This is a genomic window from Malaciobacter halophilus (genome assembly GCF_002837275.1).
In the GTDB taxonomy this organism is placed as follows: Bacteria; Campylobacterota; Campylobacteria; order Campylobacterales; family Arcobacteraceae; genus Malaciobacter; species Malaciobacter halophilus.
In genome coordinates this window covers 1-44690 of the sequence record NZ_NXIF01000010.1, presented here as the reverse complement: position 1 = coordinate 44690, position 44690 = coordinate 1, and the positions used below count along the sequence as shown (strand labels likewise).

At 27.7% G+C, this 44690-nt stretch carries 50 protein-coding genes; 40 read left to right on the top strand and 10 right to left on the bottom strand.

Annotated features, from left to right (window positions below; translation table 11 throughout):
• A partial coding sequence (locus CP960_RS03115; protein WP_133121128.1) for a cache domain-containing protein occupies positions 1-1028 on the bottom strand: 1028 nt, incomplete at its 3' end.
• A gap of 80 nt (positions 1029-1108) precedes the next feature.
• Here CP960_RS03115 and CP960_RS03110 point away from each other — a divergent pair.
• Entirely contained in the window at positions 1109-1423 is a 315-nt protein-coding gene (locus CP960_RS03110; RefSeq protein ID WP_101183776.1) for an MTH1187 family thiamine-binding protein, read from the top strand.
• Position 1424: 1 nt separating this feature from the next.
• On the opposite strand, the gene CP960_RS03105 is transcribed toward CP960_RS03110, so the two are convergent.
• Positions 1425-1991, bottom strand: a complete 567-nt coding sequence (locus tag CP960_RS03105; protein ID WP_101183775.1) for a ribonuclease HII — start codon at positions 1989-1991, stop codon at positions 1425-1427.
• Positions 1992-2080: 89 nt separating this feature from the next.
• On the opposite strand from CP960_RS03105, the gene CP960_RS03095 reads away from it, so the two are divergent.
• The 10 genes from CP960_RS03095 (at position 2081) to mnmE (ending at position 14584) form a co-directional block, all read left to right on the top strand.
• The gene (locus CP960_RS03095; protein ID WP_101183773.1) at positions 2081-3163 is read left to right on the top strand and encodes an ABC transporter substrate-binding protein; all 1083 of its coding nucleotides are present in this window, start codon (positions 2081-2083) and stop codon (positions 3161-3163) included.
• Positions 3160-5280 (top strand): sensor histidine kinase, encoded by a 2121-nt coding sequence (locus CP960_RS03090; protein WP_101183772.1) that lies wholly within the window; start codon positions 3160-3162, stop codon positions 5278-5280. The genes CP960_RS03095 and CP960_RS03090 overlap by 4 nt, the downstream gene beginning before the upstream one ends.
• Positions 5281-5338: 58 nt before the next feature.
• A complete protein-coding gene (locus CP960_RS03085; protein WP_101183771.1) occupies positions 5339-7915 on the top strand; it encodes an ATP-dependent Clp protease ATP-binding subunit in 2577 nt (858 codons plus the stop codon).
• 63 nt (positions 7916-7978) lie between these two features.
• Positions 7979-9874: a sensor histidine kinase gene (locus CP960_RS03080; RefSeq protein WP_101183770.1), complete on the top strand. Its 1896-nt coding sequence runs from the start codon at positions 7979-7981 to the stop codon at positions 9872-9874.
• Positions 9875-9955: 81 nt separating this feature from the next.
• A complete protein-coding gene (gene rpmH / locus CP960_RS03075; RefSeq protein WP_099309985.1) occupies positions 9956-10090 on the top strand; it encodes a 50S ribosomal protein L34 in 135 nt (44 codons plus the stop codon).
• Complete coding sequence (gene rnpA / locus CP960_RS03070) at positions 10078-10413, top strand: ribonuclease P protein component (RefSeq protein ID WP_101183769.1); 336 nt, start codon at positions 10078-10080, stop codon at positions 10411-10413. Before rpmH ends, rnpA begins: the two co-directional genes overlap by 13 nt.
• Complete coding sequence (gene yidD / locus CP960_RS03065; RefSeq protein WP_101183768.1) at positions 10410-10745, top strand: membrane protein insertion efficiency factor YidD; 336 nt, start codon at positions 10410-10412, stop codon at positions 10743-10745. The genes rnpA and yidD overlap by 4 nt, the downstream gene beginning before the upstream one ends.
• Positions 10738-12357 carry a membrane protein insertase YidC gene (yidC, locus tag CP960_RS03060; RefSeq protein ID WP_101183777.1) on the top strand — a complete coding sequence of 540 codons (1620 nt, stop codon included), beginning with the start codon at positions 10738-10740 and terminating at the stop codon, positions 12355-12357. The genes yidD and yidC overlap by 8 nt, the downstream gene beginning before the upstream one ends.
• Positions 12358-12365: 8 nt before the next feature.
• Positions 12366-13235 carry a Jag N-terminal domain-containing protein gene (locus tag CP960_RS03055; protein ID WP_101183767.1) on the top strand — a complete coding sequence of 290 codons (870 nt, stop codon included), beginning with the start codon at positions 12366-12368 and terminating at the stop codon, positions 13233-13235.
• A gap of 2 nt (positions 13236-13237) precedes the next feature.
• A complete protein-coding gene (gene mnmE / locus CP960_RS03050) occupies positions 13238-14584 on the top strand; it encodes a tRNA uridine-5-carboxymethylaminomethyl(34) synthesis GTPase MnmE (RefSeq protein WP_101183766.1) in 1347 nt (448 codons plus the stop codon).
• A gap of 11 nt (positions 14585-14595) precedes the next feature.
• Here mnmE and CP960_RS03045 read toward each other — a convergent pair whose 3' ends face one another.
• The gene (locus CP960_RS03045; protein WP_101183765.1) at positions 14596-15075 is read right to left on the bottom strand and encodes a SixA phosphatase family protein; all 480 of its coding nucleotides are present in this window, start codon (positions 15073-15075) and stop codon (positions 14596-14598) included.
• A 24-nt stretch (positions 15076-15099) separates the two neighbouring features.
• Complete coding sequence (locus CP960_RS03040; RefSeq protein WP_101183764.1) at positions 15100-15591, bottom strand: SixA phosphatase family protein; 492 nt, start codon at positions 15589-15591, stop codon at positions 15100-15102.
• 107 nt (positions 15592-15698) lie between these two features.
• Between CP960_RS03040 and htpX the strand changes: the two genes are divergently transcribed.
• A complete protein-coding gene (gene htpX / locus CP960_RS03035) occupies positions 15699-16544 on the top strand; it encodes a zinc metalloprotease HtpX (protein ID WP_101183763.1) in 846 nt (281 codons plus the stop codon).
• Positions 16545-16559: 15 nt separating this feature from the next.
• On the opposite strand, the gene CP960_RS03030 is transcribed toward htpX, so the two are convergent.
• Positions 16560-17150, bottom strand: a complete 591-nt coding sequence (locus CP960_RS03030; protein WP_101183762.1) for a DUF134 domain-containing protein — start codon at positions 17148-17150, stop codon at positions 16560-16562.
• Between the two features lie 386 nt (positions 17151-17536).
• Here CP960_RS03030 and CP960_RS03025 point away from each other — a divergent pair, with 386 nt between their 5' ends.
• Positions 17537-17857, top strand: coding sequence for a hypothetical protein (locus CP960_RS03025; protein ID WP_101183761.1), 321 nt, complete (start codon positions 17537-17539; stop codon positions 17855-17857).
• A gap of 86 nt (positions 17858-17943) precedes the next feature.
• On the opposite strand, the gene aroC is transcribed toward CP960_RS03025, so the two are convergent.
• The 4 genes from aroC to CP960_RS03005 are packed head-to-tail and all read right to left on the bottom strand — an operon-like array spanning position 17944 to position 21170.
• On the bottom strand, positions 17944-19020 hold the full coding sequence (gene aroC / locus CP960_RS03020; RefSeq protein WP_101183760.1) for a chorismate synthase: 1077 nt from the start codon (positions 19018-19020) through the stop codon (positions 17944-17946).
• Positions 19020-19697, bottom strand: coding sequence for a ribonuclease III (gene rnc / locus CP960_RS03015; RefSeq protein ID WP_101183759.1), 678 nt, complete (start codon positions 19695-19697; stop codon positions 19020-19022). Before rnc ends, aroC begins: the two co-directional genes overlap by 1 nt.
• Complete coding sequence (gene rnhA, locus CP960_RS03010) at positions 19694-20146, bottom strand: ribonuclease HI (RefSeq protein WP_101183758.1); 453 nt, start codon at positions 20144-20146, stop codon at positions 19694-19696. Before rnhA ends, rnc begins: the two co-directional genes overlap by 4 nt.
• Positions 20121-21170: a tetratricopeptide repeat protein gene (locus tag CP960_RS03005; protein WP_101183757.1), complete on the bottom strand. Its 1050-nt coding sequence runs from the start codon at positions 21168-21170 to the stop codon at positions 20121-20123. The genes rnhA and CP960_RS03005 overlap by 26 nt, the downstream gene beginning before the upstream one ends.
• Before the next feature lie 76 nt (positions 21171-21246).
• Here CP960_RS03005 and dnaG point away from each other — a divergent pair, with 76 nt between their 5' ends.
• The 8 genes from dnaG (at position 21247) to CP960_RS02965 (ending at position 28306) form a co-directional block, all read left to right on the top strand.
• On the top strand, positions 21247-22899 hold the full coding sequence (dnaG, locus tag CP960_RS03000) for a DNA primase (protein WP_101183756.1): 1653 nt from the start codon (positions 21247-21249) through the stop codon (positions 22897-22899).
• Positions 22900-22945: 46 nt separating this feature from the next.
• On the top strand, positions 22946-23329 hold the full coding sequence (locus tag CP960_RS02995) for a RidA family protein (protein ID WP_101183755.1): 384 nt from the start codon (positions 22946-22948) through the stop codon (positions 23327-23329).
• A gap of 101 nt (positions 23330-23430) precedes the next feature.
• Positions 23431-23748, top strand: a complete 318-nt coding sequence (rplU, locus tag CP960_RS02990) for a 50S ribosomal protein L21 (RefSeq protein WP_101183754.1) — start codon at positions 23431-23433, stop codon at positions 23746-23748.
• Between the two features lie 17 nt (positions 23749-23765).
• On the top strand, positions 23766-24020 hold the full coding sequence (gene rpmA, locus CP960_RS02985) for a 50S ribosomal protein L27 (protein ID WP_101183753.1): 255 nt from the start codon (positions 23766-23768) through the stop codon (positions 24018-24020).
• Between the two features lie 79 nt (positions 24021-24099).
• Positions 24100-25191 (top strand): GTPase ObgE, encoded by a 1092-nt coding sequence (gene obgE / locus CP960_RS02980; RefSeq protein WP_101183752.1) that lies wholly within the window; start codon positions 24100-24102, stop codon positions 25189-25191.
• Positions 25188-25964, top strand: coding sequence for a glutamate 5-kinase (proB, locus tag CP960_RS02975; RefSeq protein WP_101183751.1), 777 nt, complete (start codon positions 25188-25190; stop codon positions 25962-25964). Before obgE ends, proB begins: the two co-directional genes overlap by 4 nt.
• A 14-nt stretch (positions 25965-25978) precedes the next feature.
• Positions 25979-26902: a methionyl-tRNA formyltransferase gene (gene fmt, locus CP960_RS02970; RefSeq protein ID WP_101183750.1), complete on the top strand. Its 924-nt coding sequence runs from the start codon at positions 25979-25981 to the stop codon at positions 26900-26902.
• A 36-nt stretch (positions 26903-26938) separates the two neighbouring features.
• Entirely contained in the window at positions 26939-28306 is a 1368-nt protein-coding gene (locus CP960_RS02965; RefSeq protein WP_101183749.1) for a GAF domain-containing sensor histidine kinase, read from the top strand.
• Position 28307: 1 nt separating this feature from the next.
• Here the strand turns inward: CP960_RS02965 and CP960_RS02960 are convergent, their stop codons facing one another.
• Positions 28308-29201, bottom strand: a complete 894-nt coding sequence (locus CP960_RS02960; RefSeq protein WP_101183748.1) for an AEC family transporter — start codon at positions 29199-29201, stop codon at positions 28308-28310.
• A gap of 82 nt (positions 29202-29283) precedes the next feature.
• Between CP960_RS02960 and CP960_RS02955 the strand changes: the two genes are divergently transcribed.
• The 19 genes from CP960_RS02955 to CP960_RS02865 all read left to right on the top strand — a co-directional run bounded on the left by CP960_RS02955 (position 29284) and on the right by CP960_RS02865 (position 44423).
• Positions 29284-29919 (top strand): biotin--[acetyl-CoA-carboxylase] ligase, encoded by a 636-nt coding sequence (locus CP960_RS02955; RefSeq protein WP_101183747.1) that lies wholly within the window; start codon positions 29284-29286, stop codon positions 29917-29919.
• Positions 29916-30692 (top strand): ParA family protein, encoded by a 777-nt coding sequence (locus CP960_RS02950; protein ID WP_101183746.1) that lies wholly within the window; start codon positions 29916-29918, stop codon positions 30690-30692. The genes CP960_RS02955 and CP960_RS02950 overlap by 4 nt, the downstream gene beginning before the upstream one ends.
• A 3-nt stretch (positions 30693-30695) precedes the next feature.
• Positions 30696-31565 (top strand): ParB/RepB/Spo0J family partition protein, encoded by an 870-nt coding sequence (locus CP960_RS02945; protein ID WP_101183745.1) that lies wholly within the window; start codon positions 30696-30698, stop codon positions 31563-31565.
• A 102-nt stretch (positions 31566-31667) separates the two neighbouring features.
• On the top strand, positions 31668-32090 hold the full coding sequence (locus CP960_RS02940) for a F0F1 ATP synthase subunit B family protein (protein ID WP_101183744.1): 423 nt from the start codon (positions 31668-31670) through the stop codon (positions 32088-32090).
• Positions 32091-32100: 10 nt separating this feature from the next.
• Positions 32101-32619, top strand: a complete 519-nt coding sequence (locus tag CP960_RS02935) for a F0F1 ATP synthase subunit B (RefSeq protein ID WP_101183743.1) — start codon at positions 32101-32103, stop codon at positions 32617-32619.
• Positions 32619-33149 carry a F0F1 ATP synthase subunit delta gene (locus CP960_RS02930; protein WP_101183742.1) on the top strand — a complete coding sequence of 177 codons (531 nt, stop codon included), beginning with the start codon at positions 32619-32621 and terminating at the stop codon, positions 33147-33149. Before CP960_RS02935 ends, CP960_RS02930 begins: the two co-directional genes overlap by 1 nt.
• Positions 33150-33170: 21 nt before the next feature.
• The gene (gene atpA / locus CP960_RS02925; protein ID WP_101183741.1) at positions 33171-34688 is read left to right on the top strand and encodes a F0F1 ATP synthase subunit alpha; all 1518 of its coding nucleotides are present in this window, start codon (positions 33171-33173) and stop codon (positions 34686-34688) included.
• Between the two features lie 10 nt (positions 34689-34698).
• Positions 34699-35586, top strand: coding sequence for an ATP synthase F1 subunit gamma (gene atpG, locus CP960_RS02920; protein WP_101183740.1), 888 nt, complete (start codon positions 34699-34701; stop codon positions 35584-35586).
• Between the two features lie 18 nt (positions 35587-35604).
• Positions 35605-37005 carry a F0F1 ATP synthase subunit beta gene (atpD, locus tag CP960_RS02915; RefSeq protein ID WP_101183739.1) on the top strand — a complete coding sequence of 467 codons (1401 nt, stop codon included), beginning with the start codon at positions 35605-35607 and terminating at the stop codon, positions 37003-37005.
• A gap of 9 nt (positions 37006-37014) precedes the next feature.
• Positions 37015-37392, top strand: a complete 378-nt coding sequence (atpC, locus tag CP960_RS02910; protein ID WP_101183738.1) for an ATP synthase F1 subunit epsilon — start codon at positions 37015-37017, stop codon at positions 37390-37392.
• Between the two features lie 9 nt (positions 37393-37401).
• A complete protein-coding gene (locus tag CP960_RS02905; protein ID WP_101183737.1) occupies positions 37402-37962 on the top strand; it encodes a MotA/TolQ/ExbB proton channel family protein in 561 nt (186 codons plus the stop codon).
• Positions 37963-37965: 3 nt separating this feature from the next.
• Positions 37966-38355 carry a biopolymer transporter ExbD gene (locus CP960_RS02900; RefSeq protein WP_101183736.1) on the top strand — a complete coding sequence of 130 codons (390 nt, stop codon included), beginning with the start codon at positions 37966-37968 and terminating at the stop codon, positions 38353-38355.
• Between the two features lie 7 nt (positions 38356-38362).
• On the top strand, positions 38363-39118 hold the full coding sequence (locus tag CP960_RS02895) for an energy transducer TonB (protein WP_101183735.1): 756 nt from the start codon (positions 38363-38365) through the stop codon (positions 39116-39118).
• Between the two features lie 5 nt (positions 39119-39123).
• On the top strand, positions 39124-40392 hold the full coding sequence (gene tolB / locus CP960_RS02890; RefSeq protein WP_101183734.1) for a Tol-Pal system protein TolB: 1269 nt from the start codon (positions 39124-39126) through the stop codon (positions 40390-40392).
• 115 nt (positions 40393-40507) lie between these two features.
• On the top strand, positions 40508-41080 hold the full coding sequence (locus CP960_RS02885) for an OmpA family protein (protein ID WP_101183733.1): 573 nt from the start codon (positions 40508-40510) through the stop codon (positions 41078-41080).
• Positions 41081-41109: 29 nt separating this feature from the next.
• On the top strand, positions 41110-42081 hold the full coding sequence (locus CP960_RS02880) for a tetratricopeptide repeat protein (RefSeq protein WP_101183732.1): 972 nt from the start codon (positions 41110-41112) through the stop codon (positions 42079-42081).
• 18 nt (positions 42082-42099) lie between these two features.
• Positions 42100-42669: an FKBP-type peptidyl-prolyl cis-trans isomerase gene (locus CP960_RS02875; RefSeq protein WP_409454877.1), complete on the top strand. Its 570-nt coding sequence runs from the start codon at positions 42100-42102 to the stop codon at positions 42667-42669.
• A 133-nt stretch (positions 42670-42802) separates the two neighbouring features.
• Complete coding sequence (fabD, locus tag CP960_RS02870) at positions 42803-43735, top strand: ACP S-malonyltransferase (protein WP_101183730.1); 933 nt, start codon at positions 42803-42805, stop codon at positions 43733-43735.
• A complete protein-coding gene (locus tag CP960_RS02865; protein WP_101183729.1) occupies positions 43728-44423 on the top strand; it encodes a 5'-methylthioadenosine/adenosylhomocysteine nucleosidase in 696 nt (231 codons plus the stop codon). Before fabD ends, CP960_RS02865 begins: the two co-directional genes overlap by 8 nt.
• Positions 44424-44690 lie beyond the last annotated feature (267 nt).

Below are 44690 nucleotides of genomic sequence, written 5' to 3'. Positions count from 1 at the left end.
AAATAAATAGAGTTTTTTAAACCAGTAATATTATGAGTAATAAGCTTTGATTCATACTCTTTTAGTACTCTATCTGGAAGATTTGCAAAATATATAGCAAGAGGAATTAATATAATAAATGAAATAAAAATAATTATAAAAATAAAATTTTGAGAATCTCTAATACTTGTATTTTGCTCTTTATACTTCATTTTTAAAATGAGTTTTAAATTTTGGTTGTTTATATTGATTTTTGAGACTAAAAAATCTTTGCCTTTTGTTGTGTTATTTTTCAAAATTCTTGTTGCATCTCTTTTTGAAAAGTCATTAAAAACTGTATATTTATCAAAACTATTTGTTCTAATTCCTTTATCAAAAGTTTTATATAAGATAAATCTTCCTTTTTTATCTATTAAAAAAGTATCATATAATCTTGACTCTTTTAATGTTTGTAAGAAATTTTCTAAATTCAAATTGATAATAATATATCCACTATTAGCAACTTTTTTTATAAGTCTTATCGTTACTATTTTTAAAGAAGTTATATTTTTAAACTCTTTATTTAAATCAATATTTGATATAAAAATTTCATTGTTTTTTAAAAGTTTTGCTTGTTTAAAGTAATCACGATGAGACTTATTTTGTAGATTTTCTTTTTTTACACTTTTAATTGTTTTATTTGATAAGTTTCTATTTACTCTAATTTTTTCAAAACCTTGTTTATCTAAATATCTAATTTGAGTAATATCTTCAAAAGTTGCAATATATGAAGAGAATAGAGTTTCTACAAACTCTTTGTTTTTTAAAATATCATTTTTAATTATCTTATTATTTGAAAGAGAATTTAATAAGTTTTTATAGGGTTTGAAATATTCATCTATAAATCTCTTTTTGTAATTAATTGTTTTTTGAAAATTATCATTTGATATTTGATGAATATCACTCTTTTTTATATAGTTAAATGTTACGTAAGTTGCTGCTGTTAGGATTATTCCAAAAAGTATAGTTAAAAAAACAAAAAGTTTTTTATAAGATAAGGCTTTTTTCATATATTTACTTTCTTTTTAAATTATATTATATTGTATAATAGTAACGCTAAAGTATCAAAATAAAATTTATAAGGATTAAAATGAGTGTTTTAGTACAAATGGCTATGTTTCCAACTGACAAGGGTGAAAGTAAGGCAAAAGAGGTTTCAAAGGTAATTGAAGTTATTAAAAATAGTGGATATAACTATCAGTTGACTTCTATGTGCACTATTATAGAAACAGAAAAAATGAGTGAAGCTTTAACTTTGATTGGTAAATGTTATGAAGTTTTAGAAAAAGCAGGGTGTAAAAGAGTCTATTCAACTATTACTTTTGATATTAGACAAAATCATGAAAACAGAATGAAACAAAAAATAAAATCAGTTGAAGAGTTTATAGGAGAAGTTTCAAAATAGCCTAAAATAGGCTTTTTTGAACTCCGATTTTCTCTTCACCTAAATCTTTTAATCTAAAAGAAACTCTATGCTCATTGCTTCGTCCAAACTCTTTGATTTTTTCTATATGAGCTTTTGTTCCATAGCCTTTATGTTTTTCAAAATTATAGTTTGGGAAAGCTTTTGCAATTTCGCACATATATCTATCTCTACTTACTTTTGCTAAGATAGAAGCAGCACTAACTTCAACTACACTTGCATCTGCTTTGATTTTATGTTGTAGTGTAGGAATATTAAAAGAGGTGTTTCCATCCATTAGATATTCACTTGCGTTTACATTTTGCATGATTTCTTGAATTGACTCTTTTATACAAGTGCTTATGCCTTTTGTATCAATATCTTTGGCACTTTTAAAAACTATATGATAATCACTTGATTGTTTTATTTTATCAAAAAGTTCTTCTCTTTTTTTTTCAGTTAATTTTTTAGAGTCATTTAACTCTTTTACTTCTTTTTTCAATACTACACCTGCTACAACAAGAGGTCCAGCAAGGGGTCCACGTCCCGCTTCATCAATTCCACAAAGCATATTTGTCCTTTAATAACAATTCATGTATAATATTATAGTTTAACAAAGCATTAAGGCTACAAAATGAAAAAAATAATACTTTTTTACTTATTTGCGTTGCTGTTATTTTTACTATACTTTTTTTTAAAAGCAATAGTAATAAAGAAAATATAAATATAGGCTTTATCTCTGGTCTTAGTGGCAAATATTCTTCTTTAGGAAATAGTGTACTTAGTGGATTTAAACTTGCTTTTGAAGAGATTGATTATAAAATTGATAATAAATCTATAAATATTATTACAAAAGATGATGGACAAAATAGAATAAAAGCAAGAGAAGCAATAACTCAATTATTAGATAAAAATATTAAAATCATCGTTGGAAATACAACTTCAAGCATGACAAAAGTATCTATTAATGAAGTTAAAGATAAAGATGATGTTTTATTGATTTCTGCGACTGCAAGTAGCCAAGAGTTTGCATATAAAGATGATAATTTTTTACGTACTCAGGTTTCTATTAACACGCAAAAGATTTTAAAATTAGCAAACTATTTAATTCATATGAAAAAAGATAGAATGTCAATCTATTTTGATTCTAAAAATAGCTCGTATGTAAAAGGTGTAATTAGAAATATACAAAACTCTTATGAAAAAAAACAAGCGCAAATTGTTTCTTTGCTTGATATAAGTTCTGGATTTAAAAATATTTTAAATGATGTAAAACAGAATAATCCAAATGTAATATTTATAATTGCAAATGCTTTAGATACTGCAAAACTTGCTCAATATTTAAGACTTAATAATATTGATTCTCAGCTAGCTTCTGCTGCTTGGGCAAAAGAGTTGAAGCTAATTACAGAGGGAGGAAAAGCAGTTGAAGGAATGCTTTTTTCAACTGGATATGATGATAACTCAAATGATAAAAGTTATAAAAATTTTATAAAAAATTATGAAAGTTTATATGGACATGTACCTTCAGTTTTTGCTGCACAGGCTTATGAAACAGCAAAGATATTAATAGAAGCATTAAAAAATAATAGTTCTGCTAAGGATATAAAAAAATATATTCTCTCAAAAAAGTCCTTTAAAGGCTTGCAAGGTAAGATTGTATTTGATAAGTATGGAGATGTAAAAAGAGACTATTTTATAGTAACTATAAAAAATGGTAAATATAAAAAGATAGAGTTATGAAAAGTTTAAAAAATACAATCTCATCTTTTATAATCTTATCAATAGCAACAGTATCTATTTTAGTTGGTGTAATTGCAATGCTTAATTTTTATGATATGAAAATAAATAGTGTTGAACATACACAAAAACAGTTTTTAAAACAAGTGGATTTTGAAGCAATAAAATTAATACAAAAGATTGAATCAGTTGCTTCACATATAGCAAGAAAAAACAATATAACAAATGAAAGTTTAAAAGATATTGTAACTTTAAATAGTGATATTTCTTCGATTTTTGTACTTAATAAAGAGGGTATATTAAAAAAGTTTTATTCCAAACAAGTAGATAATATTTATGTTGGGTTTGATTATTCAAACAAAGACTTTTTTAAAGATATAAAAAATAGCTCATTTTCTTGGTCTAATGTATTTTTATCTTCTGTAAATAATACCCCTTCAATTTCATATAGTTTAAAATATGAAAATAGAGTTATTGTAATAGAGTTAAAATTAGATGAACTTACACAATTTGTTACTAGATTTAAAAATAGTGATGGTACACATATGATTCGAATGGTGGATAAAAATGGAGTTTTTATCTTTAATCCCGATTCTAAAAAGCTTGTTAATCAAAGATTTAATATCAAAAATAGTTTAGTGTATGATGAGCTTATTAAAGATAAAGCAATGTTTAAAATAAGAAGTTTTTATAATATAAAACGTGATGTAAAAAATATTGGAATGTACACTAAAGTTAAAAAAACTGGATGGATTATAATTATTAGAGAAAATCATGAAACTTTAATAAGAAGTTTAGAAAAAATATTGATTTTAATATTTTTGATTATTGTGTTATTTATACTTTTTGCTTTGTATTTTGTGTTTAAGATATTTAATAAAATATTTTTTGAATTAGACTACTTACAACAAAGAGCAAAAGATATTTCAAATGGTGATTATACAAAAACATTAAAACAATCAAAATTTAAAGAAGTTAGTGGTTTAATAAATAGCTTTGATAAAATGAAAAAGCAAATAAAAAAAAGAGAAAAAAATTTAAAAGCTTCAAGGGATAGTTTTGAATATCTACTTAACTCTACAATGGAAGCAATTGTTTTACATGATACTAAAAAAATATATGATGTAAATGATGTAACACTAAAACTTTTGAAAATAAAAAATAAAGAGGATATTTTAGGAAAGTCACCTTTTGTTTATATAAGTGATAGTTCTTATGAAAAGGTTGCTAAGAATTTTCAAAAAAATACAACACCTTATGAACTGGAATTAAAAGATACTAAAGGAGAGACTTTTACTGCATTAGGACAAGGGAAGTTTATTGTTTTAAATCAAAAAAGATTAAAAATTAGTTGCTTTATTGATATTACTGAATTAAAAAATAAAGATAAACTTATATCCCAACAAGCAAAAATGGTATCTATGGGAGAGATGATAGGTAATATTGCTCATCAATGGAGACAGCCTTTAAGTTCTATTAGTACAGCTGCAAGTGGATTGAAAGTAGAAAAAGAGCTTGAGATTTTAGATGATGAGAGTTTAGAAAATGCTTTAAATATGATTATAAAAAATACACAATATTTATCAAAAACAATTGATGATTTTAGAAATTTTTTTAAAGTGGATAAACAGATTGAAATAATTGATGTAAATGATGTAATGAAAAAGGCATTAAAATTATTAGAATCAAGTTTTAAAGACCATGGAATTGAAGTTGTTATGAATTTTAGTAAAAATATGACTATAAATGGTTTTTCAAATGAATTGGCTCAAGCTTTTATAAATATTATAAATAATTCAAAAGATGCATTAAAATTAAATAATATAGAAAGAAAGTTAATTGTTATTGATACTTATATTTCAAAAAATAGTGTTGTAATTATCATTAAAGATAATGCAGGAGGTATTTCTAAAGAGGTTAAGCCAAAGATTTTTGAACCATATTTTACTACAAAACATCAAACTCAAGGAACAGGGATAGGTTTATATATGACCCATCAAATAATAGTTGACCATATGAATGGAAATATCCAAGTAGAAAATGTAAAATTTAAGTATGAAAAAATAGAGTATAAAGGGTGTGAATTTAAAATTTCTTTTGATTATATTGAAAATACTTGACATTAATACACTCAACTTGCTATAATTATTTAGCAATTAAAGCAAAGGAGTGCTAAAAATGAAAAAGATATTTGAACAAATAACAAATCAAGTTGCTGAAACAATTGATTCAGCAGTATCATTAAGTTTACATAATAAAAATCAAGAAGTAGATGTAATACATTTTTTATGGGCATTAATAACAAATACAAATTCAGTATTAAACCAATTATTAAATAAAATGAATATTGATAAAGCAGCAATAGAGCTAGAGATTAAATCTGCTACTACAAAATTACCAGCTGTGTCAAATGTATCAAAAGAGAATATAAAATTATCAAGAAACTTTATGAGTTCACTTGAAAAAGCTCATGGATTAATGAACTCAAACGGGGATAAATTTATTGCTGTTGATACATGGCTTATTGCTAATTTTGATGATAAACAAATAAAAGATATTTTAGGAAAATATGTAAATCTTTTAGATGCAAAAAAAGAGCTTGAAGCTATAAGAGCAGGAGCAAAAATAGATAGTGCAACATCAGATGAAACTTTAGAGAGTTTAGAAAAATTTGGAACAGATTTAAATAAAAAAGCTATTGATGGAGAACTAGACCCAGTTATTGGAAGAGATGAACAAATAAATAGAATGATGCAAATTCTAATTAGAAAGACTAAAAATAATCCAGTATTACTAGGAGAACCAGGAACTGGTAAAACAGCAATTGCAGAAGGTTTAGCTCAAAAAATTGTAAATAAAGATGTTCCTACAAGTTTATTAAATAAAAGAGTTGTTGCTCTTGATATGAGTGCTTTAATAGCAGGAGCAAAGTATAGAGGAGAGTTTGAAGATAGATTAAAAGCTGTTATAGATGAGGTGAAAAAAGCAGGAAATGTAATACTGTTTATTGATGAGATTCATACTATTATTGGTGCAGGTGCTAGTGAAGGAAGTATGGATGCAGCTAATATATTAAAGCCAAGTTTAGCAAGAGGTGAATTGCATACTATTGGAGCAACTACACTTAAAGAGTATAGAAAATATTTTGAAAAAGATGCAGCTATGCAAAGAAGATTTCAACCTGTAAAAGTTGATGAACCTAATGTAAATGAAGCTTTGCAAATATTAAGAGGTATTAAACAAAGATTAGAAACACATCATAATGTAACAATAAATGATTCTGCACTTGTTGCAGCAGCAAAATTAAGTGATAGATATATTACAGATAGATTTTTGCCAGATAAAGCGATTGATTTAATTGATGAAGCAGCAGCAGAATTAAAAATGCAGATTGAATCAGAACCATATGCTCTTTCAGCTATTAAAAGAGAGATTGAGTCTTTAAATGTTGAAAAAGAAGCATTAAAAATGGAGAAAACAAAGAAAAATAAACAAAGACTAGAAGAGATTGAAAAAGAGTTAGCAAATAAAGATGAAGAGAAAAGAGGATTAGAATCAAGGTTTGAAAATGAAAAGCAAACATTTAATGCTACTTCAACTTTAAAAGCTAAAATTGATGAGTTTAGAACAAAAGCAAGTATTGCAAAAAGAGAATCAAGATTTGAAGAAGCGGCATCAATTGAGTATGGAGAGATACCAGCTTTAGAAAAACAAATAAAAGAGAATGAGCTTAAATGGGAAAAAATGCAAGAAGAGGGAACTTTACTTAGAAACTCTGTTGATGAGGAGTCAATTGCAAGTATTGTTTCAAGATGGACAGGTATTCCTGTAAATAAGATGATGGATTCTGAAAAACAAAGAGTTTTAAAAGTAGAGTCTGTATTAAAAGAAGATGTTATAGGTCAAGATGATGCTATAAAAGCTATAAGTAGAGCAATTAAAAGAAATAAAGCAGGATTAAGTGAGGCAAATAGACCAATTGGTTCTTTTATGTTTTTAGGACCAACAGGTGTAGGTAAAACACAAAGTGCGAAAACATTGGCAAAATTTTTATTTGATGATGAAAGATCACTTATTCGATTTGATATGAGTGAATATATGGAAAAACACGCTGTTTCAAGATTAATAGGTGCAGCTCCTGGTTATGTAGGATATGATGAAGGGGGACAGTTAACTGAGGCAGTTAGAAGAAAACCATATAGTGTAATTTTATTTGATGAAATAGAAAAAGCACATCCAGATGTATTTAATATACTATTACAAGTATTAGATGATGGAAGGCTAACAGACAATAAAGGTGTAACAGTTGATTTTAAAAATACAATTATTATTTTAACTTCAAATATTGGAAGTTCAAAAATTATTGAAATTTCTGATAAAGACAGTAGAAGAAAAGAGGTTTTAAATGAGTTAAAAGTAAACTTTAAACCAGAGTTTTTAAATAGACTTGATGATATTATTATTTTCGAACAATTAGCATTAGAATCTATTACAAGTATTGTAGAGATTTTATTTAATAATATTAGAAAAAAATTAGAAGAAAAAGATATTACAATTACACTTTCACAAAGTGCAAAAGAGTTTATCGCAAAAGCAGGTTTTGATCCAGTATATGGTGCAAGACCATTAAAAAGAGCAATTTATGAAATTGTTGAAGATAGATTAGCAGATATGATTTTAGAAGAACAAATATCTGAAGGAAGTAGTGTAGATTTTGATTGCATAGATGAAAAAATTGTAGTTGAAGTAAAATAATTATATAGTTTCTCCTTCTAAATAGTAATTTTTGTGCTATAATCTTAGAAGGAGAACTATTTTATGATTAAAAATGAAAATAGAATTTTAAAGATTATAAAATTTGCACCCACCATATTTATTCTTACTTTATGTATAATTATTAATTTTTATTTATTTTATGAAAAGAAAAATACTTTAGAAACAGAAAAACAGCAGATAAAACAAAGATATATTAATACTAACAAAGAGCTTGTAAGAAATGAAGTTCAAGAAATTCTTCACTACATTAAAATCAAACAAAAAAATACAGAAATAGAGTTAAAAACTGTTTTAAAAAAGAGGGTATTAAATGCCCATCAAATTGCATTGAATGTATATAACTTAAATAAACACAAAAGTAAAGAAGAGATTATAAAAAGCATAAAATCTGTATTAAAAGGTATTAAGTATGGAAATGATGGATACTTTTTTATATATGATTTAAATGGTATAAATATTTTCCATGGCAACAATAAAAAACTAGAAGGGAAAAACCTTTTAAATTATAAAGACTCTAAAGGTAATGAAATTTCAAAAGATTTAAATACTATTTTTAAAACAAAAAAAGAGACTTTTTATTCATGGTATTGGCCCAAACAAGATTCAAAAGAGTATAAAAAAATAGGATATTTTAAAAAAATTGAACCTTTGGATATATATGTAGGTTCTGGTAAGTTTGTTTATGATTATGAAAACAGTATAAAAAATAGAATCTTAGAGTATTTAAATGATGTACAGTACAGACGTTATGGATATATATTTGTTTTAGATAGTCAAGGAAGATATTTAACTTATCATAATAAAGAGTTTTTAGGTAAAAAAATTTCAAAACTTGCTTTTATTGAAAATATTGATGATTCTTTTGAAAAGATGAAAACCTTAGCTAATAAAGGTGGCTTTTTGACATATTTACATAGTGATAAGCCTAAGACTATACAAAAAGAAGTAAGAAAAATAAGTTATGTAAAAGGTTTTAAACCTTGGAATTGGATTATTGGAACAGGCTTTTATATGGATGATTTTTACAAAGAGTTAAATAAAAAAGAGCAAATTTTAGAAGAAAAATATGAAGAAGAGATTCATACACTATATAAAATAACTATTATTTCTACAATTATTCTTTTAATTGTTTCTTTATATATTTCTAAAATAATAGAGAGAATATTTTTAAAATATAAAACAAAAATTGAGTATCAACTTGAAAATAGTAGAAAAAAAGACAATTTAATTGCATATCAGTCAAAAATGGCAAGTATGGGAGAGATGATTGGCAATATTGCCCATCAATGGAGACAGCCTTTAAGTTCTATTAGTACAGCAGCAACTGGAATAAAGATGCAAAAAGAGCTTGGAGTATTAACAGATAAGTATGAAATTAAAAGTTTAGATGCAATAAATAATAGTGTACAGTATTTATCAAAAACTATTGATGATTTTAGGAATTTTTTTAAAAATAATAAAACAAAAACAGAATTTAGTATTGAAGAAAGCTTTGATAAGACATTAAAACTTGTTTCTGCCCAATATAAGAATAAAGATATTGAAATAGTAAATGAAATTGAAGATTATAAAATATACTCTTTACAAAATGAATTGGTACAAGTTTTAATCAACATACTTAACAATGCTCGTGATGAATTAATAAAACAAGATTTTAGAAGATTAATTTTTATAAAAACAAAAAAATTTGAAAATAAGGCAATTATTATTATAAAAGATAATGCAAATGGCATTGATGAAGAAATAAAACAGAAAATTTTTGAGCCATATTTTACTACAAAATCTAAGCAAAATGGTACGGGAATAGGGCTTTATATGAGTAAAGAGATAGTTTGTAAACATCTTAAAGGAACACTAGAAGTTACTAATGAAGAGTATGAGTATGAAGGTCAAAATTATAAGGGAGCATGTTTTAAAATTACTCTTCCAATAGATTAAAACAACTTTAAACTAAAGTTACTTTAAGCTGTATTTAACTATAATCCGCAACTTAATTAGTCAATAAGAGGAAAGCTAAAGATGAAAAGAACATATCAACCACATAATACTCCTAGAAAGAGAACACATGGTTTTAGAGTTAGAATGGCTACTAAAAACGGTAGAAGAATTATTAAAGCAAGAAGAGCTAAAGGTAGAAAAAGATTAGCTGTTTAAGCAAAAAACACCGAATTAATAGTTCAAGCGATTTTAACAAAATATATAAAAGCGACAAAAAATGGCATACCCATTCATTTGTCGCTTTTTTTTCGCCTACAAAAGATTTAAAAGTAGCTTTTGTTGCTTCTAAAAAAGTAGGTAATGCTGTACAAAGGAATAGAGCTAAGCGAAGACTTAGAGGAATGTTTGTTTCTTTTGAAAAGAGTGTAGCTACTGGAAGCTATATTTTTGTTGCTAAACAAAAGATTTTTGAAAGAGACCCAAAAGAGCTAAGAAGAGATTTTAACTTTGCTCTTAAAAGATTAGAACTTCTAAAATGAAAAGTATCGCAAAATATATAATAAGATTTTATCAAAAATATTTATCGGTTTTTTCATATGGAAGTTGTAGATATTACCCAACTTGTTCACAATATGCTATCTGGCAGTTTGAAAATAATACATTTTTTAAGGCTATTTATTTTACAATAACACGAATATTAAAATGTAATCAACTTTTTGAAGGTGGATTTGATTATCCTGTTGTAAAGTTGATAAAACATAATAATATAAATTATAAGAAAATTAAAATCAAATATTGGTACATACCTGTAAATAATAATAGATATTTGGTAGTTAAAAATAGGGAGTGGAATAACAATAATGATGAATAACATGAATCAGAATAATAGTGGTATGCAAAAAAGAATGTTAATTATGACATTAGTAGTTTTTGTATTTTTTATTGCATATGAGTTTTTGGTATTAAAGCCACAAAAAGAAGCTAAGCAAGCTCAAATAAAACAAGAACAAACACAAAAAGCAAATAGTGCTCCTTCTGTAGAACAGCAAAATAGCATGTCAAATAGTGTAACTGCTTCAGCTGAAGAGAATTCAAAATCAGTTGATGCTTTATCTTCAAAAGCAATTGCATCTAAAAATATTATTACAACAGTAAAAACTAGACATAATACTTTTGAAATTGATAATTTAGGAAGAATTGCACAAGTTACTTTAGAAGATAGACAATACATAGATGAAAATAAAGAGCAAATTAAGCTTTTTGAAGCTAATCAGTTAAGACCTTTAGAAGTTAGATTTGCAGATGCAAATATCAATGATGAAGCATTTAAAGTAAGTGTAGTTGCAAGCAAAAGTTTAGTTGATGCAAAAAGTGAAGTTCAAGAGTTAGTATTAACACAAAAACTTTCAAATACTACATTAACAAAAACATTTAAATTTTATCCAGATGGACACTATGATTTAGAAGTTAAAACAACTAATGCAAAGAAATTTTTTATTACAAATGGATTTAGACCAAATGTTTTAGCTGATATGTATGCAGACCATGGTATGTATGTAAAACAAAATGATGGTACTATGGAATTAATCGAAGATGGAGATTTAGATAAAACTAAAAACTATACTGGGATTAAATTTGTATCAAATTTTGATAGATATTATGCAACAGTAATTTATAATTTTAATAAATCATTAGCAATTACTGTAATGCCTGATAGTGAAAGTAATCCTCAACCTTTTATTCATGGTAATGATAAAATTGTATTTAGCGGTTATGTAGGACCAAAAGAGTTTAAAACTTTAAAAGCTTTAAATCCTGAATTAACTGATGTAATTGAGTATGGATGGTTTACTTTTATTGCAAAACCTATGTTTATTCTTTTACAATATATTCATAATATAATTGGAAACTGGGGATGGACAATTGTTATTGTTACAATTTTAATTAAACTTGTATTGTATCCTTTATCATACAAAGGTATGGTATCAATGCAAAAATTAAAAGATTTAGCTCCTAAAATCAAAGAGATTCAAGAAAAGTACAAAGATGACAAACAAAAAGCATCTATGCATATGATGGAACTTTATAAGAAACATGGTGCAAATCCTATGGGTGGTTGTTTACCAATTATCTTACAAATTCCAGTATTTTTTGCAATCTATAGAGTACTTTTAAATGCAATTGAGTTAAAAGGTGCAGAATGGATTTTCTGGATTAATGATTTAGCTGAAATGGATCCATATTTTGTATTACCAATTTTAATGGGTGCTTCAATGTGGTTACAACAAAGAATTACACCAAATACTATGCAAGATGAAATGCAAAGAAAGATTTTCCAAATGTTGCCAGTTGTGTTTACATTCTTCTTCTTATGGTTCCCAGCAGGTTTAACACTTTACTGGTTTGTTAACAACGTATTTACAATAGCTCAACAATATACAATTAATAAAATGTTCGAAAAGAAAAGAGCTATAAAAAAATAGGATTTATTATGAAAAAGTTTGAAGCAAAGAGTTTAGAAGAGGCATATGAATTAGCAAAAAATGAATTCAATTGTTCAATTACAAATCTAGAGATAGAGATTGACCAACAACCAAGGAAAGGCTTTCTTGGTTTTGGTCGTAAAAGTGCTATTATTAGGGTTGTTGAAAAAAACTCTAGAAGAACTTATGATAGAAAAGTTAAAGAGCATAGATTTAGAAAAAAAGATATTAAAATTGAAGATGTATCTAAAAAAATCGAAGACTCTAATAAAACTACTACAAAAAAAACTCCTGAAAAACAATCTTTAAAAGAAGTTCCATCTGTTGATTCAAAAGAGAAAATTTTTGATAATTTTTATGATTCAGATGAAAACAAACATCATCTTTCTCAAGTTATTGTAAAAAAAGACCAACAAGAGGTTTTAGATGAAGTTAAAATGGGAATTGACTCACTATTTTCAAATACATGTTATGATATTGATGATATTAAAGTTGAATTTTATGATGAAGAAACACTATATGTAGAGTTTACAGGTGAAGATTCAGCACTTTTAATTGGAAAAGAAGGATATAGATATAAAGCCTTATCATATATTCTTTTTAATTGGATAAATGAAAAATATGGATTAATGCTAAGACTTGAAGTTGCAGAGTTTTTGAAAAATCAAGAAGAAGCAATTCATACTTATTTAGAGCCTGCTATTGAGACAATCAAGCAAAAAGGTAGTTTTAAAACTAAACCTTTAGATGGGATTTTAGTACATATTGCATTGAAAAGATTAAGAGATGAATTTCCTAATAAATATGTTGCAGTAAAAACAAATGTTAGAGGGGATAGATATGTACTTGTTAATGAATATAGAAGTAAAGAGCAATAAAATTGTTTGATGATAATACAATTGTAGCTATTGCTACAGCCAATGGTATTGGTTCAATCTCAATAGTTAGAGTTAGTGGTAAGGATGCCTTACCCATAGCTCTAAAAATCTCAAAAAGAACAACTTTAACTCCAAGAGTAGCAACACTTTCAACTTTATATTCTAATAGTGGTGAAGCAATAGATGAAGGTTTATTAATATATTTTAAAGCACCTTTTTCTTTTACTGGTGAAGATATAGTTGAGTTTCAATGTCATGGTGGTATAGCTATTGCAAATATGATTTTAGATGAAGTACTACATTATGGTGCAAGAATGGCAAATCCAGGTGAGTTTTCAAAAAGAGCTTTTTTAAATGGCAAAATTGACTTATCTAAAGCAGAAGCAATCTCTAAAATAATTGAAGCAAGAAGTGAAGATGCAGTTAAACTTTTAGCTAAGCAGTTAAAGGGTGAATTAACAAATTTTGTAGAAGATATAAGAGAAGATTTACTTTTTATGCTAGCTTATACTGAAGTAAGTATTGATTATGCTGAAGAGGATTTACCTGAAGATATTTTTGAAAAAATTGAAGATAAATTAGAAAAAATAAAAGATAAATTAGAAAATACTCTTGATGCCAGTAAAAGAAGAGAAGGAATGATAGAGGGCTTTAAAGTCGCTATTATTGGTAAACCAAATGTTGGAAAATCATCTTTATTAAATAAATTATTAAATTTTGATAGAGCAATTATCTCTGATATAGCAGGTACAACAAGAGATACAATAGAAGAGTCTGTTAAAATTGGAAGTCATATTATTAAAATAGTCGATACAGCTGGAATTAGAGATGAAACTTCAGATGTTATTGAAAAAATAGGTATTGAAAAATCAATTGAAGCTATTAATGAAGCAGATATTGTAGTTGCTTTATTTGATAATAGTAAAAATTGTGATAATGAAGATAAAAAAATATTATCTTTGATAAATGAAGCATCAAATAAACATATATTAAAGGTTTTAAATAAAAGTGATTTGCCAAATGTTTTTGATATTTCAATACTTGAAAAAGATTTTATAAATTTAAGTACAAAAGAGTCTATTAATCCAGTTGTTACTAAAATTGAGAAAATTTTAGATAATAATACCCATAGTGATGAGATGACTCTTATTTCAAAAAGGCAAGTTAACAGTGTATCTCAAACACTTTATCATATAAATGAAGCAACAATGCCTCTTCAAACGGGAGAATTAGAGTTTTTTGCTCATCATATTACAGAGGCTTTACATAATATTTCTAATATTACTAGACCATATGAAAATGATGAGATGCTTGATGTAATGTTTGGTGAGTTTTGTTTAGGTAAATAGAAGTATTACTTCTATTTATCTGTTTTAAAAACTTTTATTAGTTTAGCATTATGTTTTCCTATATCAATCCATGAATTACAATCAAAATCTATTCTTAAAACATATCCCATATCAAACTCTTCTTTATATCCACAGTATGTTAAAGCTAGTGCTGCAAGTGAAGGATTATGACCTATTAAAAGCATAGAATCAACATAGTCATATGTATAAGTAATAGTTTCATGTAGTTCATTTAAAAATGCTTGATATATTACTTCATTGTACATAATTGATTTGTCATAATGAAATGCTTCTGAAATAATTTGTGCTGTTTGTTTTGCTCTTAATGCAGGGCTTGCTGCAATTAAATCAAATTGTACTTTATTTTGTGATAATTTTTTAGCCATATTTTTTATATCTAAAATACCTTGAGCTGTTAGTTCTATATCAAAGTCGTCTTTATTTGAAAGTAGCTCTTTTTGTCCATGTCGCATTAAGTATAGTGTTTTCATCTTTATTACCTATATTATTAAATTTTATTCATATTTTTTTGGGTATTCAAATGATATTAATTTAGAGTTTTTACTGCTTATATCTTGCCATAAGTCACAAGAGAATTCTATCTCTAAAATACCACAAGTTGGAATATTTTCATCAAAGTCTAAAACCTCCTGTGCAAAAAGGTTAAGGCTAGGATTGTGTCCAATTAAAAAAACTATTTTATTTTTGTCATCTAAATATTTTAGTGTATCAAGTATATCATTTAATGATGCTTCATATAAATCTTCATAATAATCAATTTTATGTTTATCATAATTGACTTCTTTTGCTATTATTTCAGCTGTTTTTCTTGTTCTATATGAAGGTGATGCAACTATAATATCTGGGTTTACTCCTAATTGATGAAGTAAATTACCCATAAATGGAGCATTTCTTTTTCCTCTTTTATTTAAAGGTCTATCAAAATCTTCTAAGGTAAGATTTTTCCAAGATGATTTTGCATGTCTTATTAAGTATAGTTTTTTCAAAATATCTCCTAGAAGTAATAAATTTATGGAATAAATTTAAATTGTTTATTAAACTTGATAAATTATAATATAATACTCTATATGAAATTAAGTTAAAGGAAGCAGTAATGGAACAAATAAAAACTGTATTTTTTCTAGCATTATTATCTGTGCTGTTTGTATTTATAGGATACTATTTTGGTGGGCCTAATGGAATGTTAATTGCATTTTTACTGGCTGCGGGAATGAACTTTTATGCTTATTATTATTCTGATAAACATGTTTTATCTTCATATAATGCTGTTGAAATAACTAATAGAAGACATTTGATTTATCAAATAACACAAAAATTAGCATATAAAGCAAATTTACCAATGCCAAAAGTATATATAATACCAGATGATATGCCAAATGCATTTGCAACAGGAAGAAATCATCAACATGCAGCAGTTGCAGTAACTCAAGGACTTATGGATTTGCTAAATGAAAAAGAGATTGAAGGTGTAATTGCCCATGAGCTATCACATGTAAGACATTATGATATATTAATAGGAACTATTGCAGCTGTTTTTGCGGGTGCAATTGCTATGATTGCTAATATGATGCAGTTTTCAGCGATGTTTGGTGGAAATGATAGACAAAATTCAAATCCTTTAGTAATGATAATTTTAGCAATTGTATTGCCTTTAGCAGCAGCTATTATACAAATGACTGTAAGTAGAAGTAGAGAGTATTTAGCAGATGAAGGTGCTGCAAAATTAGTAGGTGATGCAAGTGGTTTACAAAGTGCATTAAGTAAACTTGAAAATTATGCAAAAAGGGGTGAGATTCATAATGCAACAGAACAGACTGCACATATGTTTATAATAAATCCTTTTAGTGGAAAAGATGTTAAATTTTCTGAACTTTTTAGAACTCATCCTACAACGGAAGATAGAATAGCAAGGCTAGAAGAGTTAAAATCACAACTTTAAGTAGAGACCTTGCCTCTACTGAAATATATCTACTAGATTTTCTAGTTGAACTTCCTCTTTTAATATAGGATAAATACCTTTTGCAATTAGTGAGATTTTTAAATCATAATCTATATCTTTTATCATAAAATAGTTTACACCATAATCATGTAAAATATCCGGAAGAACATTACAAGTTGCTTCTTCTTCATTTTGATACATTGGGTTTTTTATACAGCTTTGTGATTTTAGCTTATAGTCTTTTATAAATACTATCCAAATATATTCTGCTTCAGCTTCTGCATAATCAAGTTCATCTTGTTTGTGAGAGCAAAGGGCAATGTGAAATTCATTTTTAACTTCATGAACTTTGATATTATTTCCTGTGATTAAAGCAAGAGAAATCTTCTTTCTTGCACTTTTTATTATTCTTGCAAAAGTAGCTCTTGAAACATTCATTTTTTTAGCAGCATCTTCTTGATACATACAAAATGAGTCCATTAAGTGAATTGCTTCTAGCTCTTCATGAAGTAGTACTACATCCTCTTTTGCTTCGGTATCTTTGGGCCCGAAATATTTACATACTGGTTTTAAATTTAATTTTCTTTCTAATTTTTCTCTAGGCATTTCTCTCCTTAAATTTAACGAATAATAGATTTTAGCATAATTTTGTTAAAAATTTAAAAAAATACTTGACATATGACTTAACTCAAAAGTAATAATTTTATGAAGTGAATATAAATTTCATATAAACTAAGTGAACCCGCTCTCTCAAATTAATTCTTAGTTGAACTTAATTTTAGAGTTAAGTATGAAGAATATATATTAACAAATATAATTAGATTGACCGTTTTGTTTAGTTGTCTAGCCTAACATACAAAATAACACTCCTCTCTTGGGTCAATCGAGATTATAACACCATTATTTTTGTAAAAACTTTTTAGATAAATATAAACAAGTATTAAGTTTTTACAAAAATCCTTTTATAAAATTATCATACTTAAAGGTACAAAATGAGAATTGTATTTCCTACCGTTGAAAATCTAAGTTACATGTCAGAAGTTGCAAGCAGTGTTAAAGATGCAAACTATTTTACTGTTTTAAATTTAAGTGGACAAACTATTAGTTCAGTTGAAATGTTAGAGAATAGAAATGAGGATATTGTTAAATTATTTAAAAAGAATAGTTTTAATGCTTTAGTTACAGCAGATACTACTGGTTTACCTGTTGAAGACTTGAAAAAAGTTGGAGTTTCTATATTTAAAGAAAAAAATAGAAAAAAAGTATTAGCTTTATATAGTGATTTTGTTCAAGATAAATTAACAAAAATATAAAAGTACCCCTTGACCAAAGAGGTACTTTTGAAATTATATATAAAAAAGATAAATTGAAACTTACTTATTAAAATAGATTTCTTTCTTTATCTTTCATAAACTTTTTTAATATTATCAATTCTTGAACTCATATTTAAAAGTAGCATATCTGCTATTACTAATGCAGTCATAGACTCAGCAACAACGCTACCTCTTACTGCAACACAAGGGTCATGCCTACCTTTTAGTTCACAATCAACTTCCTTATTATAAATATCGACTGTTTCTTGTTTTATAAAAATAGAAGGTGTTGGTTTAAAATAGACTTTTAATTTTATATCTTCTGAATTAGATATACCTCCTAAAATTCCTCCACTATGATTTGACTTAAAACCATTGGCTCTAATTTCATCATTATTATCATAGCCTTTATTTTGTACTGAATTAAAACCATCTCCAATATCTATTGCTTTTACTGCATTTATGCTCATCATTGCATTTGCTAGTTGTGAATCTAATTTAAAGTAAAGTGGTTCTCCAAGACCTGCTGGACAGTTAGTAACTTTTATTAAAGCTACTCCCCCAACACTATTATGTGAGTTTTTTGCATTTAAAATTGCATCTTTTTGTTTTTGTTCTACCTCTTTATCTAATGCATAAATTTCAGAGTTTTGAACATTTGAAAAATCAAAGTTTGTTGCTTTTATACCATCAATTTCACAAATACCACTTTTAACTTCAATATCTAGCTGTTTTAGTAAAAGTTTTGCAATTGCACCAGCTGCAACTCTTGCTGCTGTTTCTCTTGCACTACTTCTTCCTCCACCTCTATAATCTCTAATACCATATTTATTAAAATATGTATAATCAGCATGACCTGGTCTAAAAAGGTCTTTAACATTAGAGTAATCACGACTTTTTTGATTTTCATTAAAGATTATCATTGATATAGGAGTTCCTGTTGTAAGCCCTTCAAATACACCACTTAAAATCTCTACACTATCACTCTCTTTTCTAGCTGTTGCATATTTGTTTTGTCCAGGTTTTCTTCTATTCATTTCATTTTGAATAAACTCTTCATCAATTTTTATACCTGCTGGAACTCCATCTACTACACAGCCTAAAGCTTTACCATGGCTTTCTCCAAAAGTTGTAAATCTAAATCTATGACCAAATGTATTCATTATGCTGTGCCTTTAAATTGGTCAATTGCAATTTTTGCAACAGCTTGTTGAGCAAGCTTTTTACTTTTTCCTCTTGCTTGCCCATATTTTTTACCATCAATCCAAATTGATACTTCAAACTCTTTTTTATGGTCAGGCCCATAAGAACCTTCGATTTTGTATTCAGGTATAGTTCCAAACTCTGCTTGTGTAATCTCTTGTAATGCTGTTTTATAATCACTAAAAAGAACATCAAGATTTATTTTATCATATGATTTTTCTAAAAGTTCAAGAATAATAGGTTTTAAAGTATCAAGTCCTGACTCTAAATAAATAGCACCCATGATTGCTTCAAAAGCATCTGAAAGAATAGAAGCTTTTGTTCTTCCTTTATTTCTCTCTTCAGCCGTTGAAATAAAGATATATTCACCTAATTTTATCTCATTTGCAAGTTTTGTAAAACCTGTTTCATTTACTAAAGAAGCTCTTATTTTTGAAAGTTCACCTTCATTTGAATTTGGAAAATTTTTATATAAATATTCTCCAACAATTAAGTTTAATACAGCATCTCCAAGAAACTCTAATCTTTCATTATTGTATGGTTTCTTTAAACTTTTATGCGTAAGTGCTTCGATTATCAGATCCTTGTTTTTAAACTGATAACCCAAACACTTTTCTAATTTTGAGTAATCACTCATATTTTTTCCCCTTTAATTTTTAAATTTTCTGCAAATTCTCTTGCTAGTATATCACATCTTTCATTATGCTCATGCCCTGCGTGGCCTTTTACCCAAAAAGCATTAATTTTGTGTGGTTTTGAAACTTTTATATACTCTTGCCAAAGTTCTACATTTTTTACAGGCTTTTTAGAAGCAGTTTTCCAATTATTTTTTATCCAACCTTCTAACCATTCATTTATAGCCTTTACTACATAAGTAGAGTCAGATATTACATTTACAATGCATGGCTCTTTTAAAGCTTTAAGACCTTCTATAACACCTACTAATTCCATTTTGTTATTAGTGGTATTATACTCACCTCCACAAAACTCTTTTTCTTTACCTTTATATTCAAGAATAGTTCCCCATCCACCAGGTCCAGGATTTCCTAAACTTGAACCATCACTGTAAAGATTGATTTCTTTCATTTAAGTCCTTAGCTAAATTATGTTTTATTTTATAAGTTAAGATATTATGACAATGAGGACACCTAGATTCATAAATAGGGTGTATGTGTTTACATGAAGTACAAATAAATTCAAAATCTAATGTAACAGGAATTTTATGTTCATGTTTATTTAAAGCAATTAATATATCAAAAACAAAATCACTACTATGATTACAAGTTTGTAAGTATCCTTTTGCATTATAGATTTGATTTAGTTGTTCATTATTTGAAACTGCGTCAAAATCTATATCATTAAAATCTAAATACCATAATAAATCAATAAATTTTGTAACGTCAAACTCATCAATATGACTCCATAGAAACTCTTTATTGTATTGGATTAAGTATTGTACAAAAAGTCTTTCTATTATATGATTCATTTTATAAAATGAGTATAGTTTATCTGTCTTATCTTCATATGTAAGTTCAGTATTATTTAATATTCTTAATGTTTCAACATATATTCTTTCTCTAATTGTATCAATCTCTAATTCATCTAAAGCTTCAATAACTTCTAAAGCTTTATCATACTCTTTAAGCTTTTCATTTATTATAAGAAGATGTTTTAATGCATTTTCATTTCTAGGTGAAAATTTTAAGATTTTCAAATATATCTCTTTTGACCTTTGTAAGAAGCCACCTTTAAAATATGTTGAACCTAGTAACTCTAAAAGCTCTTCTTTCTTTACTCTATCTGTTACATGTTCAAGTAGCGCAAGATAGACTGAAATGGCTTTATTATAATCACCTTTATGTAAAAAACTTGAGGCAAGTAATATTATTGAATCAAATGGTAAGTTATAAGTTTTATACAGATGTACATAATCCTCTTCTTTTAGCTTTCCTAATTCGAAACGATTAAGCAATTTTCTATAATCTTTTCGTGCATTTTTCTCTTTGTATAAACCAAAAGAATAAGTAATAAAAGAGATTAGGAAAATTAAAGTAAAAAATATAATTACACTAAATAGTGGATCTCTGTAGTCTAAAACTATACTGTCCAATCAATACCTTTTTCATAAAATGTTATTATTTTACCATAAAAGCACATATAAAATAATAAAAGTGTATAATTTTGCCATGATAACTAAAGAATCTATTGACAACTTAAAAAACCATATTGAAATTGTAGATGTAATTTCCCAATCACTTGAATTAAAAAAATCAGGAGCTAACTTTAAAGCTTGTTGTCCCTTTCATGGAGAAGACACACCTTCTTTTGTAGTAAGTCCTGCAAAGCAGATATATCATTGCTTTGGTTGTGGTGCGGGAGGAGATGCAATAAAGTTTGTCATGGAGTATGAGAAACTAACTTATCCTGAAGCCTTAGAAAAACTAGCTTCGATGTATAATGTTACTTTAACATATGATAATACAAATAATAAACCAAAACAAGATTTAAAAGTTTTAGAAAGTGTTAATCAATATTATCAAAAACTTTTTGCAAATAATAAAGTTGCAAAAGATTATATAAAAAGTAGAGGAATTTCAGAATTTTCTATTGAAAAGTTTGAAATAGGCTATGCCCCAAAATCTTTTGAAACAATAAACTACTTAAAAAATAATTTTTTAAATCTTGCAGATGCAAAGGATTTAGGAGTTATAGATTCAGGACAAAATGGGTTATACTCTAGATTTATAGAAAGAATTACTTTTCCTATATATGGATTAAATGGAAAAATTGTAGGTTTTGGTGGAAGAACTATAACAGGTCATAGTGCAAAATATGTAAACTCTCCTCAAACAAAACTTTTTAATAAATCAAAACTTTTGTATGGATACAATATTGCAAAAGAGAATATCTATAAAAAAAATAGGATTATTGTAACTGAAGGGTATTTAGATGTAATAATGCTTCATCAAGCAGGTTTTAACACAGCTGTTGCAACATTGGGTACTGCTTTAACTAAAGAACACTTGCCAATTTTAAGAAGAGGTGAACCAAAGGTTATAGTTGCTTATGATGGAGATAAAGCAGGATTAAATGCTGCTTTTAAAGCTTCTGTGATGTTAAGTCAAAGTGAATTTGAAGGTGGAGTAGTTATTTTTGATGAAGGACTTGACCCTGCTGATATGGTAAAAGATGGACAAATTGAAAAATTGAATACTATTTTTACTTCACCATCTTCATTTATCTCTTTTGCTATTGATTATATTATTCAAAAGTATGAAATAAATGATCCAATGCAAAAACAAAAAGCATTAAAAGAAGCAAATGATTATTTAAAAAGTTTAAGTATGCTTTATCAAGATGAATACAAAAGATACATTGCTCAAAAATTAAATATTAGAGAAAATTTAGTAAAAGTAACAAATGATAATTCAAGAGTAAAGTTTAATAATGATGCAACAAAAATAGATATTGCAGAATTATGTATTATTAAAGCAATTTTAGAAAAGCCTTCAAGATTAGATTTAGTTTTAGACTTAGTAGATGCTTCCATGTTTGAATATCATAATTTGGAGTTTGAAACTCTTTTAGAAGATATAAATAATCCTTCTTTAAATGCAATTATTTTAAATGAAAGATTAGAAAACTATGATGATGAAAGATTAGAACGAGAACTTTTGATTTTACTTATAAAGTTTTATTCAAAATATTTAAATAAAATACTTTATCAAAAAGATATTGAATTTAGAAAAAAAGCGAATATAATAAGAAAACTAAAAGACAACATTTCACAACTAAAAAAAGGTAAATTAGTTAGTTTTGATATTGATTTATTGAAATAAATAGTTTTTTTATGTAAAATGTCTGAAAAATTACAGAGGAAGAAAAATGGAGTTTTTACATACCAATAGAGTTCCAGCAGCGATTGGACCTTATTCACAAGCAGTAAAAGCAAATGGATTAATTTATACATCAGGACAAATTCCTTTAAAAACAGATGGTGAATTAGTTGAAAGAGATATAAAAAAACAGACAAGACAAGTATTAGAAAATCTAAGAATGTTACTTGAAGATTCACAAAGTAGTATGGATAGAGTTATAAAAGTTACAATTTATTTAGAAAATATGGATGATTTTGGTATAGTAAATGTATTATATGCCGAAGCATTCGGTGAACACAAGCCTGCAAGAAGTACAGTAGCTGTTAAAACACTACCAAAAAATGTACTTGTAGAGATGGATGTAATCGCATTACCATACGATTATCAATAAAAAGCGATTTCGCTTAAACAAAGTTTAAACTAATATAAGATAGTATTTCGCTTCACAAAAAAATACGTATTTGATAGATATAGATAGTTAGAGGATAAAGAATGTACGCAATTATTAAATGTGCTGGTAAGCAATATAAAGTTCAAGAAGGTGATATCCTAGATGTAGATTATTTAGGAAAAGCTGCAAAAGAAACTTTAGAAATTTCTGATGTTCTTGCAGTAAATGACGGAGAACTTAAAACTGGTGATGCTGTTTCATCTGCAAAAGTTGAAGCAGAAGTATTACTTGATGGTACTGGTGTAAATAGAGATAAAAAAGTTATCATTTACAAAAAAAGAAGAAGAAAAGATAGTAAATTAAAAAGAGGTTTTAGAAAAAGCTTCACAAAAATTAAAATTACTAAAATCGCTGCATAATTTTAAGGAGATAAACAATGGCTCACAAGAAAGGTCAAGGTAGTACACAGAATAATAGAGATTCAGCTGGGAAAAGACTTGGTGTTAAAAAATTTGGTGGTGAGACAGTAAGAGCTGGTAATATCATCGTAAGACAAAGAGGAACAAAAGTACACGTTGGAGAAAATGTAGGAATTGGTAAAGACCATACAATCTACTCTTTAATTGACGGTGTAGTTAAGTTCGAAGTTAAAGATAAAAAAAGAAAAAAAGTATCAGTATACGCTTCATAAGAATTTTTGAAGTATTAACTGTTTTTTTAAGAGGGTGTATGGCTTTGCCTACACCCTTTTTTAGTTTTAGGAGAAAAAAGTGTTTATAGATAGTGTAAAATTTAAAGTTTCATCTGGAAAAGGTGGGCAAGGTTGTGCCTCTTTTAGAAGAGAGAAATTTGTAGTAAAAGGTGGTCCTGATGGAGGAGATGGAGGAAAAGGTGGAGATGTTTACTTTTTAGTAGATAATAACACTGATACTTTATCTTGGTATAAAGGAAGAACTGTACTTAAAGCTGAGAATGGAAAGCAAGGTATGGGGCGAAATATGACAGGAAAATCAGCACCCGCACTTACACTTACTGTACCTCCTGGAACTCAAGTAATAGATGCACAAACAAATGAAGTTTTGTTAGATTTAGTAGAAGAAGGTAAAAAGGTTAAGTTTTTAGAAGGTGGAAAAGGTGGATTAGGAAATGTTCACTTTAAAAATTCAAGAAATCAAAGACCTACTTATTTTCAACCAGGTTTACCTGGAATTACTAAAGAGATTAAATTAGAGTTAAAGCTTATTGCTGATGTAGGATTGGTTGGTTATCCAAATGTTGGAAAATCTACGTTAATTTCTACTCTTTCAAATGCAGAACCAGAAATCGCAAATTATGAATTTACAACATTAACTCCAAAACTTGGTGTAGTAGAAGTAGGGGAATATAACTCTTTTGTAATGGCTGATATTCCAGGAATTATTGATGGAGCAAGTGAAGGAAGAGGTCTTGGAATAGAGTTTTTAAAACATATTGAAAGAACAAAAACACTTCTTTTTACAATTGATGTATCAAATCATAGAACAATAAGTGAGCAGTTTTTTGTTTTAAAAGAGGAGTTAAAGAAATTCTCTGTTGAATTAAGTGGAAGAAATTATGCTATTGCTTTAACAAAAACAGATGCATATTATGGTGAAGATTTACAAAAAGATATAAGTGAATTTATCAAAGAATTAGATTTAGAAATTTCAAATAATAATGAATTTGGTTTTGATAAAAAATTACCTTATTATGTACAAGATTTAACTATGTCAAGATTTGATAATACAAAACCATTTTTTATTTTACCAATATCTTCAGTAACACATATGAATACAAAATCAATTGGATATGCACTTTATGAGCTTTTAGGACAAAGTAAATGAAAGAAAAGAAAAGAGTAGTTATTAAAGTTGGAACTGCTGTTTTAACTCAAAATAATGAATTAGCTTTAGAAAGATTAACTAATTTAGTTGACTTTATTGCAAAATTAAAAAATGATAAAAAATATGAAGTTATTTTAGTAAGTTCTGGTGCTGTTGGTGCTGGAAATACTAAACTTCAATTGGATAAAACACAAATAGCAAATAGACAAGCTTTAGCAGCAATTGGGCAACCATTGTTGATGAAGCATTATAAAAAAAGATTTAGAGAACATGATATTAAGTGTGCACAAATGCTTTTTATTGAAAATGATTTTGATTCAAGAAAAAGAACAAAGAATGCACAAAATGTAATGGAAATACTTCTTTCAAATAATATAGTACCAATTATAAATGAAAATGATGTAATAGCAAATGATGAGCTACTTTTTGGAGACAATGACCAACTTGCAGCTCATGTTGCATACTATTTTAATGCAGATTTGTTAGCTATCTTATCTGATATTGATGGTTATTATGATAAAAATCCAAGAGTTGAAATGGATGCTAAAATGCAAAAAATTGTTACAAATATTGAAGATAATGAGCTACATATGGTTCATACTCCAAACTCAGAATTTGCAACAGGTGGAATTGTAACTAAATTAAAAGCAGCACATTTTTTAATGAATAGAAATATTCCTATGTATTTATCTTCAGGTTTTGATTTAACAAATGCTTATGACTTTTTGTATAATGAAAATCATAGTAGTGGAACACTTTTTATAAGTAAATAAAAAAGGATAGAAGTATGTGCAAAAAAGTAGTATTTATGGGTACACCAGATTATGCAACAATAATCTTTGATGCACTTATAAAAAATGATAATTATAATATAGTTGCTTTATTTACTCAACCTGATAAAAAAGTTGGAAGAAAACAGATTTTAACTCCACCACATATCAAAAATTATTGTATTCAAAATAGTATAGATATTCCAATATATCAACCAAACACTCTAAGAAACAATAAGGATATGATTGATACTTTAAAAGAGCTAAAACCTGATTTTATTATTGTTGCTGCTTATGGACAGCTTTTACCTAAAGAGGTTTTAGACATAGCTGTTTGTATTAATCTTCATGCCTCAATTTTACCTAAATATAGAGGTGCAAGTCCTATTCAAGAATCAATTTTAAATGATGATAAATATACAGGTGTAACTGCAATGCTTATGGAAGAGGGACTTGATAGTGGAGATATTTTGGCAATTCAGTATTTAAAGCTTGAAAATAGTATGTTAGTTGATGAAGTATTTAATAAATTATCAATAATTGCTGCACAATTAACTATTACAACACTTGATAATTATGAAAAAATCAATCCTAAAAAACAGAATGATTCTGAAGTTAGTTTTTGTAAAAAAATAAAAAAAGATGATGGCTTAGTAACCTTAGAAGATGCAAAGAGTTTATATTTAAAATATAAAGCATACTGTTATTGGCCAGGAGTATTTTTAGATAATAATTTAAAATTAAAAAAGCTTGAGTTAAATGAAGATAAATCTATTAATGAAGAGGGTAAGATTTTAAATATAGACAAAGACTATGCAATTATTGCATGCCAAAAAGGCTCAATAAAAGTTTTTACCGTACAAGCTCCATCAAAAAAAGCAGTAAATATTACAGATTACTTAAGAGGTAAGAGGTTAACTGTAAATGATACTTTAATCTAATATCTATTAGAATATAAAAAAAGAAAAGTAATAGATATGGATAGAGAACTTAAACATTTTTACGACTTAAGTATTTTTACAGTAGATGATTTAGATGTATTACTACATGAAATACTTAAGCACACAAGAGAATTAGTCTCTTGTGAAGCTGGCACAATCTATATGAAAGAAAAAAATCATTTGGCATTTCATGTTTTCCAAAATGATGCACTATCTTATGAAAATATTTTTAAGCAATATTGTAATATAAAAGATTTAGAATTACCTCTTAATGATTCAAAAAAATATCTTGCAGTTGAATCTATGCTTTTAAACAAGATTATAATTATTGATGATGTTTATAAAACTAAAGAGTATGAACTTTTAGGCGTAAAAGAGTTTGATGAAGTTTTTGATTATAAAACCTATTCAATAATTACAGTTCCATTAATTCATCCAAGGCAAAAGACTAAACTTGGAGTTATTCAACTACTAAATAAAAAAACTAATGGTTGTATTGATACTTTTACAAAAAAGGATAAAGATATTGTTTCTATGATTAGTTCTTTTATCTCTTTATCAATTGCAAAAGCACAAAATGATGTTGAAAAGTTAACTAGATTAAATAGACAATTAGAAGAAGCAAATAAAAAGCTTGAATCAAGAGTTCAAAAAGAGGTTCAAGAAAATGAGAAAATGAGTGCAATTATTTTTCATCAATCTAAGATGGCAAGTATGGGAGAAATGATAGGAAATATTGCCCATCAATGGAGACAACCTTTAAGTTCAATTAGTACTATTGCAAGTGGAATGTCTATTGACTTAGAAATGAATAATTTTAAAAAAGAACAAGCAATATCAAACCTATCACAAATTGTAGATACAACTAAATATTTATCTCAAACAATTGATGATTTTAGAAGTTTTTATAAAGTTGATAGAGCTAAAGAGCATTTTAATCTGGCTGAAGCAATTAATAAAAGCGTATCTTTATCAACTGCAACTATGAGTAGCTCTTATATAAAATTTATTTTAAATTTAGATGAAAGTTTAACTGCTTATGGTTTAAGAAATGAGTTTACTCAATCACTTTTAAATCTATTAACAAATGCCAAAGATGCTTTAGTAGAAAATGTAAAAGTAGATGAAAAAAGATATATATTTATTAATTTATATAAAAATAGTCAAAATAAATCAGTAATTGAAATAAAAGATAATGCAAAAGGAATTCCTGATTCTATTATAGATAAAATCTTTTTACAACACTTTACTACAAAATCTCAAAGTGGTGGAACAGGAATAGGTCTTTTTATGGTAAAAGAGATAATTACAAAGCACATGGATGCAACTATTAATGTTACAAATGAAGAGTTTACTTTTAATAATAAAGAGTATAAAGGGGCTTGTTTTACTATTACTTTTTAACTTAAGCTAAAAAGTAATAAAAGCCCGTAACTGTTAGTAAACTTCCTAATACTCCTAGTACTAAAGCATTTATTGCAAATGTTTCATCAAGCCCACCTTTGATAGCTAATACAACTGCCATAGTCATAGGAGGCATTGCTGCTTCAACTATTGTAACTTTACTCCATGTATCATCAATATTATAAAATAGTAAAAAACCAAGATAGACTATAAGTGGTATTAATATCATTTTTAATAGCATAGCAGTAAGTACAGCCTTAAATTTATAAAAAATATTTTTAATTTGAAGTTTCATTCCTATTGCAATCATAGCAAGTGGAACAAGGGTAGCACCTAATGTTTCAGTTGTATTTATAACAAATACAGGTACATCAAATAGTTTAAAAAATATAGTTATAAAAAACATAACTATTGGTGGAAAATATAATATACTTTTACTAATAGCTTTAAAATTTACTTGTTGAGCATTTCCCCAGTTAATTATTACCATTCCTAAACTTACAAGTATTAAAAAAGAACCAAACAAATCATAAATTAAAGCATAAACTACATAATCCTGCCCATAAAATGCATCTATATAAGAAAAGCCAATAAATGACGTATTACCAAAGGTTGCAACTATTACAAAGGTTGCAAATAGTTTTCTTTCTAGTTTTAAGAATTTTGCAAAAATAAATGCAAAAATAAGATTTAGAAAGATTATACCATTAAATAAAACTATTAACTTAAGTATCTCAAAGCTTAATTCTAAATTATAGATTTTATTAAAAACAATTGCAGGTAATGAAAAGTAAATAATAAACTCAATTAACTCTTTTGAATTATCTTTAAAATATACTTTAAATAAATAGCCAAGTAATAAATACATAGCTATTGGTAAAACTGGATCTAACATTAAACTCTCTTTTTGATTTTAAAATATTATATATACAATAGTATTAATTTATTCTTGTAGTTACTTTTTGTATAATGAACTTATGAAAATTAAAAGATTAAAAGAGGTAGATTCTACACACACATATTTAAAAAACTATTTAAAAGGTTTAAATGAGTTTGAACCTACTTGTATTGTAGCACAATTACAAACAAATGGAATTGGAAGTAGAGGTAATAGTTGGACAGGAGTTAAAGATAATCTTTTTTTCTCGTTTGCATATAATAAAAACCAATTACCTTTAGACTTACCCTTACAAAGTTGTTCAATATATTTTTCTTATATTTTAAAACAAATATTAAAAAAGAACGGTTCAAATGTTTGGATAAAATGGCCAAATGACTTTTATATAGATAATAAAAAAATCGGAGGAACAATCACTACAATGTCCAATGATTTGGTACTTTGTGGAATAGGTTTAAATCTAAAGTTTGTAAATAATCAATTTGGTAAATTAGATATTAATATTGATATTGATAAAACACTACAAGACTATTTTAATAAAATAGAAAATCACCTTTCATGGAAGCAAATTTTTAGTGATTTTAAGATAGAATTTCAAAAGAGTAAAAAATTCCATGTAACAATCGACAATAAGAAAAAATCATTAGAAAAAGCTATTTTAAATAGCGACGGCTCTATAAATATAGATAAAAAAAAGGTTTTTAGTTTACGATGACAGAAATAATATCAATAGCAAATCAAAAGGGTGGTGTAGGTAAAACAACTACAGCAGTAAATTTAAGTGCAGCTTTGGCTTTACGAGGTAAAAAAGTACTATTAATTGATGCAGACCCACAATCTAATGCTACAACAAGCTTAGGTTTTCATAGAGATACATATGAGTATAATCTTTATCATGTGATGTTAGGAACAAAAGAATTAAATGAAATCATTTTAGATTCAGAAATTGAAAATTTAAAAGTTGCTCCATCAAATATTGGTTTAGTTGGGATTGAAAAAGAGTTCTATAAAAACAATAAAGAAAGAGAGTTGATTTTAAAAAGAAAAATTGACCCAGTAAAAAAAGATTTTGATTATATTATAATAGATTCACCACCAGCACTTGGCCCAATTACAATTAACACATTAAGTGCTTCAAATTCAGTTCTTATACCTATTCAGTGTGAATTTTTTGCATTAGAAGGTTTAGCACAACTTCTTAACACTATTAAATTAGTTAAACAAACTATAAATAGACAGTTACAAATAAGAGGTTTTTTACCTACTATGTATAGTTCTACAAATAATCTTTCAAAACAAGTTTTTGCTGATTTAGCACAACATTTTGAGAGTAAACTTTTTAAAATTGATGATACTTCGTATGTGGTTATTCCAAGAAATATAAAACTTGCAGAGAGTCCAAGTTTTGGAAAACCAATTATGCTTTATGATGCAAGTGCAACAGGAACAAAAGCATACACAAATTTAGCAAGAGCAATAGCAGGATAGAACATGGCATTAGGAAGAGGACTTGGAGAGTTATTAGGTGAAGTTGAAGTTGCATATGAAAATGGCAATGGCAAAGATACATTAGAAAAAATTGGTACTATTGTTGAAATTGATGTAAATTTAATAAAATCAAACCCAAACCAACCAAGAAAAATTTTTGATGAAGATAAGTTAAAAGAGTTAAGTGACTCAATTGTAGAGCATGGATTATTACAGCCAATTGTTGTTGTACAAAATAGTGATACTAGTTTTACATTGATTTCTGGAGAAAGAAGACTAAGAGCTCATAAATTAGCAAATCTTGAAAAAATTAACTCTATTGTTTTAGATATTGAAGAGTTTAAACTAAGAGAACTAGCATTAATTGAAAATATCCAAAGAGATGATTTAAATATTATTGAACTTGCTTATTCATATGCCCAATTAATTAATGAACATAATATTACACATGATGAATTATCAAAAAGAGTGTTCAAAAGTAGAACATCAATTACAAATACTTTAAGACTTTTACAATTAAGTTCTTATGTACAACAATTGCTTGCAAATAATAAAATAACTGCAGGACATGCTAAGATAATGCTTGGTTTAGAAGAAGAACAGCAAAAACTAGTTGCAGATTCAATTATTGGACAAAAATTGTCAGTAAGAGAGACTGAAAAGCTTGTAAAAGATTTAAAAGAACCTAGTACAAAAAAAGTACAAAAAAATAAAAAAACTACTAATTATGATTTTAAACCTTTAAATAATGTTTTAAAAACTTTAAAAGATAATGACTTAAAAGTTAAGGCAGAAAAAAATTATTTTAAGATTGAAATTACCTCACAAGAAGATATAGAAAAGATTTCTAATTATTTTCGTAACACTTTATAAATTTACGTAGCATTCTTCCTCATTTTAATATATTTTTATACTAATTTTTGATAAAATAAATCAGTTTTAGTCAAACTAAACTGTAAAAATATGGAGGAATGAATGTTAGACATAAGTCCTGTATTGTTGCTTAGCTCTGGTATCATCTTTTTGTTAGTTGTTGCTAGACTAAACAGTTGTCTATTCAAGCCTCTACTAAAGCATATGGATGATAGAGCGGAATCTATTAAAAGAGATTTAGAAAACGCAAAATCAAATAGTGCAAATGTAGATGGCATGCTGGCTGAAGCAAATGATGTGATTGCGGCTGCAAAAAGAGAAGCTGCTGCGATAAGAGAAAAAGCTTACAATGAAGCTAAAGAGAGTGCAGATGCAAAACTTGCAAACGCGAAAGTTAACTTAGAAGAGAAATCTGAAGAGTTTGCTAAAAGTTTACAAGATGATACAAAAGCACTAAAAGATTCATTAGTAGCTTCTATGCCTCAATTTAATGAGAGCCTAAAAGCTAAGCTTAGCTCGATATAAAGGAATTAAAGTGAAAAAAATTGTATTATTAGGTTTAGCTTTAAGTCCAGTTGCATTACTTGCTAGTGGTGAAGGTGCGGAAACTGATTACGATATTATTCAAAGAACCGTTAACTTTATAATTTTTGCTGGAATTTTATGGTATTTACTTGCTGATAAAATTAAAGCATTTTTTGCAGATAGAAGTTTATCTATACAAGCTGAACTTGATAAGGTACAAGATACTTTAAAAGCTTCACAAAGTAAAATTGACTCTGCTAACAAACAGTTAGAAGAGGCTAAAGTACTAGCTGCAGAGATTGTTGATAATGCAAAAACTGATGTTGATTCAATCAAACAAAAAGTGGCAGCTGCAGTAGATGCTGAAATTGCTCAATTAGAGAAAAACTTTGATGAAAAGACTAAGATTGAAGCAAGAAAAGCAAAAAAACAAGTTGTTGCTGAAGTTCTTGAAGAGCTATTTAATTCAGACGATGTTGAATTAACTCAAGATGAGTTGTCAAATATTGTACTTAAGAAGGTAGCATAATGGTTGATTTAGTAGCAAAAAGATACGTAAAAGCTTTATTAGATGGAAGAGATGTGGACTCAATCACTGCTTTAAATAAAGAGTTAAATGAGATTTCTTCAGCTTATAATAATGAGAAATTCATAGCTATTATATCATCTACTGAAGTAAAGAATAGTGATAAAGTTGAGTTAATTATCTCTCTTGTAGATAATTGTAGTGACACTTTAAAAAATCTAATTAAATTACTAAGTAATAACAAAAGATTAGATATTATTCCAATAATTGCAAAAGAGTTAAAAGCTCAACTTGCTATTATTAATAACTCATACAATGGTGTAATTTACACAAATAAAGAGTTAGCTGCAGAATATATTTCATCAATTGAAAAAGAGTTTAGTAAGAAATTTAATGTAGATTTATCATTAACACAAGATGTTTGTGATTATAATGGTATTAAAGTTGATATTGATGGACTTGGGGTAGAAATATCTTTTTCTAAAGATAGATTAAAATCTCAAATGATTGATCATATTTTAAAAGCAGTTTAGAACTTATAAAGGAGAATTTGAATGGGTGCAAAGATTCAAGCTGATGAAATCAGTTCTATTATAAAAGAAAGAATCGAAAACTTTGAATTAAACGTAGATGTAAATGAAACTGGTAAAATCATCTCTTTTGCAGATGGTATTGCGCAAGTTTACGGTCTTAAAAATGTTATGGCTGGTGAGCTTGTAGAGTTTGAAAATGGTGAAAGAGGATTAGCTTCTAACTTAGAAGAGTCTTCTGTAGGTGTGGTTGTTTTAGGTAAAGGTGAAGGTCTTACAGAAGGTACTTCTTGTAAAAGACTTGGAAAATTACTAGAAACACCAGTTGGTGAAGCTATGGTTGGTAGAGTAGTTAATGCTCTTGGTGAACCAATTGATGGTAAAGGTGCTATTGAGGCAAAAGAGACTAAATTTGTTGAAGAAAAAGCTCCTGGAATCATGGCTAGAAAATCTGTACACGAGCCATTACAAACTGGTATTAAAGCAATTGATGCACTTGTTCCAATTGGTAGAGGACAAAGAGAGCTTATTATTGGTGATAGACAAACTGGTAAGACAACTGTTGCAATTGATACAATTCTTAATCAAAAAGGTGAAGATGTTGTTTGTATTTATGTTGCTATTGGACAAAAATCATCTTCTGTTGCTAATGTTGTTAGAACATTAGAAGAGAATGGTGCAATGGATTATACTGTTGTTGTAAATGCTGGTGCTTCTGAATCTTCAGCTTTACAATTCTTAGCTCCATATACAGGTGTTACTATTGGTGAGTATTTCAGAGATAATGGTAAACATGCTTTAATTGTTTATGATGATTTATCAAAACATGCTGTTGCATATAGAGAAATGTCTTTATTATTAAGAAGACCTCCAGGTAGAGAGGCGTTCCCAGGGGATGTATTCTATCTACACTCAAGATTACTTGAAAGAGCTGCAAAAATGAGTGATGATTTAGGTGCTGGTTCTATGACTGCATTACCTATTATTGAAACTCAAGCAGGTGACGTTGCTGCATATATTCCAACAAACGTTATTTCTATTACAGATGGTCAAATCTTCTTAGAAACTAACCTTTTTAACTCTGGTATTAGACCTGCAATTAATGTTGGTTTATCAGTATCAAGAGTTGGTGGTGCTGCACAAATTAAAGCTACTAAACAAGTTGCTGGTACGCTAAAATTATCTCTTGCTCAATATAGAGAACTTGAAGCATTCGCACAGTTTGCATCTGATCTTGATGAATCAACAAGAAAAGAGCTTGAACTTGGACAAAGAATGGTTGAAGTATTAAAGCAAGGTGTTAATAAGCCTTTAGTTATTGAAAAACAAATTGTTATCATTTATGCTGGTACAAAAGGTTATTTAGATGATGTTGCTGTAGGAGATGTTGTTAAATTCGAAGATGAATTACACGCATTCTTTGAGCAAAAATATTCAAATATTTTAGAATCAATTAAATCAAAACAAAAAATTGATGACGAGATTGAGTCTGCATTAAAATCTGCATTAGATGAGTTTAAAACTGTATTCAGTGCAAAATAAGGATTAGCGCATGGCTAACTTAAAAGAGATTAAACTAAAAATCAATAGTGTAAAGAATACTCAGAAGACAACTAAAGCTATGAAGCTTGTATCTTCTGCGAAACTTACTAGAACAAGACAATTGTCTGAACAAGCTAGAAGTTATGCAAACAAGATAAATGATGTTCTTTCTGATATCGCAAATAGAGTTAGCAAAGTTCATGAAGATGGTAATGTTGATAAAGCATTTATTCCTAATGACAACCCAAAAACAGTTGATATTGTTTTTGTTACTGCTGACAAAGGTCTTTGCGGTGGTTTTAATATGGCAACAATTAAAACTGTTAATAGAATCAAAGCCGAATATGAAAATAAAGGTGCAAAAGTTAGATTAAGAGTTGTTGGAAGAAAAGGGATTGATTTCTTCTCTTTCCAAGGCATTGAATTAATTCAAAAAGTTGCAGATTTATCTTCAGCGCCAGATTATGATAGAGCTTCTGATTTTATTGACGAAGTTGTAGAAGATTTTAATAATGGAATTACTGAAAAAGTAGTTCTTGTATATAATGGGTTCTTAAATATGTTAACTCAAGAGTTAAAAGTAAGAGATCTATTACCTATTAGTTTAGAAGAAGCTGAAACTAATGAAGAAGAGAGCTCAATGCTTGATATTGAACCAGATGACGATGAAGAAGTATTAAATGAATTAACTGCTAAATATATTAATTTTAACATGTATTATTCATTAATTGACTCTTTAGCAGCAGAACACTCTGCTAGAATGCAAGCTATGGAAGCTGCAACTAATAATGCAAAAGAGAGAGTTAATACTTTAACAGTTGAATATAATAAAGCTAGACAAGCTGCAATTACAACAGAACTGATAGAGATTATCAGTGGTGTTGAATCATTAAAATAAGATAAAGGAGCTACCCGTATGAAAGGTAAAATTATTCAGGTAATGGGTCCGGTTGTTGACGTAGAGTTCGACGGATATTTACCAGAAATTAATGAAGCAATTGACGTTGTTTTCGCTGATGCAAATCATGATAGACTAGTTCTTGAAGTTGCTGCACACATCGGTGATAGTAGAGTAAGAACTATTGCTATGGATATGACTGAAGGACTTGTAAGAGGTCAAGAGTGTAATGCTACTGGTGGACCAATTAAAGTTCCAGTTGGTGAAAACGTTTTAGGAAGAATTTTTAACGTAATTGGTGAACCAGTTGATGAAGGTGATGCAATTGCTGAAGATACTCCAAAATGGTCTATTCATAGATCTGCTCCAACTTTTGAAGAGCAATCAACAAAAACAGAGATGTTTGAAACTGGTATTAAAGTAGTTGACTTATTAGCTCCTTATTCAAAAGGTGGTAAAGTTGGACTATTTGGTGGTGCTGGTGTTGGTAAAACAGTAATTATTATGGAGCTTATCCATAACGTTGCATTTAAACACTCTGGGTACTCTGTATTTGCTGGTGTTGGTGAAAGAACAAGAGAAGGGAATGACCTTTATCATGAAATGAAAGATTCGAATGTTCTTGACAAAGTTGCACTGTGCTATGGTCAAATGAATGAGCCTCCAGGTGCAAGAAACAGAATTGCATTAACAGGTCTTACAATGGCTGAATACTTTAGAGATGAAAAAGGTCTTGATGTATTAATGTTCGTTGATAATATCTTTAGATTTGCACAAGCTGGTTCTGAGATGTCAGCTTTACTTGGAAGAATTCCTTCTGCTGTTGGTTATCAACCAACACTAGCAAGAGAAATGGGTGCATTACAAGAGAGAATTACTTCTACTTCTAAAGGTTCTATTACTTCTGTTCAAGCAGTATATGTACCAGCGGATGACTTAACTGACCCAGCTCCTGCTTCAGTTTTCGCTCACTTAGATGCAACAACAGTACTTAACAGAAAAATTGCAGAAAAAGGTATTTATCCTGCAGTTGATCCACTTGATTCTACATCAAGAATCTTAAGTGCTGATGTATTAGGTGAAGAACATTATTCAGTAGCAAGAGGTGTTCAATCTGTATTACAAAAATATAAAGACTTACAAGATATTATTGCCATTTTAGGTATGGATGAATTATCAGAAGCTGATAAACTTGTAGTTGATAGAGCAAGAAAAATTGAGAAATTCTTATCTCAACCATTCTTCGTTGCAGAAGTATTTACAGGAAGCCCAGGTAAGTATGTTGAGCTTAAAGATACAATTGAAGGTTTTAAAGGTATCTTAGATGGTAAGTATGACGACATCCCTGAAATGGCATTCTATATGGTTGGTGGAATGGATGAAGCTTTAGCTAAAGCTGAGGAAATGAAATCAAAATAAGGTTAGCCTATGGAGACAATTAGATTATCAATAGTTACACCAAACGGAGAAATCTTTAATGATGACGTTAAAACAGTAACTCTTCCTGGAAAAGAGGGAGAGTTTGGTGTTTTACCAGGACACTCTTCATTAGTTTCTTCTTTAACAGTTGGTGTAATTGTTATTGAAAAAGCAAATTCTACTGAGGCTGTTGCTATAAACTGGGGACACGTTAAAGTAAATGAAAGTTCTGTTGATGTACTAGCAGATGGTGCTATTGCATTAACACAAGGTGAAGACTCTAATATTGCTAAAAATATTGATGCAGCAAAAGACTTAGTTAATTCTGTAAAAGATTCTAATGTTTCTGTTGCTTCGGTTGAAGCTAAAATCAACTCATTTGCATAGAAATATCTTATGATTGATATGATATTAGATTATCTAGGTAATAGTAGCGCTATCGCAATTCTTGTGCTAGTGCTACTATCTGCTTACTTAGTAGTAGTTTTTTGGATTTTTATATATAGACTTCTTTCATTAAATTCACTTATTGTAAATGAGAAAAAATCATTAGAGTCGTTAACATCACGTAATACATCAATAAATCCGTTATCATCTTTATATAAATGTTCAAATGGTTCAAGTTCAAAGCATATACTAAAAGCTTGTGAAATCTCTATAATTAAAGATGCAAGTTTTGGAATTTCATGGCTTTCAATAATTTCATCAACTGCACCATTTGTTGGTTTATTTGGAACGGTTGTGGGTATATTGGAATCTTTTGCAAAATTTTCAAATCATTCTAAAGTAGGATTTTCAATAATTGCACCTGCAATTTCTGAAGCGTTAGTAGCTACTGCTGCTGGTATATTTGTTGCAATTTTTGCATATACTTTTCATCAAATTTTAGTAAGAAAAGTTTATGAATTAAATACTTATATAAAGGCACAAGCTGAAATTTTGATAGCAAAAGGTTAATAGATGTATGATTTTAACCAAAAGCCTGATTTAAATATTACTCCATTAGTAGATATTATGTTAGTTCTTTTAGCAATTTTAATGGTTACAGCACCAGTATTAGAGTTTGAAGAACAAATAAATCTTCCTAGTGGAAGTAAATCTAAACAGATACAAAATGTAAAAAAAATCACAGTTTTTATTAATAAAAATAGAGTAGTTAAAGTAAATAAAAATAGATATGATATTAAAGACTTTGCTGATAGTTTTACTTTATATGCAAAATCAAAAGATAGAAATACTCCAATACATATAAGAGCCGATAAAACTTTAGTATATGATGATATTATTTATGTACTTAGAACAGTAAAAGAAGCTGGCTTTTTTAAAGTTTCACTAATTACAGATGGATAGGGCTTAAATGATTAATTATTTTTCATCTTATAACAAAGGTAATTTCTATCTCTCTGGCCTTTTAGCACTTTTTATATATATCTTTGTATTTACTCTTTTTTTACTCTATTTAGATTCAAATGATGCCAAGACATATGATTCTGCAAAAAAGGTTACTGTACTTGAATTAGATGTTATTTTAGCTGATAGTGAACCTAAAGATGTTGCTAAAATGAAACTAAATAAACAAGCACAGAAAAAAGTTATTAAAAAATCAGCATCAAGAAGTGCAGAGAAAAAATCAAATTTAAAATCACTATTTGCAAATGTAAAAACAACTGAAGAAAAAGTTGTAAAAGAACAAGTAAATAATGTGAAATCATCTAATGTATCAAGTAGATTTAAATCAAAATTTGAAAGAGAAAAAAGAACAAATAGTGATTTAAATGTATCTAAAATTTTAGATGATGTGCAATCTCAAAAAAGAAAATTATCAATTTCAACTTCATCTGAGCATGCAAATGATCCTTATTATTCAAAAATACATGAAATTTTGGCACAAAGATGGAATCCTATACTAATCGATGATGGCTTAAGTGCAAAGGTATTAGTTATTATATACAGCAATGGAGAGTTTGATTATAGGTTTTTAAAATATTCTACTAATGAAAAATTTGATAACCTTTTACAAGAGTTTTTAAATAAACAAAAAACTCTTACTTACCCACCTCATAATAAAGGTTCTAAAACTAATATAGAGGTAACATTTAAATCTAAAGGATAGTTGTTATGAAAAAAATAGTAGTTTTGCTATTATGTTTTTTTAATTTAGTTTTTGCAGTTGATGCAAAATTAGAAATTGTAAAAAAATCAAAAAATCTTCCAAAGATTGTAGTTTCAATATCAAAAAATAATAAAGATATTGATTTTTTAACAAAAGTAAAAAAAGTAATTGAAAAAGATTTAAAAGTTAGTGGACATTTTAATGTTATTAAAACTAGTGTAAGCACTCAGTTTTCTCAAACACCAGATTTATATAGATTACAAAAAGAGGGTGTTGACTTATATTTGAATCTTGATTCTCAAATAAGTGGTTTTGGTGGGTTTATTTTAAATACTAAGCTATTTGATATAAATAGTAAAACACTTGTACTTAATAAAACTTTTTCAACAAAATATGAAAAAAGATATCCTTTTTTATCACATAGAGTTGCTATTTCAGTTAATGACTATTTAAAAGCTCCTTCAATTAAATGGATGGATAAGTTTGTGATTTTTTCTGTATATAAAGACTCAAAAAAAGCTGATATTTATATAGGTGACTATACTTTAAGTTTTCAAAAAAGAATAGTAAGTGGTGGCTTAAATATTTTCCCAAAATGGGCAAGTAAAAAGCAAGATAGTTTTTATTATACAACTTATAATAATAACTTACCTACATTAGTTAAAGCAAATTTATATAATGGGAAAAAAGAAGTTATTATGAGAAGTGAAGGTATGGTAATTGCTTCTGATATAAGTAGTGATGAATCAAAAATATTAGTTACAGCTTCACCTTATGGACAAGCTGATATTTATTTGTATAATACAATAAATAAAACAAAACAAAGACTTACAAATTATAAAGGTATTGATGTAGGTGCCCATTTTGTTGAGAATGATTCTAAAATTATTTTTGTTTCAGATAGACTTAATTATCCAAATATCTTTTCGAAAAAAATTGGACAAAGAGGTGTGCAAAGATTAGTTTACCATGGTACAAATAATTCAGCAGCTACTACATATAAAAATTATGTAGTCTATTCAAGTAGAGATAAAGCAAATGAATTTGGAGTTAGAACTTTTAATTTATATTTAATATCAACTAAAAGTGATTTTCTAAGAAGATTAACAACAACAGGGCTAAATCAGTTTCCAAAGTTTTCATCTGATGGAGAGTCTATTTTGCATACTAAAACAATAAATGGAAGAAGTTATATAGGTATTATTAGATTAAATTATGATAAAGCTTTTACTTTCCCATTAAGAAGTGGTAAAATTCAATCAATTGATTGGTAAAAGTTACAAAATCACTATAATTACTATACAATAGCTATTTTATAGGCTTGACTTGTAATTTATAATTAAGTTTTATTTTTGTAAAATCGTTTAAATTTTAAATAAGGGAAATGTTATGAAAAAGATTGGTATTTACTCTTTTTTAGTTGCAGCAGTGTTATTTACTGGATGTAGTCAAAAAAATGTTGAAATGGACGGAAGTTCAGCTAGCCAACAAGATCAAAGTACAATTAATAACTCTGAATCAACTTTAGATAATATTGATAACAGCAATATTCAAGAAGAAGTTGAAAATGATACTCTAGCAGAAAAAGCAGAGAATGGTTATTACTATATGATTAATGGTGAAAAAGTATTTATTGAAAATATCTATTTTGGATTTGATAAATATAAATTAAACTCTGAGATGATTGAAAAAACAAAACAAAATGCTCAAAAACTTGTTGGTATTAAAGATACTACTAAAATTAAAATCGAAGGTAACTGCGATGAGTGGGGAACTGACGAATATAATTATGCATTAGGTCTAAAAAGAGCTAAAGCTACAAAGGATGCACTAGTTGCTGAAGGTTTAAATGCTGATACAATTTCACTAGTTAGTTTTGGTGAAAGTAACCCAGTTTGTAATGAGAAAAATAAAAATTGTTGGCAAAAAAATAGAAGAGCTGAACATAAGCTTTTACCATAATTTAAAGAAAAGTTAATAAATAAAATTTTATGAAAAAACTAACTTTAATAACAATACTATCTTCATTAGCAATTGCTAATGAAGTTTCAGTATTTGGAGCTGGGGATTTAAACTCAGATAAACCTTATGGATTAAACTCTACTGAAAAATATATTCTTAATAATAAAAAAGAGTTGGGAAAGATTGATACAAAATTTAAAGGTGTTAAAACTACCTTACAATCAGTTAGTGAAAGAATTGATGGAATTGAATCAATTTACGAAGGTGACTCACAAAAATTAAATAAAACAGTTATAAAAGTAAACAAACTTGTTAAGCAAATAGAAGAATCACAAAATATTACTTCAAAAAATACTACAGATATAGAAAACTTGAAAAATGTTACTAGTCAATTATTGACTATGCAAGAAGAAATATCTTCAGAAAATAGAAAAAATTTAGATGCTTTAAAAAAAGCAATTGATAAATTATCTACACAATTAACTAAAATTAATAAAGAGTATGTTTCATTTACTGAAATGAAAAAGAATATGAAACAGTTTATAACTATAGAAGAGTTTAATGCATTTAAAAAAAGTTTAGGCAAGAAAACTAGTGCAAAAACAAAAACATCTACTAATTCAAAAAAGCTATCATACGCTCAAAAAGATAAGATGTTAGAAGAAGCTAAAGCTTTATTTAAAAAAGATTATTTTACAAAAGCTATTCCTATATTTGAAGAGTTAGCAGAGCTTAATTTTAAGCCTGCTGAAGCTAACTACTATCTTGGTGAGATGTGGTATTATAGAGATAAGTATGAAAAAGCAATAAACTATTTTAAAAAGTCAGCAGTTTTATATGATAAAGCTTCTTGGATGCCAAAGTTGTTGCTTCATAGTGCAATATCTTTTGAAAAGGTTAAAGATTTTGATAATGCTACTAAATTTTATGGTACATTGATTGATGTTTATCCAAGTTCAGAAGAGGCAAAAATAGCAACTAAAAATATATCAAAATTATAAAAAAATACAGGAGAAATTATGTCAAAAGTAATTGGAATTGAATATTCATTAAAAGATGCAAACTCAGGTGAGCACTTAGATACAAATGTTGGAGCTGCTCCACTAGAGTTTGTTTCTGGAAAAGGTCAAATTATTCCAGGACTAGAAGAAAAGTTAGTTAACATGAACTTAAATGAAGAAGCTGATGTATTAGTTGAACCAAAAGATGCTTATGGTGAATACAATGAAGAAGCAACTCAAACTTTACCAAAAGAGCAATTTGCAGGTATTGAATTACAAGAAGGTATGAGTCTTTATGGTACAGGTGAAAATGGTGAAACTGTACAAGTTACTGTTAAATCTTTTACAGATAGTGATGTAACAATTGATTATAATCATCCAATGGCAGGTAGAAGTTTAATGTTCTCTGTGTCTGTTGTTTCATTAAGAGATGCAACTGAAGAAGAGATTCAAACTGGTGTTGTTGGTGGAATGGCTGCTATGGGTGGTGGTTGTTGTGGTGGTGGACACCATGACCATGGTTCTGAAGGTGGTTGTTGTAGTTCAGATCCACAGTCTCAATCTGGTGGTTGTGGTTGTAGTCACTAATAGTAAAATAAAGATAAAAACTATTTTTTGCCCAAAAGTGTTTCACTTTTGGGCAAAACTATTTTTTAGAAGTAGTATTTACTTTTAAAAAATAGTTTTATACTAAGACATAAATTTAAAATAAGGTAAAAACATGAAAAAAGTTGCTTTTATTTTTCCAGGACAAGGAAGTCAAAAAATTGGAATGGGAAAAGATTTTTTTGAAAATAGTGATATAGCAAAAGATATGATTTCAAAAGCAAGTGAAAGATTAGGTATAAACTTTGAAAAACTTCTTTTTGAAGAGAATGATAAAATAGGTCAAACAGAATATACACAACCAGCTATATTATTAGTTTCATCAATTGCAAATGCAATTTTTAAAGAGACATCTAATATAAAACCAGAATTTGTTTTAGGACACTCTTTGGGTGAATTTTCTGCATTAGTTAGTGCAGGTGCAATTGATTACTTAGATGCTTTAGAATTAGTTCATAAAAGAGGTAAATTTATGAATGATGCTTGTGCTGGCTCTGGTGCAGGTATGATGGCTCTTGTTGGTCTTGATGATGAAAAAGTTGAAACTTTATGTAAAGAGCAAAGAGAAAAAGGTTTAAAAGTATGGCCAGCAAATTATAATATGGATGGTCAATTGGTACTTGCAGGATTGAAAGCAGATTTAGAAAGTTTAATAGATACTTTCAAAGAAGCTGGTGCAAAAAGAGCAATAGTACTTGATATGTCTGTTGCAAGTCATTGTGAACTTTTACAAAGCGCAGTTGAAAATTTAAGACCGTATTTAGAAGAGTTTTTAATTGACTCTTTTGAAGTTGATGTTATTTCTAATGTTACGGCTAAAGCTTATAATACTAAAGAAGAAGCAATTGATTTACTTTCTGAACAGTTAATTAACCCTGTTAAATATAAACACTCTATTGCTTCAAAAGATGAAGATGTTGATGCTTTTATTGAATTTGGAAATGGAATTGTTTTAAAAGGTTTAAATAGAAAAATCACTAAAAAACCAACTTTAAATGTAAGTGATATGACATCATTGAAAAAAACAATAGAGGCATTAAATGAATAAATTAGCAATTATGGGAGCTATGCAAGAGGAAATTGATCCTTTATTAGCTAACTTTAAAGATATAAAAATTACAGAATATGCAGATAATAAATATTATGAGGTTTCATTAGATGGATTAGATATTGTTATTGCACATTCTAAAATTGGTAAAGTTTTTGCAAGTTTAACTGCAACTACAATGATTGAAAAATTTGGTTGTGACACTCTACTTTTTTCAGGAGTAGCAGGAGCTGTAAATAGTGATTTAAAAATTGGAGATTTAGTAATAGCTAATAGACTTTGTCAGCATGATTTAGATATTACAGCTTTTGGGCATCCACATGGTTTTGTTCCTGGAGGTAAAGTTTTTGTTGAAACTTCAAAAGAGTTAAGAGAAATTGCTAAAGAAGTAGCAAAACAAAACTCATTAAAAGTTTTAGAAGGAACTATTGCTACTGGTGACCAGTTTGTTCATTCATCTCAGAGAAAAGAGTTTATACAAAATACGTTTAAAGCAGATGCATTAGAGATGGAAGGTGCAAGTGTTGCAGTAATTTGCGATTCATTAAATGTACCTTTTTTCATACTTAGATCTATTTCTGATAGTGCTGATATGGACGCAAATTTTGATTTTGATGAGTTTTTAAAATCAAGCGCACAAATTTCTGCAGATTATATTTTAAAAATAGCACAAAAATTAAATAATTAAAAAAAGAGAAGAATTTTCTCTTTTTTTTTAACTCATTTTATATATACAAAAAATCTAAAACTCAAAAAAAATACTACGAATAGAAAATAACAGTCAAATAAAAAAGACCATAAAATATAGAGAAAAAAGAAAAAAAGAGGTAAAAAGCAGAAAAATTCAAAAATTTAAGCTGTAGTTAAGGGTAAAGGGTTGACAAGATAGATAAATTTGTCTATAATTCCCGTCCAAATTCGCTGAGGCTAAAAAGAGAAGCAAGAGAGAGGATTT

Bases quoted from the DNA above. Each gene is read 5' to 3' on its own strand.
- CP960_RS02875 (WP_409454877.1), top strand. From the start codon at position 42,100: ATGTCAAAAGTAATTGGAATTGAATATTCATTAAAAGATGCAAACTCA.
- yidC (WP_101183777.1), top strand. From the start codon at position 10,738: ATGAATAACATGAATCAGAATAATAGTGGTATGCAAAAAAGAATGTTA.
- CP960_RS02940 (WP_101183744.1), top strand. From the start codon at position 31,668: ATGTTAGACATAAGTCCTGTATTGTTGCTTAGCTCTGGTATCATCTTT.
- rnhA (WP_101183758.1), bottom strand. From the start codon at position 20,146: ATGAAAGAAATCAATCTTTACAGTGATGGTTCAAGTTTAGGAAATCCT.
- CP960_RS03085 (WP_101183771.1), top strand. From the start codon at position 5,339: ATGAAAAAGATATTTGAACAAATAACAAATCAAGTTGCTGAAACAATT.
- fabD (WP_101183730.1), top strand. From the start codon at position 42,803: ATGAAAAAAGTTGCTTTTATTTTTCCAGGACAAGGAAGTCAAAAAATT.
- CP960_RS02945 (WP_101183745.1), top strand. From the start codon at position 30,696: ATGGCATTAGGAAGAGGACTTGGAGAGTTATTAGGTGAAGTTGAAGTT.
- rpmA (WP_101183753.1), top strand. From the start codon at position 23,766: ATGGCTCACAAGAAAGGTCAAGGTAGTACACAGAATAATAGAGATTCA.
- CP960_RS02880 (WP_101183732.1), top strand. From the start codon at position 41,110: ATGAAAAAACTAACTTTAATAACAATACTATCTTCATTAGCAATTGCT.
- yidD (WP_101183768.1), top strand. From the start codon at position 10,410: ATGAAAAGTATCGCAAAATATATAATAAGATTTTATCAAAAATATTTA.
- tolB (WP_101183734.1), top strand. From the start codon at position 39,124: ATGAAAAAAATAGTAGTTTTGCTATTATGTTTTTTTAATTTAGTTTTT.
- fmt (WP_101183750.1), top strand. From the start codon at position 25,979: ATGTGCAAAAAAGTAGTATTTATGGGTACACCAGATTATGCAACAATA.
- CP960_RS02950 (WP_101183746.1), top strand. From the start codon at position 29,916: ATGACAGAAATAATATCAATAGCAAATCAAAAGGGTGGTGTAGGTAAA.
- CP960_RS02995 (WP_101183755.1), top strand. From the start codon at position 22,946: ATGGAGTTTTTACATACCAATAGAGTTCCAGCAGCGATTGGACCTTAT.
- CP960_RS03105 (WP_101183775.1), bottom strand. From the start codon at position 1,991: ATGCTTTGTGGAATTGATGAAGCGGGACGTGGACCCCTTGCTGGACCT.
- proB (WP_101183751.1), top strand. From the start codon at position 25,188: ATGAAAGAAAAGAAAAGAGTAGTTATTAAAGTTGGAACTGCTGTTTTA.
- CP960_RS02955 (WP_101183747.1), top strand. From the start codon at position 29,284: ATGAAAATTAAAAGATTAAAAGAGGTAGATTCTACACACACATATTTA.
- CP960_RS02930 (WP_101183742.1), top strand. From the start codon at position 32,619: ATGGTTGATTTAGTAGCAAAAAGATACGTAAAAGCTTTATTAGATGGA.
- CP960_RS03080 (WP_101183770.1), top strand. From the start codon at position 7,979: ATGATTAAAAATGAAAATAGAATTTTAAAGATTATAAAATTTGCACCC.
- CP960_RS02895 (WP_101183735.1), top strand. From the start codon at position 38,363: ATGATTAATTATTTTTCATCTTATAACAAAGGTAATTTCTATCTCTCT.
- rpmH (WP_099309985.1), top strand. From the start codon at position 9,956: ATGAAAAGAACATATCAACCACATAATACTCCTAGAAAGAGAACACAT.
- atpG (WP_101183740.1), top strand. From the start codon at position 34,699: ATGGCTAACTTAAAAGAGATTAAACTAAAAATCAATAGTGTAAAGAAT.
- atpD (WP_101183739.1), top strand. From the start codon at position 35,605: ATGAAAGGTAAAATTATTCAGGTAATGGGTCCGGTTGTTGACGTAGAG.
- CP960_RS02965 (WP_101183749.1), top strand. From the start codon at position 26,939: ATGGATAGAGAACTTAAACATTTTTACGACTTAAGTATTTTTACAGTA.
- aroC (WP_101183760.1), bottom strand. From the start codon at position 19,020: ATGAATACATTTGGTCATAGATTTAGATTTACAACTTTTGGAGAAAGC.
- atpC (WP_101183738.1), top strand. From the start codon at position 37,015: ATGGAGACAATTAGATTATCAATAGTTACACCAAACGGAGAAATCTTT.
- CP960_RS03030 (WP_101183762.1), bottom strand. From the start codon at position 17,150: ATGCCTAGAGAAAAATTAGAAAGAAAATTAAATTTAAAACCAGTATGT.
- htpX (WP_101183763.1), top strand. From the start codon at position 15,699: ATGGAACAAATAAAAACTGTATTTTTTCTAGCATTATTATCTGTGCTG.
- CP960_RS02905 (WP_101183737.1), top strand. From the start codon at position 37,402: ATGATTGATATGATATTAGATTATCTAGGTAATAGTAGCGCTATCGCA.
- rplU (WP_101183754.1), top strand. From the start codon at position 23,431: ATGTACGCAATTATTAAATGTGCTGGTAAGCAATATAAAGTTCAAGAA.
- CP960_RS03045 (WP_101183765.1), bottom strand. From the start codon at position 15,075: ATGAAAACACTATACTTAATGCGACATGGACAAAAAGAGCTACTTTCA.
- CP960_RS03025 (WP_101183761.1), top strand. From the start codon at position 17,537: ATGAGAATTGTATTTCCTACCGTTGAAAATCTAAGTTACATGTCAGAA.
- CP960_RS03110 (WP_101183776.1), top strand. From the start codon at position 1,109: ATGAGTGTTTTAGTACAAATGGCTATGTTTCCAACTGACAAGGGTGAA.
- CP960_RS02900 (WP_101183736.1), top strand. From the start codon at position 37,966: ATGTATGATTTTAACCAAAAGCCTGATTTAAATATTACTCCATTAGTA.
- dnaG (WP_101183756.1), top strand. From the start codon at position 21,247: ATGATAACTAAAGAATCTATTGACAACTTAAAAAACCATATTGAAATT.
- CP960_RS02960 (WP_101183748.1), bottom strand. From the start codon at position 29,201: ATGTTAGATCCAGTTTTACCAATAGCTATGTATTTATTACTTGGCTAT.
- atpA (WP_101183741.1), top strand. From the start codon at position 33,171: ATGGGTGCAAAGATTCAAGCTGATGAAATCAGTTCTATTATAAAAGAA.
- CP960_RS02885 (WP_101183733.1), top strand. From the start codon at position 40,508: ATGAAAAAGATTGGTATTTACTCTTTTTTAGTTGCAGCAGTGTTATTT.
- CP960_RS03055 (WP_101183767.1), top strand. From the start codon at position 12,366: ATGAAAAAGTTTGAAGCAAAGAGTTTAGAAGAGGCATATGAATTAGCA.
- CP960_RS03090 (WP_101183772.1), top strand. From the start codon at position 3,160: ATGAAAAGTTTAAAAAATACAATCTCATCTTTTATAATCTTATCAATA.
- rnc (WP_101183759.1), bottom strand. From the start codon at position 19,697: ATGAGTGATTACTCAAAATTAGAAAAGTGTTTGGGTTATCAGTTTAAA.
- CP960_RS02865 (WP_101183729.1), top strand. From the start codon at position 43,728: ATGAATAAATTAGCAATTATGGGAGCTATGCAAGAGGAAATTGATCCT.